General features: G+C 68.9%; 57 protein-coding genes and 2 tRNA genes (2 of these 59 running past the window's edge). 27 read left to right on the top strand and 32 right to left on the bottom strand.

Annotated elements, in window-relative coordinates; translation table 11 throughout:
* From AB3X08_RS19845 to AB3X08_RS19855, 3 genes are all read right to left on the bottom strand, one after another.
* Positions 1-852, bottom strand: the 5' portion of a protein-coding gene (locus AB3X08_RS19845; RefSeq protein ID WP_369934571.1) for a phosphatase PAP2/dual specificity phosphatase family protein. It extends 486 nt beyond the left edge of the window; the window shows 852 of its 1,338 coding nt (coding positions 1-852); it begins with the start codon at positions 850-852; the stop codon falls past the left edge of the window.
* Positions 849-2,603, bottom strand: coding sequence for a bifunctional alpha/beta hydrolase/class I SAM-dependent methyltransferase (locus tag AB3X08_RS19850; protein WP_369934573.1), 1,755 nt, complete (start codon positions 2,601-2,603; stop codon positions 849-851). The genes AB3X08_RS19845 and AB3X08_RS19850 overlap by 4 nt, the downstream gene beginning before the upstream one ends.
* Before the next feature lie 88 nt (positions 2,604-2,691).
* Positions 2,692-3,306 (bottom strand): CDP-alcohol phosphatidyltransferase family protein, encoded by a 615-nt coding sequence (locus AB3X08_RS19855; protein WP_369934575.1) that lies wholly within the window; start codon positions 3,304-3,306, stop codon positions 2,692-2,694.
* Between the two features lie 78 nt (positions 3,307-3,384).
* On the opposite strand from AB3X08_RS19855, the gene purH reads away from it, so the two are divergent.
* The 6 genes from purH (at position 3,385) to yccS (ending at position 12,781) form a co-directional block, all read left to right on the top strand.
* A complete protein-coding gene (gene purH / locus AB3X08_RS19860; protein ID WP_369934576.1) occupies positions 3,385-4,971 on the top strand; it encodes a bifunctional phosphoribosylaminoimidazolecarboxamide formyltransferase/IMP cyclohydrolase in 1,587 nt (528 codons plus the stop codon).
* Between the two features lie 19 nt (positions 4,972-4,990).
* Complete coding sequence (locus AB3X08_RS19865) at positions 4,991-5,848, top strand: hypothetical protein (RefSeq protein WP_369934578.1); 858 nt, start codon at positions 4,991-4,993, stop codon at positions 5,846-5,848.
* 28 nt (positions 5,849-5,876) lie between these two features.
* Complete coding sequence (purD, locus tag AB3X08_RS19870; RefSeq protein WP_369934579.1) at positions 5,877-7,166, top strand: phosphoribosylamine--glycine ligase; 1,290 nt, start codon at positions 5,877-5,879, stop codon at positions 7,164-7,166.
* Positions 7,167-7,290: 124 nt separating this feature from the next.
* Entirely contained in the window at positions 7,291-7,965 is a 675-nt protein-coding gene (locus AB3X08_RS19875; RefSeq protein WP_369934580.1) for a uracil-DNA glycosylase family protein, read from the top strand.
* Between the two features lie 345 nt (positions 7,966-8,310).
* Positions 8,311-10,425, top strand: coding sequence for a TonB-dependent siderophore receptor (locus AB3X08_RS19880; RefSeq protein ID WP_369934582.1), 2,115 nt, complete (start codon positions 8,311-8,313; stop codon positions 10,423-10,425).
* Positions 10,426-10,558: 133 nt separating this feature from the next.
* Entirely contained in the window at positions 10,559-12,781 is a 2,223-nt protein-coding gene (yccS, locus tag AB3X08_RS19885; protein WP_369934584.1) for a YccS family putative transporter, read from the top strand.
* On the opposite strand, the gene AB3X08_RS19890 is transcribed toward yccS, so the two are convergent.
* Positions 12,726-13,937, bottom strand: a complete 1,212-nt coding sequence (locus AB3X08_RS19890) for an MFS transporter (protein WP_369934585.1) — start codon at positions 13,935-13,937, stop codon at positions 12,726-12,728. The genes yccS and AB3X08_RS19890 overlap by 56 nt on opposite strands.
* A 104-nt stretch (positions 13,938-14,041) precedes the next feature.
* Here AB3X08_RS19890 and AB3X08_RS19895 point away from each other — a divergent pair, with 104 nt between their 5' ends.
* The 8 genes from AB3X08_RS19895 (at position 14,042) to AB3X08_RS19930 (ending at position 19,503) form a co-directional block, all read left to right on the top strand.
* Positions 14,042-14,929: a LysR substrate-binding domain-containing protein gene (locus tag AB3X08_RS19895; RefSeq protein ID WP_369934587.1), complete on the top strand. Its 888-nt coding sequence runs from the start codon at positions 14,042-14,044 to the stop codon at positions 14,927-14,929.
* 199 nt (positions 14,930-15,128) lie between these two features.
* A complete protein-coding gene (locus AB3X08_RS19900) occupies positions 15,129-17,051 on the top strand; it encodes an MFS transporter (protein ID WP_369934589.1) in 1,923 nt (640 codons plus the stop codon).
* 118 nt (positions 17,052-17,169) lie between these two features.
* Positions 17,170-17,457: a CD225/dispanin family protein gene (locus AB3X08_RS19905; RefSeq protein WP_369938589.1), complete on the top strand. Its 288-nt coding sequence runs from the start codon at positions 17,170-17,172 to the stop codon at positions 17,455-17,457.
* Positions 17,458-17,512: 55 nt separating this feature from the next.
* Positions 17,513-17,794: a CD225/dispanin family protein gene (locus tag AB3X08_RS19910; protein ID WP_184412963.1), complete on the top strand. Its 282-nt coding sequence runs from the start codon at positions 17,513-17,515 to the stop codon at positions 17,792-17,794.
* A gap of 74 nt (positions 17,795-17,868) precedes the next feature.
* Positions 17,869-18,288: a DUF2752 domain-containing protein gene (locus tag AB3X08_RS19915; protein WP_369934590.1), complete on the top strand. Its 420-nt coding sequence runs from the start codon at positions 17,869-17,871 to the stop codon at positions 18,286-18,288.
* A gap of 98 nt (positions 18,289-18,386) precedes the next feature.
* Positions 18,387-18,728: a CD225/dispanin family protein gene (locus AB3X08_RS19920; protein ID WP_369934591.1), complete on the top strand. Its 342-nt coding sequence runs from the start codon at positions 18,387-18,389 to the stop codon at positions 18,726-18,728.
* Between the two features lie 5 nt (positions 18,729-18,733).
* A complete protein-coding gene (locus tag AB3X08_RS19925) occupies positions 18,734-19,141 on the top strand; it encodes a DUF2752 domain-containing protein (protein ID WP_369934593.1) in 408 nt (135 codons plus the stop codon).
* Complete coding sequence (locus AB3X08_RS19930) at positions 19,108-19,503, top strand: hypothetical protein (RefSeq protein ID WP_369934595.1); 396 nt, start codon at positions 19,108-19,110, stop codon at positions 19,501-19,503. The genes AB3X08_RS19925 and AB3X08_RS19930 overlap by 34 nt, the downstream gene beginning before the upstream one ends.
* Before the next feature lie 58 nt (positions 19,504-19,561).
* Here the strand turns inward: AB3X08_RS19930 and AB3X08_RS19935 are convergent, their stop codons facing one another.
* The 5 genes from AB3X08_RS19935 to AB3X08_RS19955 form a co-directional block, all read right to left on the bottom strand.
* A complete protein-coding gene (locus AB3X08_RS19935) occupies positions 19,562-20,458 on the bottom strand; it encodes a hypothetical protein (RefSeq protein ID WP_369934597.1) in 897 nt (298 codons plus the stop codon).
* A gap of 61 nt (positions 20,459-20,519) precedes the next feature.
* Entirely contained in the window at positions 20,520-21,455 is a 936-nt protein-coding gene (gene nudC / locus AB3X08_RS19940) for an NAD(+) diphosphatase (RefSeq protein ID WP_369934599.1), read from the bottom strand.
* 48 nt (positions 21,456-21,503) lie between these two features.
* Complete coding sequence (gene erpA / locus AB3X08_RS19945) at positions 21,504-21,890, bottom strand: iron-sulfur cluster insertion protein ErpA (RefSeq protein WP_184412949.1); 387 nt, start codon at positions 21,888-21,890, stop codon at positions 21,504-21,506.
* A 31-nt stretch (positions 21,891-21,921) separates the two neighbouring features.
* Complete coding sequence (locus AB3X08_RS19950; protein WP_369934601.1) at positions 21,922-22,377, bottom strand: bactofilin family protein; 456 nt, start codon at positions 22,375-22,377, stop codon at positions 21,922-21,924.
* A gap of 7 nt (positions 22,378-22,384) precedes the next feature.
* Positions 22,385-23,119, bottom strand: coding sequence for a DUF6776 family protein (locus tag AB3X08_RS19955; RefSeq protein ID WP_369934603.1), 735 nt, complete (start codon positions 23,117-23,119; stop codon positions 22,385-22,387).
* 185 nt (positions 23,120-23,304) lie between these two features.
* Between AB3X08_RS19955 and AB3X08_RS19960 the strand changes: the two genes are divergently transcribed.
* From AB3X08_RS19960 to AB3X08_RS19970, 3 genes are read left to right on the top strand one after another with little or no spacing between them, the layout of a single operon-like run.
* Complete coding sequence (locus AB3X08_RS19960; RefSeq protein WP_369934605.1) at positions 23,305-23,937, top strand: DUF4126 domain-containing protein; 633 nt, start codon at positions 23,305-23,307, stop codon at positions 23,935-23,937.
* A 41-nt stretch (positions 23,938-23,978) separates the two neighbouring features.
* On the top strand, positions 23,979-25,883 hold the full coding sequence (locus AB3X08_RS19965; protein WP_369934607.1) for an EAL domain-containing protein: 1,905 nt from the start codon (positions 23,979-23,981) through the stop codon (positions 25,881-25,883).
* A gap of 35 nt (positions 25,884-25,918) precedes the next feature.
* Positions 25,919-28,351, top strand: coding sequence for a hybrid sensor histidine kinase/response regulator (locus tag AB3X08_RS19970; RefSeq protein ID WP_369938590.1), 2,433 nt, complete (start codon positions 25,919-25,921; stop codon positions 28,349-28,351).
* A 661-nt stretch (positions 28,352-29,012) separates the two neighbouring features.
* Here AB3X08_RS19970 and bfr read toward each other — a convergent pair.
* From bfr to AB3X08_RS19985, 3 genes are all read right to left on the bottom strand, one after another.
* Entirely contained in the window at positions 29,013-29,483 is a 471-nt protein-coding gene (bfr, locus tag AB3X08_RS19975; protein WP_369934609.1) for a bacterioferritin, read from the bottom strand.
* Positions 29,484-29,594: 111 nt separating this feature from the next.
* Positions 29,595-29,804, bottom strand: a complete 210-nt coding sequence (locus AB3X08_RS19980; RefSeq protein WP_369934611.1) for a (2Fe-2S)-binding protein — start codon at positions 29,802-29,804, stop codon at positions 29,595-29,597.
* Positions 29,805-29,883: 79 nt separating this feature from the next.
* Positions 29,884-30,495, bottom strand: a complete 612-nt coding sequence (locus AB3X08_RS19985) for an RNA pyrophosphohydrolase (protein WP_184412935.1) — start codon at positions 30,493-30,495, stop codon at positions 29,884-29,886.
* Between the two features lie 119 nt (positions 30,496-30,614).
* Between AB3X08_RS19985 and AB3X08_RS19990 the strand changes: the two genes are divergently transcribed.
* A tRNA-Met gene (locus AB3X08_RS19990) sits at positions 30,615-30,691 on the top strand.
* 44 nt (positions 30,692-30,735) lie between these two features.
* Positions 30,736-30,810, top strand: a tRNA-Gln gene (locus tag AB3X08_RS19995).
* A 447-nt stretch (positions 30,811-31,257) separates the two neighbouring features.
* On the opposite strand, the gene rpsI is transcribed toward AB3X08_RS19995, so the two are convergent.
* Together rpsI and rplM are read right to left on the bottom strand one after the other, a co-directional pair.
* Positions 31,258-31,650: a 30S ribosomal protein S9 gene (rpsI, locus tag AB3X08_RS20000; RefSeq protein ID WP_184412933.1), complete on the bottom strand. Its 393-nt coding sequence runs from the start codon at positions 31,648-31,650 to the stop codon at positions 31,258-31,260.
* Positions 31,651-31,652: 2 nt separating this feature from the next.
* Positions 31,653-32,081, bottom strand: a complete 429-nt coding sequence (gene rplM / locus AB3X08_RS20005) for a 50S ribosomal protein L13 (RefSeq protein ID WP_184412931.1) — start codon at positions 32,079-32,081, stop codon at positions 31,653-31,655.
* 212 nt (positions 32,082-32,293) lie between these two features.
* Between rplM and coq7 the strand changes: the two genes are divergently transcribed.
* Together coq7 and AB3X08_RS20015 are read left to right on the top strand one after the other, a co-directional pair.
* On the top strand, positions 32,294-32,938 hold the full coding sequence (gene coq7 / locus AB3X08_RS20010; protein WP_184412929.1) for a 2-polyprenyl-3-methyl-6-methoxy-1,4-benzoquinone monooxygenase: 645 nt from the start codon (positions 32,294-32,296) through the stop codon (positions 32,936-32,938).
* 189 nt (positions 32,939-33,127) lie between these two features.
* Positions 33,128-33,637, top strand: coding sequence for a hypothetical protein (locus AB3X08_RS20015; RefSeq protein WP_369934615.1), 510 nt, complete (start codon positions 33,128-33,130; stop codon positions 33,635-33,637).
* A gap of 104 nt (positions 33,638-33,741) precedes the next feature.
* On the opposite strand, the gene AB3X08_RS20020 is transcribed toward AB3X08_RS20015, so the two are convergent.
* Entirely contained in the window at positions 33,742-34,059 is a 318-nt protein-coding gene (locus AB3X08_RS20020) for a DMT family transporter (RefSeq protein WP_369934617.1), read from the bottom strand.
* A 119-nt stretch (positions 34,060-34,178) separates the two neighbouring features.
* Positions 34,179-34,973 (bottom strand): adenosylmethionine decarboxylase, encoded by a 795-nt coding sequence (gene speD, locus AB3X08_RS20025; RefSeq protein ID WP_184412923.1) that lies wholly within the window; start codon positions 34,971-34,973, stop codon positions 34,179-34,181.
* A gap of 149 nt (positions 34,974-35,122) precedes the next feature.
* Here speD and crp point away from each other — a divergent pair, with 149 nt between their 5' ends.
* The 3 genes from crp to AB3X08_RS20040 all read left to right on the top strand — a co-directional run bounded on the left by crp (position 35,123) and on the right by AB3X08_RS20040 (position 37,887).
* On the top strand, positions 35,123-35,812 hold the full coding sequence (gene crp / locus AB3X08_RS20030) for a cAMP-activated global transcriptional regulator CRP (protein ID WP_046979198.1): 690 nt from the start codon (positions 35,123-35,125) through the stop codon (positions 35,810-35,812).
* Between the two features lie 48 nt (positions 35,813-35,860).
* On the top strand, positions 35,861-36,619 hold the full coding sequence (locus tag AB3X08_RS20035; protein WP_369934620.1) for a sulfite exporter TauE/SafE family protein: 759 nt from the start codon (positions 35,861-35,863) through the stop codon (positions 36,617-36,619).
* Positions 36,620-36,894: 275 nt separating this feature from the next.
* A complete protein-coding gene (locus tag AB3X08_RS20040) occupies positions 36,895-37,887 on the top strand; it encodes a glycoside hydrolase family 5 protein (protein WP_369934622.1) in 993 nt (330 codons plus the stop codon).
* Positions 37,888-37,917: 30 nt separating this feature from the next.
* Here AB3X08_RS20040 and AB3X08_RS20045 read toward each other — a convergent pair whose 3' ends face one another.
* The 12 genes from AB3X08_RS20045 to AB3X08_RS20100 all read right to left on the bottom strand — a co-directional run bounded on the left by AB3X08_RS20045 (position 37,918) and on the right by AB3X08_RS20100 (position 48,390).
* Positions 37,918-38,628 carry a haloacid dehalogenase-like hydrolase gene (locus AB3X08_RS20045; RefSeq protein ID WP_369934624.1) on the bottom strand — a complete coding sequence of 237 codons (711 nt, stop codon included), beginning with the start codon at positions 38,626-38,628 and terminating at the stop codon, positions 37,918-37,920.
* A complete protein-coding gene (gene trpC, locus AB3X08_RS20050) occupies positions 38,625-39,422 on the bottom strand; it encodes an indole-3-glycerol phosphate synthase TrpC (protein WP_369934626.1) in 798 nt (265 codons plus the stop codon). The genes AB3X08_RS20045 and trpC overlap by 4 nt, the downstream gene beginning before the upstream one ends.
* 141 nt (positions 39,423-39,563) lie before the next feature.
* Complete coding sequence (trpD, locus tag AB3X08_RS20055) at positions 39,564-40,622, bottom strand: anthranilate phosphoribosyltransferase (protein ID WP_369934628.1); 1,059 nt, start codon at positions 40,620-40,622, stop codon at positions 39,564-39,566.
* Positions 40,623-40,674: 52 nt separating this feature from the next.
* Positions 40,675-41,313 (bottom strand): flavin reductase family protein, encoded by a 639-nt coding sequence (locus tag AB3X08_RS20060; protein ID WP_369934630.1) that lies wholly within the window; start codon positions 41,311-41,313, stop codon positions 40,675-40,677.
* 49 nt (positions 41,314-41,362) lie between these two features.
* Positions 41,363-41,941: an anthranilate synthase component II gene (locus AB3X08_RS20065; RefSeq protein WP_369934632.1), complete on the bottom strand. Its 579-nt coding sequence runs from the start codon at positions 41,939-41,941 to the stop codon at positions 41,363-41,365.
* Between the two features lie 10 nt (positions 41,942-41,951).
* Entirely contained in the window at positions 41,952-42,722 is a 771-nt protein-coding gene (locus AB3X08_RS20070; RefSeq protein ID WP_369934634.1) for an SIMPL domain-containing protein, read from the bottom strand.
* A gap of 21 nt (positions 42,723-42,743) precedes the next feature.
* On the bottom strand, positions 42,744-43,814 hold the full coding sequence (locus AB3X08_RS20075; RefSeq protein ID WP_369934636.1) for a threonine aldolase family protein: 1,071 nt from the start codon (positions 43,812-43,814) through the stop codon (positions 42,744-42,746).
* A gap of 2 nt (positions 43,815-43,816) precedes the next feature.
* Positions 43,817-45,292, bottom strand: a complete 1,476-nt coding sequence (trpE, locus tag AB3X08_RS20080) for an anthranilate synthase component I (RefSeq protein ID WP_369934638.1) — start codon at positions 45,290-45,292, stop codon at positions 43,817-43,819.
* A 342-nt stretch (positions 45,293-45,634) separates the two neighbouring features.
* Positions 45,635-46,573: a lipid kinase YegS gene (gene yegS / locus AB3X08_RS20085; protein ID WP_369934640.1), complete on the bottom strand. Its 939-nt coding sequence runs from the start codon at positions 46,571-46,573 to the stop codon at positions 45,635-45,637.
* Between the two features lie 321 nt (positions 46,574-46,894).
* The gene (locus tag AB3X08_RS20090) at positions 46,895-47,377 is read right to left on the bottom strand and encodes a GNAT family N-acetyltransferase (protein ID WP_369934643.1); all 483 of its coding nucleotides are present in this window, start codon (positions 47,375-47,377) and stop codon (positions 46,895-46,897) included.
* Between the two features lies 1 nt (position 47,378).
* Positions 47,379-48,047: a ribulose-phosphate 3-epimerase gene (gene rpe / locus AB3X08_RS20095; protein WP_369934645.1), complete on the bottom strand. Its 669-nt coding sequence runs from the start codon at positions 48,045-48,047 to the stop codon at positions 47,379-47,381.
* A 10-nt stretch (positions 48,048-48,057) separates the two neighbouring features.
* Positions 48,058-48,390, bottom strand: coding sequence for a J domain-containing protein (locus tag AB3X08_RS20100; protein ID WP_369934648.1), 333 nt, complete (start codon positions 48,388-48,390; stop codon positions 48,058-48,060).
* 143 nt (positions 48,391-48,533) lie between these two features.
* Between AB3X08_RS20100 and AB3X08_RS20105 the strand changes: the two genes are divergently transcribed.
* From AB3X08_RS20105 to AB3X08_RS20115, 3 genes are all read left to right on the top strand, one after another.
* The gene (locus AB3X08_RS20105; protein WP_369934650.1) at positions 48,534-49,460 is read left to right on the top strand and encodes a phosphoribosylaminoimidazolesuccinocarboxamide synthase; all 927 of its coding nucleotides are present in this window, start codon (positions 48,534-48,536) and stop codon (positions 49,458-49,460) included.
* 200 nt (positions 49,461-49,660) lie between these two features.
* Positions 49,661-50,266, top strand: a complete 606-nt coding sequence (locus AB3X08_RS20110; protein WP_369934652.1) for a hypothetical protein — start codon at positions 49,661-49,663, stop codon at positions 50,264-50,266.
* A 53-nt stretch (positions 50,267-50,319) separates the two neighbouring features.
* Positions 50,320-52,158: a peptidoglycan-binding protein gene (locus AB3X08_RS20115; RefSeq protein ID WP_369934654.1), complete on the top strand. Its 1,839-nt coding sequence runs from the start codon at positions 50,320-50,322 to the stop codon at positions 52,156-52,158.
* 89 nt (positions 52,159-52,247) lie between these two features.
* Here the strand turns inward: AB3X08_RS20115 and AB3X08_RS20120 are convergent, their stop codons facing one another.
* The 4 genes in view from AB3X08_RS20120 to AB3X08_RS20135 are tightly spaced (at most 13 nt apart) and all read right to left on the bottom strand, a layout consistent with a single transcriptional unit that may run on beyond the window.
* Positions 52,248-53,504: an MFS transporter gene (locus AB3X08_RS20120; RefSeq protein WP_369934656.1), complete on the bottom strand. Its 1,257-nt coding sequence runs from the start codon at positions 53,502-53,504 to the stop codon at positions 52,248-52,250.
* Positions 53,501-53,809 (bottom strand): 4Fe-4S dicluster domain-containing protein, encoded by a 309-nt coding sequence (locus AB3X08_RS20125; protein WP_369934658.1) that lies wholly within the window; start codon positions 53,807-53,809, stop codon positions 53,501-53,503. The genes AB3X08_RS20120 and AB3X08_RS20125 overlap by 4 nt, the downstream gene beginning before the upstream one ends.
* Entirely contained in the window at positions 53,806-54,114 is a 309-nt protein-coding gene (locus AB3X08_RS20130) for a hypothetical protein (RefSeq protein ID WP_184412865.1), read from the bottom strand. Before AB3X08_RS20130 ends, AB3X08_RS20125 begins: the two co-directional genes overlap by 4 nt.
* Before the next feature lie 13 nt (positions 54,115-54,127).
* Positions 54,128-54,683: the 3' portion of an RNA polymerase sigma factor gene (locus AB3X08_RS20135; RefSeq protein ID WP_369934661.1), read on the bottom strand. 26 nt of this gene lie beyond the right edge of the window; the window shows 556 of its 582 coding nt (coding positions 27-582); its start codon lies off the right edge, out of view; it ends in the stop codon at positions 54,128-54,130.

A 54,683-nucleotide genomic window follows, 5' to 3' on the forward strand; every position in this document is an offset into this window, starting at 1 on the left:
CGGCGCGTACAGCCAGCGCGCGGCCAGGCTGAGGCGGCCGTCGGCGCGCTTCTGCAGGCCGATCGCGCCGAGCAGCGCGTAGTCGCACGCGACCAGCAGCAGCGACAGCGCCGGCCACAGCAGCCACCAGGCCGCGCCGCCAACCGTCCAGGCCAGCGCGACGCAGGCGCCGCTGCCGCACAGGTAAGCGGCGGCCAGGCGCCAGCGCGCCGGATCGCGCGCCACGGCCAGCGCGCTCCACGGCGCCGCCACCCGCTGCGGCCACAGCCACACGCACAGCCAGCCCGCGGCCAGGCCGGTGGGAATGTCCAGGAAATGGTGCTGGTACGTGGTCAGCACCGACACCCCGATCAGCGCGAACCAGATGTGCAGCGCGCCGCGCGCAATCCCGTGCAGATGCTGCGCGTAGCGCACCCACAGCACCACCAGCAGCACGATGTGCAGCGACGGCGCCTGGTTGAACGGCTTGTCGAAGCCCAGCAGCACCGCGAACAGCCAGCCGAACACGCCGTCGCTGGACGGCCGTTCGAAGCCGAAACGCAGCGGCCACAGCAGGAAGCAGCCCACCGCCAGCACCTGCGCGGTCAGCAGCCGCCTGGCATGCGTGTCCAGCTCGGCGCGCGTGCGGCAGACGAAGAACGAGATCACGTAGAACAGGTCGATCGACCAGTACGGCACGATCGTCCACGGCCAGAACGGGATCTGCGTTTCCCACGCGAACGGCAGCGACGGCACGTAGGCGCGGCGCTCGGCCAGCGTATTGGCCAGGCCGTAGCTGAGGAAGAAGAACGGCCCCAGCAGCGCCAGCCACGCCAGCGCGCGCCGCCACGGCCGCGGTGCCGCCTCGCTCATGGCGCGATCCGCTGCGCCAGCGACACGGTGAAGATGCCCCATGCATCGATGCGCTGTTCCAGCTTGCGGAAGCCGGCCACGCGCACCAGTTCGTCCATCTCCTGCTGTGTGCGCCGGCGCATCACCCAGGCCGCGCCGCCGCGGTGGCTGGTCAGCGCGCGGGCGATGAATTCCAGCTGTGGGTGCCAGGGTTGGCCGGTGTAGGCCAGATAGCCGCCCGGTTCCACCGCCGCGGCCACGCCCTGCAGCGAACGCAGCACCTGGTCGTTGTCGGGGAACAGTTCGTACAGGCCCGATACCACCGCCAGCGTCGGCCGCGGCTGCAGCGCCGCCAGCGCATCGCGGTCGAAGGCGTCGCCCTGCTCGAAACGGGCGATGTCGGCGGCGCCGAGTTCGGCGATCAGCGCGCGCCCGCGCTCCACGTTCAAGTCGCTGAAATCGCGCAGCACGATCGCATCGGCACGCCGTTCGCCGGCGGCCAGCGCTTCCAGCACGTAGCGGCCGTGGCCGGCGGCGATGTCGAGCACGCGCACCGGCGCGCCGGCGTCGCGCAGGCGCTGCATGGCCAGGCGCAGCAGTTCGTGCAGATGGGTGCGGCGCACGCGGATGCCGCGCCAGCCGATCGCATCCAGGTAGTTGCGGTCGATGAAGCGGCCCAGCGGGCCCTTGCCGGCGGCACGGTCGCGGTACACGTAGTCCAGCGTGCTGCCGGAATCGAAGCCGGTCTGCAGGCCCAGCGCCACGCCTTCGGAAAGGGTTCCGCCGAAACGCAGGTTGGCGCGCACGAAACGCCAGCGCAGATCCTGCAGGCTGTACTTTTGCGGCGGCCAGGACAGCCGCTCGGCTTCCTCGAAGGTGGGCCCGTGCCGATGCGCCTGCAGCAGGCTGGGCAGCGCCGGCGCCTCGGCGAAGCGTTCGCGCACGAAACGGCGGATCTGCGCCAGCGCCGGCGCGCGGTCGCGCTCGCCCAGGGTGTCGTGGAAGAACCCGGGCAGCAGGTGGCGCTCCTTCACCGGCGAGGACAGCCGCTCGTAGAAACGGTCCTGCGGGCCGCGGTGCACGACGAAATCGTCGCCGGACACCAGCAGCTGCACCGGCACGGTGATCGCCTGCGCATCGCCGACCACACGATCGGCCGCGGCGTACACGCCCAGCAATACCCGCACCGAGATCGGCCGGGTGATCAGCGGATCGTCGCGGTAGCTGGCCACGCGCGCCGGATCGTGGGTCAGCCACTGCGGCTTGACGTAGCTGTTGACGAAGAAATTGCCGCGCAGCTTGTGCATCAAGGCCAGCCCGGGCCGCGCGAACGGCACGTACAGCTTGACCTTGAACGCCGGCGAGGCGAGCACCAGCGCGCGCAACGGCGGCGCGTAGTCGTGCACCCAGGTGCTGGCGATCACCGCGCCCACGCTCTGCGCGATCACCACGATGTCCTGCAGCGCGATGCCGTGGGCCTCGCCGATGTGGGCGATGAAACGGTCCAGGTCGCGCACCAGCGCCGGGAAACCCGGCGCATCGCCGCGCGCGCCGGGCGAGCGGCCGTTACCGCGCGCGTCCCAGGCGAACATCGCGCAGTCGTCCAGGCCCAGTTCGTCGGCCAGGTGCACGACCCGCCCGGAATGCTCGTGGCCGCGGTGCAGCAGCACCACTGCGCGTGGTGCCGCCGCCGGCGCGGTGGCCGGCCAATGCCGGTAGAACAACCGGGTCCCGTCGAAACTGCAAAACTCGCTTTCGCTGACCTGCCGCATCCGTTGCCGATTCCCTGTCGTTCGTATTTGCCGTGCCGTGAGTACCGCTACCGCTTGTGTGTCGTTGCCGCCTGCTGCACCGCGCGACTCAGCGCGGCGCGCCCTCGCGCAGGCCGGCGGCGACGCGCCGCACGACCGTCGCCGCGCACAGCAACGCCAGCACGATCGCGAAACCGTCCACCGTCTTCGCCCCGACCCAGCCGCCGGCCAGCAGCAGCCCCAGCAGGCCGATAGCGAAGGCGCGATCGCTCTTGCCCATCGGGCCGTCGTAGCGCCGTGCGGCGCCGACCATCAGCCCCAGCACCCCGGCATACTCGGTCAATGCCGCCGCCAGCGCCAGCGCCCACAGCCAGCCCGCGCTCGCGCCGGGCACGCTGGCCAGGCTCAGGTACAGCGCCGCATCGGCGATCACGTCGCTCACTTCGTTGAGGTAGGCGCCGAGCCTGGACTGCTGGCCGAACTCGCGCGCCAGCATGCCGTCGACCGCGTTCAGGGCCATGCGCAGCAGCATCCACGCCGGCAGCAACGCATACCACAGCGGCTGCGCCGACCCGCGCCAGAACACCCAGGCGGCGACCAGCAGCGACACCGCGGCCGCGCCCACGGTGACCTGGTTGGCGGTCACCCCGAGCCGGTACAGGCCGCGCACCCCGGGCCGCAGCAGGTCCTGGAAGCGTCCTTTCAAGGCGTAGATCGAAACCATTGCGGGGTCCTGAGGGTCCATGCCGGGGCGGCGCAGCCTACAATATCGGCTCCCCGCTTCGATATGTGCCCTGCCCCCATGTCCTCCGATTTCCTGCCCGTGCGCCGGGCATTGCTGTCCGTTTCCGACAAGACCGGCCTGATCGACCTGGCCCGCGCGCTGGCCGCGCGCAACGTGGAACTGCTGTCCACCGGCGGCACCGCCAAGGCGATTCGCGAGGACGGGCTGGCGGTGAAGGACGTGTCCGAGCTGACCGGTTTCCCGGAAATGATGGACGGCCGGGTCAAGACCCTGCACCCGCTGGTGCATGGCGGCCTGCTCGGCCGCGCCGGCACCGACGACGCGGTGATGGCCGAACACGGCATCGCCCCGATCGACCTGCTGGTGCTGAACCTGTATCCGTTCGAGGCGGTCACCGCCAGGGCCGACTGCACGCTCGCCGAGGCGGTGGAGAACATCGACATCGGCGGCCCGGCGATGCTGCGCTCGGCGGCGAAGAACTTCGCGCGCGTGGCGGTGGCCACCGATCCGGCGCAGTACGCCGAGCTGCTCGCCGAACTGGAGGCTCACGACGGTCAGCTGTCGGCGGCCAAGCGCTTCGCGCTGTCGGTGGCCGCGTTCAACCGCGTGGCGCAGTACGATGCGGCGATCAGCAATTACCTGTCCACGGTGACCGACCCGGCGAGCGAAGTGCCGGTGCGTGCCGCGTTCCCGGCGCAGGCCAACGGCACCTTCGTCAAGGTGATGGACCTGCGCTACGGCGAGAACCCGCACCAGCACGCCGCGTTCTACCGCGACCTGTGCCCGGCGCCGGGCTCGCTGGCCACGTTCCAGCAGCTGCAGGGCAAGGAACTGAGCTACAACAACATCGCCGACAGCGACGCGGCCTGGGAATGCGTGCGCCAGTTCGACGCGCCGGCCTGCGTCATCGTCAAGCACGCCAATCCCTGCGGCGTGGCGGTGGGCGCGGCCTGCGGCGATGCCTACGAACTCGCCTACGCGACCGACCCGACCAGCGCCTTCGGCGGCATCCTGGCCTTCAACCGCCCGCTGGATGCGGCCACCGCCAAGGTCATCCTCGACCGCCAGTTCGTCGAGGTGCTGATCGCACCGGACTACGAGGAAGGCGCGCTGGAGTACGCGAAGAAGAAGGCCAACGTGCGCGTACTGCGCATTCCATTGGCGCCGGTGTCCGGCGGCTTCGTCGACACCAAGCGCGTCGGCTCGGGCCTGTTGATGCAGAGCGCCGACGACCGCGTGGTGAGCCGCGACGAGCTGAAGGTCGTCACCCGGCTGGCGCCGACCGACGCGCAGTTCGCCGACCTGCTGTTCGCGTGGAAGGTGGCCAAGTACGTCAAGTCCAACGCCATCGTCTACGCCAAGGACCAGCGCACCGTCGGCGTCGGCGCCGGGCAGATGAGCCGGGTGTATTCGGCGCGCATCGCCGGCATCAAGGCGGCCGACGCGGAGCTGGTGGTGCAGGGCTCGGTGATGGCCTCCGATGCGTTCTTCCCGTTCCGCGACGGCATCGACGCCGCGGCAGCGGCCGGCATCAAGGCGGTGATCCAGCCCGGCGGCTCGATGCGCGACAGCGAGGTGATCGGTGCCGCCGACGAACACGGCATCGCGATGGTGTTCACCGGCGTGCGCCACTTCCGCCATTGAGCGACCAGGAATCCGAACGATGAAACCCACCTCGTTGCGCCACGGCCTGCCGCTGCTGCTCGCGCTCGGCATGGCCGCCTGCAAACCGACCGCCACGCCAACGCCGGCCGCGCCGGCGGCCGCAGCGGCACCGGCCGCAGCGCCCGCATCCACGCCGCACGTGCCGCGTACCGAACGCCTGCAGGCGTTCCTGCAGACGCGCTACGGCAAGCAGGCGCGCCTGTCGGAGAGCTGGTCCGGCCAGATCGACGGCAACGCGGTGGAGAGCGAGGTCTGCGCCGAACAGCCGGTGGTGGTCGGCGACCAGATCCAGGAACTGCTGGCGGTCTGCCACCGGCTCAGCGATGGCGGCCATGCCAATCCGGGACTGATCGATTTCCTGGTCCTGCGCGACGCCGGCCAGGGCCTGGCGGTGGTGGCCGAGAAGCTCGCCGACAGCTTCGGCAGCAACGGCGACCCGGGAGAGGTGGACATCCTGCGCCTGGGCAGCGATTTCTACGGCTTCGTGGTCTACAGCAACTGGATCGGGCAAGGCACCGTGCTGGAATCGCAGGATCTGGTGCTGCCCGGACCCAAGGGCCTGGTCAACGCCGGTTCGGTGCGCGAGCACATCGACAACCACGGCGCGCTGGATTGCAGCGACGAAGGCCGCGATCCGCAGCAGACCGCCGAACAATGCCAAGCGCAGCTGTTCGACGTGGACTTCAAACTCGACGTGGACGACAGCGATCGCGCCGCGCGGGTGTGGCCGGTGACCATCGAGGAACGCGGCATCTCCTGCGGCAAGAAGCTCGGCACCACCCGGGTGTTCGCGTTCGACGCGACCCGCTGGGCCTATCCGTTCCCCGATTCGATGCAGCGCGAAGCCTGCGAATAGTCCTTCCTTCGACCTCACGAGACACGCCTTGAAAATCCTCGTCATCGGCGCCGGCGGCCGCGAACACGCCCTGTCCTGGAAACTGGCCCAATCCCCGCGCGTCAGCGAAGTGCTGGTCGCCCCGGGCAATGCCGGCACCGCCACCGAAGCCAAATGCCGCAACGTGGCGATCAAGGTTGACGACCTCGACGGCCTGCTCAATCTGGCCCAGGACGAGGCGGTGGCGCTGACCGTGGTCGGACCGGAGGTGCCGCTGGTGCTGGGCGTGGTCGATCGTTTCCGCGCCGCCGGCCTGCGCATCTTCGGACCCAGCGCCAGGGCCGCGCAGCTGGAAGGCAGCAAGGCCTTCGCCAAGGACTTCCTCGCCCGCCATGGCATCCCGACCGCGTTCTACGAAGTGCATACCGAGGTCGATGCGGCACTGGCCTACGTGCGCGCCAAAGGCGCGCCGATCGTGGTCAAGGCCGACGGCCTGGCCGCGGGCAAGGGCGTGATCGTGGCGATGACCCTCGAAGACGCCGAGGCCGCGGTGCGCGACATGCTCTCCGGCAACGCCTTCGGCGATGCCGGCGCGCGCGTGGTGATCGAGGAATTCCTCGACGGCGAGGAGGCTAGCTTCATTTCCATGGTCGATGGCGCCACCGCGCTGCCGATGGCCACCAGCCAGGACCACAAGCGCGTCGGCGACGGCGACAGCGGCCCCAACACCGGCGGCATGGGCGCGTATTCGCCGGCGCCGGTGGTCACGCCCGAGGTGCACGCGCGGGTGATGCGCGAGGTGGTGGAGCCGACCGTGCAGGGCATGATCGCCGACGGCGTACCGTTCACCGGTTTCCTCTACGCCGGGCTGATGATCGACGCCAGCGGCGCGCCGAAGGTGATCGAGTTCAACGTGCGCTTCGGCGATCCGGAAACCCAGCCGGTGATGCTGCGCCTGCAGTCGGATCTGCTGGAGCTGATCGAGGCGGCGATCGACGGGCAACTGCACGCGACCCAGGCGCAGTGGGATCCGCGCCCGTCGCTGGGGGTGGTGCTGGCGGCGGCGCCGTATCCGGAAACGCCGGTCACCGGCGAGGTGATTTCCGGCCTGGAGCAGGTGCCGGCCGGCGCCAAGGTGTTCCATGCCGGCACCGCGCTGGACGGCCGGGGCCGCGTGCTCAGCGCCGGCGGCCGCGTGCTGTGCGTGGCCGCGCTGGGCGACAGCGTGTCGGACGCGCAGCGCAACGCCTATGCCGGCGTGGCGCCGATTCGCTGGCCCAGCGAATTCCATCGCAGCGACATCGGCTGGCGCGCGATCGCACGCGAACGCGGCGCGTAGCGCGCACGCAGCCCCTTGTAGGAGCGGCCTCAGCCGCGACAGATCGTATGGGCAGCGACGGATAGGGTCTGTCGCGGCTGAAGCCGCTCCTACAGCTGACACCATCGGCATTCGAGGACATTCCATGGCACTGGATCCCGACCTCCGCAAGCAGTTCCGCGCGCTCGCCGCGCAGACCGACGGCATCGACACCAAGGTCTACGCGGACTACGCCAAGGACCCGCTCGAGCCGATCATCGGACTCGGCCGCAAGACCGCACGGCTGTGCTTCTTCGGCCGCGATCCGGGCCGTAGCGAAGTCGAACACGGCGAACCCTTCGTCGGCAGCGGCGGGCAACTGGTGCGCAAGGCGCTGTACCGGCACCTGCACGACGACGCACCGATGCCGGATTTCGCGGCCTCGCTCAAGGTCGGCCGCGGCTTCTTCTGGATCAATACCGTGCCGTACAAGCCGATCGGCAACAAGGCCTGGTCGATGCAGACGAAGCGGCGTTTCCATCCGCTGATGCGGCGCCTGCTGATCGAACAATGGCGCGGCCATGAGATCGTCACCCTTGGCCGCGAAGCCTTCCTGTGGTTCGGCATCGACCAGCCCAAGGACGTGCGCGCGCGACTGGACGCGTTCTGGGCCAGCGAAGCGCGCTTCAGCGCGCACACCGAAGTCCGCCTGCAGACCGAGACCGGCGCGGCGCGGCGCTTCACGCTGTATCCGCTGCCGCATCCCTCGCCGCTCAACCAGACCTGGTTCAAGCGTTTCCCGGCGCTGCTCGCCGCGCGCTTGCAGCAACTGTCGGTGTGAGCGTCTGCACTACCCGCAGCGGCTAGGTAACGCTCCGTTGACCTGAGCGTCGCAAAAGAGAACAATTCGCATCAGCCAGCGCATGGCTCCGCGTCGACGGAGCCAAGTTTCCCGCCTCCGGGACATCCAGCGGTCAGCCACTCCCGTCCTCTCCCACCGCTTTCGCCGATCGCGGACGGCACGCTGCTGCCCGCAGAAAAGGAGGCTGCCGATATCTTTTCCGTCCGCGTACTGCGCGCGCAGCGAGCAGTTCGACCTGTCAACCGCGCAGCGGCCACCACGCTTTTCGTCCACCCAGCCCAGCGGCAAGGCACGACGTCCCTTCCCCGACCAACGGAACCCGTCATGCCCACCCAATTCCCACGCCATTGCCTGCTGCCGCTCGCACTGGCCGCCGCATTCTGCGCTCCCGCCCATGCCGTAGCCGGGACCGATGCCGATCCCGCCGAGCGCGAGGCCACCGAACTGGACGCGATCCGGGTCAGCGCCGAGCGCGCCGAGGCGCCGGCCGGCGCCCTGGGCGAACGGCCGGCGCGCGACACGCCGTTCTCGATCACCCGCATCGATGCCGACGACCTGCAGGAGCGCCAGGTGAACTCGCTGGCGCAGATGTTCATGACCGATCCGTCGGTCTCCGGCAACGTCGGCGCTTACAACAGCAGCTGGTACACCACCATCCAGGTACGCGGCCTGCCGGTCAGCTACAGCAACGGCTACAAGCTCAACGGCATGCCGCTGTACACCTACGGTGCCGAGTGGCCGAGCGAGAGCATGCAGCAGGTGCAGCTGCTCAAGGGCGCCAGCGGCTTCATGTACGGCTTCGGCGCCCCCGGCGGCATCGTCAACTACATCACCAAGAAGCCCACCGATACGCCGCTGCTCGACCTGAGCATGGGCTACCGCGACGGCGGCGTGTACAGCGCACAGCTCGACAACGGCCGCCGTTTCGGCGAGGACGACCGCTTCGGCTATCGCCTCAACCTGCTGCGCGAACAGGGCGACACCTACAACGACACCCACGTCGAGCGCACACTGGCCTCGCTGGGGCTGGATGCGCGCCTGAGCGAGGATCTCACCTGGACCGCCGACCTGCTCTACCAGAACCGCAAGCTGGAGAACGAAGCGCCGACCATCACCTTCTACGGCTATGGCGACAGCGCGCTGCCGCGCCGCCTGGACCCGCGCCGCGACCGCGCCATCCGCGACACCTTCTTCAACACCGAGATGCAGTCGGCGATGACCGGCCTGCGCTGGCGGATTGACGAGGCCTGGAACGTGCGCCTGGACCTGAGCTACAGCAAGTTCCGCAGTTCGATCAACAAGATCTGGGACTACGTGCTCAACCGCGAGGGCGACACCAACACGTATATCTACGACCTGGGCAACCTCGCCGAAAACTACCTGGCGCAAGGCCTGCTCGAAGGCCGCTTCAGCACCGGCCCGATCGACCACCAGCTGGTCGCCGGCGCGAGCTGGCAACAGGCCGACAGCGGCTGGGCGAAGCAGAACCTGTGGTACCAGCTGGGCACCTCCAACCTGTACCAGGACAGTGCCCTCAGCTACCACAGCACCCATTCGCGCGACACCTATCGCAGCGACCGGGTCGAGCAGAACGCGCTGTTCGCCAGCGATACGCTCAGCGTCGGCGCGCACTGGTCGCTGCTGCTGGGCCTGCGCCACACCCGCTACGAACAGAACAGCTGGGACGTGGACGGTACGCACACCGCGCGTTACCAGAAGTCGGTCAACACTCCGACCGTGGCGCTGCTGTTCAAGCCGCGCGACGACCAGACCGTGTACGCCAGCTACGTCGAATCGCTGGAGCAGGGCAGCACCGTCGGCCAGCTCTACGAGAACCGCAACACGCTGCTGCCGCCGCTGGAAAGCAAGCAGTACGAGCTGGGCTACAAGCTGGAGCGCGCGCGCTGGGCGCTGGATGCGGCCTGGTTCCGCATCGAGCGCGGCGCCGAATACGGCAACGCCGCCAACTACTACGTGCAGGACGGCGAGGTGCGCTACCAGGGCTTCGATCTCAGCGGCCACGTGCAGGCCACGCCGAACTGGCGCATCGGCGCCGGCGCGACCTGGGTCGACGCCGACTACCTACGCAACGAGGCGGCGGCGGTCGGCCGCACCCCGGCCGGCGTGGCCAGATTCCAGGCCACGCTCAACACCGCGTACGCATTCGACGCCGTGCCCGGGCTGAGCGTGCACGCGGCCGCCAAGCACTACGGCTCGCAGCCCTACGGCACGTCGCTGTGGAACGACCTGTACGACCTGAAGCTGCCGTCCTTCACCCTGCTCGATGCCGGTCTGGGCTATCGCACGCACTGGGGCGCCACGCCGGTGACGCTGCGCGGCGAGCTCACCAACCTCACCGACCGCCGCTACTGGAGCAACGACGGCAACGGCTATGGCCAGCCGCGTACCTGGTCGCTGAACGCCACGTTCGAACTTTGAGCGCGGCGCTGCGCCTTGCCACGGCTTGGCCTTGGCAAGGTGCAGCGGCAGCACAGCGGCACCGATGCTCGCCGCCCCACGCCGTCGCCAGCGGCAAGCATCATCGCGGCCAGCGTTGCGTTATCGTGTCGCCGTGCCGAAATCCTCGATCGAATCGCGCCTCAGCCGCCTGTGGGCCCATGAAAAGGCCAGCTACGGGCTGCGCGTGTTCATCGCCCTGGGTGTGGCGATGGGCGTGTGCTGGCACCAGCAGCAACTGACCGCGCTACCGGCGATCTTCCTCGGCGCCATCGCCAGCGCCATCGCCGAGACCGACGACAACTGGCTGGGCCGGATCAAGTCGGTGCTGCTGTCGCTGCTGTGCTTCGCCGCCGCCGCGGCCGCGGTGGCGCTGCTGTTCCCGTATCCGCTGGCGTTCGTCGCCGGCATGGCGCTGTCCACCTTCGCCCTGACCCTGCTCGGCGCGCTCGGCGAACGCTACGCCTCCATCGCCCAGGCTACCGTGGCGCTGGCGATCTACGCGATGATCGGCATCGACCATGGCGGCCGCGCCGGCCACGTCGGCGGCAGCGCCTGGCACGGCATCGGCCTGTTGATGCTCGGCGCCGCCTGGTACGGCTTGCTGTCGATCCTGTGGACCGTGCTGTTCGCCAATCGTCCGGTGCGCGAGCGGCTGTCGCGGCTGTTCTTCGAACTCGGCCGCTACCTGCGGCTCAAGGCCGCGCTGTTCGAACCGGTGCGGCAGAGCGACCTGCATGCACGGCGGCTGGCGCTGGCCGAACAGAACGCGCAGGTGGTGGCGGCGCTGAACGCGGCCAAGACCGCGATCATGAGCCGCTTCGGCCGCTCCGGCCGGCCCGGCGTGCAGTCCGGCCTGTACTTCCGCCTGTACTACATGGCGCAGGATTTCCACGAACGCGCCAGCTCCTCGCACTACCCTTACGAAGCGCTGACCGACGCGTTCTTCCACAGCGACGTGCTGTATCGCTGCCAGCGCCTGCTGGCCCTGCAGGGCAAGGCCTGCGCGGCGCTGGGCGAGGCGATCCGGCTGCGCCATCCGTTCGAATACGGCGAGCAGACCCAGCAGGCCACCACCGACCTGCGGCAGTCGCTGGACTTCCTGCACGCGCAGGCCGATCCGCGCCAGGCGCGGCTGCTCGGCTCGCTGGAACTGCTGGTCACCAACCTGCAGAGCATCGAGCGGCGGCTGTCCGAAGCCGCGCAGTCCGACACCACCAGCGACACCCTCGACACCCGCCTGCGCGACTCCTCGCCGCACACGCTGCGCGAGATGCTGGTGCGCGTCGGCCAGCAGCTCACCCCGGGCTCGGTGTTGTTCCGCCACGGGCTGCGCATGGCGATCGCGCTGGTGGTCGGCTACGCCATCATGCAGTCGATCCACGCCAGCAACGGCTACTGGATCCTGCTCACCACCGCCTTCGTGTGCCGGCCCAACTACGGCGCCACCCGGCTGCGCCTGGCGCAGCGCATCGCCGGCACGCTGATCGGGCTGGTCGCGACCTGGGCGCTGATGCAGCTGTTCCCCGGCACCGAACTGCAGCTGCTGTTCGCGCTGTTCGGCGCGCTGCTGTTCTTCGTCACCCGCACCGACCGCTACATGCTGGCCACCGCCGCGATCACGGTGATGGCGCTGTTCTGCTTCAACCTGCTCGGCGACGGCTTCGTGCTGATCTGGCCGCGCCTGGTGGATACGCTGATCGGCTGCGCGATCGCCGCGGCGGCGTCGTTCCTGATCCTGCCCGACTGGCAGGGCCGGCGCCTCAACCAGGTGATGGCCACGGTGCTGGCCAGCTGCGCGCGCTACCTGGCGCAGGTGCTGGAGCAGTACCGCAGCGGCATGCGCGACGACCTGCCCTACCGCATCGCCCGCCGCGACATGCACAACGCCGACGCCGCACTGTCGGTGGCGCTGTCCAACATGCTGCGCGAGCCGGGCCGCTACCGGCGCAACCTGGATGCGGGCTTCCGCTTCCTGGCGCTGTCCAACACCTTGCTCGGCTATCTGTCGGCGCTGGGCGCGCACCGCGCCGCACTGGCCGGCGAGGCCGATCCGGCCATCGACCGCGCCGGCGGCTACCTGCAGGACACCCTGGGCGCGATCGCCGACGCGCTGGCGCAGCGCCAGGCGCTACCGCCGGCCGACGAATCGGCCGAGGTGGGCATGGCCGATGCGCTGGAACACGAAGACGGAGTCGATGATCCCAAGCGGCGGCTGGTGCGCAACCAGCTGGCGCTGACCCTGCGCCTGCTGCCCAAGCTGCGCGCCGCCGCGCATGCGGTCACCGCTCCGGCTGCGGCGCCAGCGCCACCGGCGGCCGTGCCGGCCGCACGCTGACCCCCGTCCACAGCAGCGCGGCCACCGCCAGCGCCGCGCCGCCGACCACCACCCCGTTCCAGCCGGCGTAGGCATAGGCGGCGGTGCCCAGGCTGGAACCGATCGCACCGCCGATGAAGTAGCAGGTAACGTAGGCCGAGGTGATGCGGTTGCGCGCCTTCGGATCCAACTGGTAGATCACATGCTGGTTGCCGATGTGCACGCCCTGCACCGCCACGTCCAACAGCAGCACTCCGGCGATCAGCAGCCACAGCGAGTGCGGCGCGGCGGCCAGCAGCAGCCACGACAGCAGCAGCATGGCCAGCCCGCCCCAGCCCACCCAATGCCCGGCGCCGCGGTCGGCGAGCTTGCCCGACAGGTTGGCGGCGAACGCGCCGGCGGCGCCGATCAGGCCGAACAGGCCGATCGTCGCGGTGCCGTAGCCGTAGCTGGGGCCGGACAGCAGGAACGCCAGCGTGGTCCAGAACATGCTGAAACCGGCGAAGATCAACCCGCCCAGGATCGCGCGCGCACGCAACACCGGTTCGTCGCGCAGCAGCGCCAGCACCGACCCGATCAGGTGCGGATAGGACAGCCGCGGATTGCCCGGATGCCGCGGCAGCGCGCGCCACAGCAACGCCGCCACCAGCAGGATCAGCGCCGCGGCCACCCAGTACACGACGTGCCAGCCGCCGATGCCGGCCAGCAGCCCGGACACGGTGCGCGCCAGCAGGATGCCGAGCAGCAGGCCGCTCATCACCGTGCCGACCACCCGTCCGCGCTCGTGCGGCGCGGCCAGGGTGGCGGCGAACGGCACCAGGATCTGCGCGGCCACCGAGCTGAGCCCGGTGACCAGGGTGCCGAGCAGCAGCAGCGCGAAGCTGGTGGAGGCGGCGCTGACCAGCAGGCCTACCGCACTGAGCGCGTACAGCCCCACGATCAGGCTGCGGCGCTCGAAGCGATCGCCCAGCGGCACCAGCAACAGCAGCCCGGCGGCATAGGCCAGCTGCGCGGTGGTGACCACCGCGCCGGCGCTGCGCACGTCGATCGCGAAGGTCTGCGCCAGCACCTCCAGCAGCGGCTGCGCGTAGTAGTTGCTGGCCACCGCCAGGCCGGTGGCGGCGGCCATCAGCAGTACCAGGCCGCGGTGCAACGGGGGATGCGGGGTCGTGTCCATGCGTGGAATCCAAGGGGGTCGGAAGGAATGGCGCCAGTCTGGACAAGCGCCATCGATCTTTCCAATGTATTGTTTTCACTCGAACCATCTCGTTTTTAGATGCCATGCTGACCTTGCGCCAACTCGAGTTCGCCGTCGCCGTGGCCGAGGAAGGCAGCTTCACCGCCGCCGCGCGGCGCTGCCACACGGTGCAGTCGGCGCTCAGCCACCAGATCGCCAAGATCGAGGAAGCGCTGGGCGCGCGGCTGTTCGAGCGCGGCGCGCGGCAGGTGCGGCTGACCGCCGCCGGCGAGGTGTTCCTGCACAACGCACGCGAGACCCTGCGTGCCGCCGAACGCCTGCACGAGGAGATGGCGCAGGCGCTGGGCACCGTGCGCGGGCGCCTGCACATCGGTCAGATCTCGTCGCTGACCACGGTACAGGTGCCGGCGCTGCTGCGCCGCTTCCGCGCCGCGCACAGCGCAGTGGACGTGCACCTGCGCACCGGCATGAGCGATGCGCTGCTGCTCGATCTGGGCGAAGGCCGGCTGGACGTGGCCCTGGTCGGCGTAGGGCCGCACATCGTCCTGCCGGAGCAGCGCCTGCTGCTGCACGAGGAGCCGCTGGCGCTGATCGCCGCGCCCGGCAACCGTTTCGCCGCGCGCGCCGAAGTCTCCCTGCAGGAACTGGAGGATGCGCCGATGGCCGGGCTGATCGCCGGCGCCGGCGTGCGCGGCATCATCGACCGCGCCTTCGCCGAAGCCGGCCTGCGCCAGCGCCTGCAATACGAGGTCACCCATGCCGACCTGCAACGGCAGCTGGTGGTCGAGGACCTGGGCCTGGCGATCGTGCCGCAGACCATGGCCGCGGCGATGCACGGCGTGGCGGTGATCGCGCTGCGCGAGCGCTTCCGCTTCCTGACCTACGCCACCTGGCGCTCGGACCCGACCCCGGCCGCACGCGCGCTGATCGCGCTGCTGCGGCAGCAGGCAGGCGCCGGCGCACCCACCTGACCGGCTCGCAGCGCAGTGCCCCTGTAGGAGCGGCTTCAGCCGCGACGAACGGCGCCCGCCACCGTCGCACGCCCGCAACGCGTACACCCAGCCGACACCGCCACCAACCCAGCCCGCATCGCCACACGCCCCGCTCCACGGCGCCGCATCCGCCGCGCAACGAACCTGCTAGGCTGCGCGCGTTCGCAAAGGAGCCTGCATGTCCGGCCATAGCCAGTTCGCCCTGCTGAAACAGCGCCGCTTCCTGCCGTTCTTCGTGGTCCAGGGGCTGGGTGCGTTCAACGACAACGTCTACCGGCAGGCGATCATCGGCCTGCTGTTCTATCTGGGCGTCACCCCCGAGCAGCGCACGCTCTACACCAACCTGGCGCCGGCGCTGTTCATCCTGCCGTACTTCCTGTTCTCCGCCCTGGCCGGGCAGATCGCCGAGAAACTGGAGAAATCGCGGCTGGTGGTGATCACCACCACGATGGAGATCGCGATCATGTCGCTGGCCGCGCTCGGCTTCCTGACCGAGAACATGGCGGTGCTGCTGGTGGCGCTGTTCTGCACCGGCCTGCAGTCCACCCTGTTCGGCCCGGTGAAGTATTCGATCCTGCCGTCGGTGCTGAAGCCGGAAGAACTGACCGGCGGCAACGGCCTGGTCGAGATGGGCACCTCGATCTCGATCCTGTGCGGCATGATCCTGGGCGGGCTGATCTTCCAGATCGCCGGCAGCCATGGCCCGGTCGCCGCGGCCACCGCGGTGATCGCGCTGGCGGTCACCGGCAACCTGGTCGCGCGGCTGATTCCGAAGGTCGATGCCGGCGCGCCGGACCTGAAGATCAACTGGAATCCGCTGCCCGAGTCGCTGGCGATCATGCGCCTGACCCGGCGCCAGCTGGCGGTGCGCAACGCGGTGCTCGGCGTGTCCTGGTTCTGGTTCATCGGCACGGTGCTGACCGCGCAGCTGCCGACCTACGCCGAACTCAATCTCGGCGGCGCGCAGGACCTGTACATCTTCGCCCTGGCGCTGTTCTCGATCGGCACCGGCACCGGTTCGCTGCTGTGCGAAAAGCTGTCCGGGCGCACCGTGGAAATCGGCCTGGTGCCGCTGGGCGCGTTCGGCATCAGCGCGTTCATGCTCGACCTGTATTTCGCCCGCCCCGGCGGCGCGCTGCAGGCCGGGCTGGGCATCGGCGAGTTCGTGCACCAGGCCGGCAGCTGGCGGATCATGCTCGACCTGGTCGGCATCGGCCTGTGCACCGGCCTGTTCGTGGTGCCGCTGTTCGCGCTGATCCAGAGCCGCACACCCAAGGCCGAACTGTCGCGGGTGATCGCCGGGCTCAACATCCAGAACTCGATGTTCATCGTCATCGCCGCGATGGTCGGCATCGCGCTGCAGATGAAACAGCTGACCCTGTTCGGCACGCGCATCCCGATGCCCGGGCTGAGCATCCCGCAGGTGTTCCTGGCGCTGGCCATCGCCAACGCGGTGGTGGCGATCTGGATCTTCAGCATCGTCCCCGAATTCCTGATGCGTTTCCTCAGCTGGGTGATGGTGCGCGCGCTGTACCGGCTGCGCCTGCACGGCATCGAGCGGCACGTGCCCGACGAGGGCGCGGCGCTGATCGTGTGCAACCACGTCAGCTACATGGACGCGTTGGTGCTGGCCGCGTCGATCCCGCGGCCGGTGCGTTTCGTCATGTACTACCGCATCTTCAACATCCCGGTGATGCGCTGGATCTTCCGCACCGCCAAGGCGATCCCGATCGCCGGCGCGCGCGAGGACCCGGCGCTGATGCAGCGCGCCTTCGACGCCATCGACGCGGCGCTGGCCGATGGCGAACTGGTGTGCATCTTCCCCGAGGGCGCCCTGACCAAGGATGGCGAGATCGCCAAGTTCAAGTCCGGCGTGGAGAAGATCGTCGAGCGCCGCGCGGTGCCGGTCGTCCCGATGGCGCTGCGCAACATGTGGACCAGCATGTGGAGCAAGCGCGACTCGCGGCTGCGGCGCATGCGCGTGCCGCGGCGCTTCCGCGCGCACGTGGAGGTGATCGCCGGCGCGCCGGTGGCCGCGGCCGACGTCAGCGCGGAGCTGCTGGAAACGCAGGTGCGGCAGTTGCGCGGGGACGCCGCCTGAACTGCCGGAATGACCTAGCGGGGTGCCGGGAAACGCCGCTTCGGGTAGATTAGGCGCCGGGGAGACGCCTGCGTAGTGCGGCGGCGTCCATTTCAGGGGTCGATCAGTGAGCCAAGTATTGCCGCCACCACCGCCCAACGGCGCGGGCATCTACGTCCCCAACAATCTGGTGTGGGCGATCCTGTCCACGCTGTTCTGCTGCCTGCCGCTGGGCGTGGTCTCGATCGTCTACGCCTCGCAGGTGGACGGCAAGCGCGCCGCCGGCGATGTGGCCGGCGCCCGCGAGGCCTCGCGCAAGGCCGGCCTGTGGGCGATATGGTCGGCGCTCGCCATGCCGATCCTGCTCGCCCTGTGGTTCCTGCTGTTCGGCGGCATCGCCATCCTCAGCAGCGCGCTGGGGCAATGAGCCGACCCGCTTTCTCGTTTTTTCTTCGTTCCACCACGCAACCGGAGTAACACGGATGAATACCACCGCACCGCAAGTGTCCAACAACCTCGTATGGGCGATCCTGACCACGCTGTTCTGCTGCCTGCCGCTGGGCATCGTGTCGATCGTGTTCGCTTCCCAGGTCAACACCAAGCTCGCCGCCGGCGACATCGCCGGCGCCCGCGAATCGGCCGACAAGGCCAAGAAGTGGGCGATCTACTCGGTCGTCGCCTGGGTGGTGCTGGTCGTGCTGTACCTGATCTTCATCTTCGCCCTGGGCGGCCTGGGCATGATGCAGCAGTCGTCCATGTCCTGATCGACGACCTGGGCCGCCGCTGCCGCGCGCAGCGGCGGCCTGCGCCGATCGCTTTTTCGATTTTTCCGTATCCCATGTTCCTGCGCGGACGCACCCTGCCCCGTTGGCTACCGCTGGCCGCGCTGAGCGGCGCCGCCGTGGTGGCGACGCTGGTGCTGCGCCGGGTCGATCCCAATGTGCCGGGCAATCCGTTGCCGGCCTGTCCGTTCTACGCCCTCACCGGCCTGTACTGCCCCGGTTGCGGCAGCACCCGCTGCCTGCACGCGCTGGTGCACTTTGATCTGGCCCACGCGCTGGCGACCAATCCCTTGCTGGTGGTGGCGCTGCCGCTGCTGGCGCTCATGGCGCTCAATGCCGCCGGGCTGCGCATGCGCCCGCTGGCGCCCTTGCTGAAAATCCTCGCCGATCCGCGCCTGTGGCTGTGGCTGCTGCTCGGCTACGCGGTGCTGCGCAACCTGCCGTGGTTCCCGTTCACCCTGCTCGCGCCGCACTGAGCGACCTCGCACCGGCGGCGAAAAGATGGAGCCGCGGCGACGGCCTCGTCTAGACTTGAGCGCATGCCCCGCGCATGCCCACTCAAGGAGATTCACAGATGAGCACCGTCAGCCCCGTCACCCCGCCGCCCGCCCCCACGCCCGGCGCGATCCCCAACCATCTGGCCTGGGCGATCATCGCCACGGTGCTCGGCTTCTGCCTGTGCTGCCCGTCGATCATCCCCGGCATCGTCGCCATCGTGTTCTCCAGCAAGGTCAACGGCCTGCTCAATCAGGGCGACCTGGACGGCGCGCGGCGCGCGTCCAACAGCGCCAAGACCTGGTGCTGGGTGACCACCGCGCTGGCCATCATCGGCGTGGTGCTCAACATCGTCATGGTCGCCACCGGCGGCATGCAGAGCTACATGGAATACGTGAACCAGATGCAGCAGGTGAGCTGACCGGCATGCGCGCCTGGCAACAACGGGCGTGCCTCGGCGCCGCCACCGCCCTCGCGGCGACCGGCGGCGCGCTGCTGTACCGGTTCGATCCCAACGCCGCGGACAATCCGTTCGCGCCGTGTCTGTTCCATACGCTCACCGGCTACTACTGTCCCGGCTGCGGCATGACCCGCGCCCTGCACGCCCTGGTGCATCTGGATCCGCTCGGCGCCTTCGCGATGAACCCCGGCGCGATGCTGGGCCTGGCCGTGCTGCCGGGCCTGATCGCATGGAAGGCGGGCTGGCGTGCAGCCTGGTTCGCGCCGGTGGTCGCCGTGGTCTCGCGGCCGAATTTCTGGCTGCTGGCGCTGCCCGGCTACTGGATCGCGCGCAATCTGCCGTGGTTCCCGTTCACCCTGCTGGCGCCCGGCTGACGGCCATACCGCAGTTCGGCATCTACAGCAAGGAACTCCTGGTCGGCTGGTCCGCGCTCGAACGTGGCGACGCGCCCATGGGCGTGGCGTTCGGCAGGTTCGTGCCGGCGCCGTCCTATCGCCTGATCCAGGCGCAGGTGATCGCCGCCCAGGGTCCGGCGTCGGAGGGCTTGCATCTCTCGGCACGCGCTGCGAACGGAACATTGCTCGAATGCATCGGCGTGTGCATCAGCGACTACGCGGCGGAACTCGGCGCGAGTGGACGCGAGGTATCGGTCATCGGCATCAGCGATCCGCCGTATGCCCAGTTGTTTCCCCAGCATGTCGCTGCCTACGAGCGCCAGTTCCCGAGCGGCGACTGACAGCCCGCCGCAAGGTCGAACGCGCCGCCGGCCGACTTGATGCGGGCCTTCAGACGCCTCAGCTGACCCAGCCGGCGATCACCAGCAACGCCAGCACCACCAGCCACAGCAGCAACACCCGCCAGATCTGGCTCATCGCATCGCGCAGTTCCGGCAAGCGCCGCAGCACCGGCACCACCATGCCGGCATCGCTGTAGTCGTGCGCCTCGGCGTCGAGTTCGCCGCGCACGCTGGCGCAGGCCACCGGGCCGAGGAAGCCGCTGTCCAGCTGCCAGCGCTTGCCGCCGGCCGCGCGCCAGGCGCCGAATACGCTCTCGAAATTGCCGACCAGCGCCAGCGAGAAGGTCATCAGCTGCGCCACCGGCCACTCCAGTGCGGCCAGCGCGGTGCGCGCGCCGCGCGCGGTGGCCGACGGCAGCCGCGGCGCGTACGCGCCGACCGCGGCCAGCGCCAGCAGGCGATAGCCAAGCGCGCCGAACGGCCCCAGCAGCAGGAACCAGAACAGCACCGCGAACCAGCGCCGCAATGCGCTGACCGCCACCGCCTCCACCAGCCCCGCCGGATCCTCGCGCGGCGGCCCGCCATCGGCATGCAGGTGCGCGATCGCCACGCGCCGCGCGGCGACGTCGTCGGCCTCGATCACCGCTTCCACGTCGCTGTCCAGATCGCGCGGACCCCAGCTGAAGGCCAGCACCAGCACCCCGAACAGCAGTGACAGCAGGCCCAGGTGCGGCGCGGCCAGCAGCCACTGCAGCACGCCGACCAGCAGCAAGGCCGGCAGCAACGCCAGCGCGATGCCGTAGCGGCCGCGCCAGCCGCTGCCTTCGCCGGCGTGCGCGTCCAGCCACGACAGCCAGTCGCCATAGGCCTCGAAACGGCGCAGCGAGGCCACCATGCCGGGCGCGACATGGCCCAGCACCAGAGCGACGATCACAGCGACGAGAGTAGTGAACATGCAGGTCCTCCGGGACCGTTCTGAAGCGTGTGCGGCGGCGGCGACGCCGCGGCAGTGTGGCCTATGCGTCGCGGCCGCCGCTGCGGCGATACCAGTCCACGACCAGCGCGCGCGCGATGGAGATGGCCGGCGGCAGGCGCAGGCCATGACCGTCGTCGGCGCTGTCGCCCTGCGCCGCGGCGCGCTGCAGGGCGGCCCCGATCTCGTCGCGTTCGAACCAGCGCGCGTCTTCCAGCTCGCCATCCACCTGTGGCGCGTCGGGCTCGGCCAGCGCGCTGAAGCCGAGCATCAGCGCGCCGGGGAACGGCCATGGCTGCGCGCCGTAATAGCGGCAGCTGCCGGGCCGTACCCGCACCTGGGTCTCCTCGGCCACTTCGCGCGCCACGGTCTGCTCCAGCGACTCGCCGGGCTCGACGAAGCCGGCGATCACCGAATAGCGCCGCGCCGGCCAGCTCGCCTGGCGCCCCAGCAGCAGCCGCGTGCCGTCGCTGACCGCCACGATCACCGCCGGATCCACCCGCGGATAGTGTTCGCTGGCGCATTGCGCGCACACGCCGAGGAAGCCGCCGCGGCGGAAGCCGATGGCGCCGCCGCAGACGCCGCAGAAGCGGGTGCGCGATTGCCAATGCAGCATGCCGCGGGCATAGGCGAACAAGCCTGCCGCGAGCGCCGGCCACTCGGCTGCGGCGCGGCGCAGGTCCATGCGCTGCGGCGGGTCGAGATCGGCAGCCAGCGCAGCGGCGGCCACCGCGAACCAGGCCGCGCCATCGCGCAGGCCGAGGAAGATCGCCTGTTCGACCACGTCGCCCAGCGCGGCGCCGGTCAGCGTCAGCGGCTGGCCCTGCGCATCGGCGTAGGCGTTGCCGTCGGCGTCGAGCAGCAGCAGGTGCGCTGTGGGCCAGGCGCGGCGCAAGGCCTCGGGATCGTTGCGCAGCGCATCGGCACGGTCGATGACCGCGTCGGCGAACGCGAAGGAAGCGGGCGTCAGTTCGGGCATGCGGCGCAGGGTGCAGGCAAACCGCGCATCCCGCAAGCCGCAGCGTGTCTACACGCTGAAGCTGCTGCCGCAGCCGCAGGTGGTCTTGGCGTTGGGGTTGCGGATCACGAACTGCGCACCGTGCAGGCCTTCGCTGTAATCCACTTCCGCACCCATCAGGTACTGCAGGCTCAGCGGGTCGACCAGCAAGGTGACGTCGTCGGTGCGGACCGACAGGTCGTCCTCGGCGCGGTTCTCGTCGAACTCGAAGCCGTACTGGAACCCGGAACATCCGCCGCCCTGGATGTACACGCGCAACGCCAGCGCGTCGTTGCCTTCCTCGCGGATCAACTCGCGCACCTTGGATGCGGCGGCCTGGGTGAAGTTCAGCGGCCGCTCCAGCGACTGGTAATCGGGCGCGGGCGCGGCACTGGGCAGGGAAACGAGGGTGCTCATGGCAGCAGGATGGGGGCGGCCGGCAGCCGAATCAAGCGTCCGCCGCGCTCAGCGCGCGCTGCGCGTGCTCGGCTTGCGGTTCTTCGTGTGACCGCTCCGGCGGCGCCAGCGCGGCCATGCTGCCGGCGTGGATCAGCCGCCCGGTCAGCTGCGCACCGGCGTTCATCTCCACCACCTGGTAGTGCACGTTGCCCTGCACCCGTGCCTTCGGCGCCAGTTCCACGCGCTCGGCGGCATGCACATCGCCGGTCAATTGGCCGTTGATGATCACGATCGGCGCGCGCACCTCGCCCTCGATGCTGCCGTGCTCGGACAGGGTCAGCGTCGCCGGCGCGCCGTCCTCGGCCAGCACCTTGCCGAGGATGCGCCCTTCCACGTACAGGGCGCCGCTGAACACCAGGTCGCCCCGGATCACCACCTGCGCGCCGATCAGGGTATCCACCACGGTCTGGCCGTTGCTGCGGCCGTTCTTGTTGCTTCCGAACATAAGCTGCCTACTCCCCTTTGCCGTTGCCGGCCAGTGTCCAATCGAAACTCTGGGTGACCGGCGCCCCTCCGCCGGACAGCGATACTCGCACCCGCTGCGGGGTGAAATCCTTGGGCAGGATCACGCTGCCGTCCAACTGCTGGAAATAGCGGAACGAATAATCCTGGCCGGGCACGCCGCTCTTCTGGTGCAGTTCGTCCCAGCCCACGCTGGTCAGCTTGCCGCCGCGCACGCCTTCCACGGTCAGGCGCATCTGCCCCTGGCTGATCGCGCCGCGATTGAGGTTCTGGGTCAGCACCACGTTGTAATGCCAGGTGCCGCCGGCCTCGGCCGAGAACTCGGCCGAATGCACGGTCAGGCCCTTGCGCTGGCTGGTGGCGCCGACCAGGCGCTCGTAGAAGGCGACGTCGGCGCGCAGCCCGGCGATCTCCTCGTCGCGCTCGGCCAGCGAACTCTGCACCTCGTTGTTGGCGGCGCGGCTGATCTGGTCGGAACGGGCCAGGGTCGCCTGGCGCTGGTTGAGCGTGTCGATCTGCCGCTGCTGCGCCTGCAGCCTGGCCTCGGCCTGGCGCAGTTGCGCCCTCACCTCGCCCAGCTCCGGCGCGGCCTGGCGGCTGGCCAGGAACCACGTTCCCGCCAGCGACAGCAGCCAGACGATGGCGATCAGCAACCACAGGCCGCGGCCACGCGCGGGCGCGGCGCCGTTGGGCACGATCTGGAAACGGGGGACGGGTCGGTTCATCGTCAAAGCCGCGCCACCGAGGCGGCAGCGGCGTCAATCCTCGCGGGGGGGGGGGGTCGGCCGGTCGGCTAGTGTAAGCCACGTGCCGTAGCTTGCCGTTGCCGCAGCGGCGGCCCTGCGCTGGCCTTCGGCGCACGCTTGGCCGATAGTGGCCGCCACCCGCGCATCTGCAGGAGCGCCCCGCCATGACCGACGCCCACCTCTTCGTAATCGGCATCCTGCTGGCCTGGCTGGCCGGTATCCGCGTCTACCTGACCGTGTTCGGGATCGGCGTGGCCGGCCTGCTCGGCTGGCTGGAATTGCCGCCGGCGCTGCAGGCCACCGAATCGTGGTGGGTGCTCGGCACCTCCGGCGCGCTGGCGCTGGCCGAGTTCTTCGCCGACAAGATTCCCGGTGTGGATTCGGTCTGGGACCTGCTGCAGACCCTGACCCGGATCCCGGCCGGCGCCTTCCTCGCCGCAGCTACGCTGTCCCAGGACGGCCAGCTGGGCGCCGGCGCGCTGGCCACCGGTGCCGGTGTCGCACTCACCAGCCACGTGCTGAAGGCCGGCTCGCGCGCCTTGCTGAACACATCGCCGGAACCGGCCAGCAACTGGATCGCCTCGCTGACCGAGGATTCGGTGGTCCTCGCCACGCTCGCGCTGGCGCTGGTGCATCCGTGGCTGGCGCTGGCCGTATTGCTTGGGGCGAGCGTGCTGGGCGCGCTGCTGGTGTGGTGGGTGTGGCGCATGCTGTGGCGCGGCGTCCGCCGCCTGCTGGCAGCGCCCACGGACGCCGCCGTCGCCAGTGCGGGCCGCAAGGGCTCCCTGTCTTCGTGAACTTCATCGCATAATTGCGCGCGCACCAGGATAAAGACGCGATGGCCGCAAGAGACACCGCTCCACTTTCCAGCCGCGACGAACCGCGTTCGCGCAACGTCCGTGCCGAGACCCCGCCCCCGCGCTACTGGCGGCGCTGGGTCGCCGACGCCGTGCCCGACGTGCAAGCGCCCGCGCCCGACCTCGCCGTAGCGCCGAGCGCGGAAGACGGCACCGCGTCCGCCGCCGTACCCGGCCAGCAGGGCGGCGCCGCCGCGACGCCGAGCGCAACAAGCGACGTGGCCGCGCCGCCGCAGCCGCTGGATGCGCCGTACCGCATCCTGATCGTCGAGGACGACCGCTCGCAGGCCCTGTTCGCGCAGAGCGTGCTGCACGGCGCCGGCATGCAGGCGCAAGTGGAGATGCAGGCCGAAGGCGTGCAGCAGGCGATCACCGAATACCGCCCCGATCTGATCCTGATGGATCTGCACATGCCCGGCCTGGACGGCATGCGCCTGACCGCGTTGATCCGCCAGCAACCGCAGCACCAGTTGCTGCCGATCGTGTTCCTGACCGGCGACCCGGACCCGGAACTGCAATACGAAGTGCTGGACAGCGGCGCCGACGATTTCCTGACCAAGCCGATCCGGCCGCGGCACCTGATCGCCGCGGTCTCCAACCGCATCCGCCGCGCGCGCCAGCAGGCGCAGCAGAGCGCCAGCGACGGCGTGCCGCTGAACAATCCCGAGACCGGCCTGCCGACCCGCACCCATGTGCTGCAACTGCTGGGCGAGGCGCTGCAGGCACAGGCCGGCGGCGGCCTGTTCTTCATCGAGATCGCAAGCGCGCTGGGCCTGCGCGAACGCTACGGCTACGCCGCGTTCGAACGCCTGATGACCCAGGCCGGGCGCCGCCTGGCCAGCGTCACCGCGCCGCAGCCGCTGGCCCGGCTCAACGACAACAGCTTCCTGCTGCTGGCCCAGGACAGCGACCTGGACGCGCTGCGGCAGCGCGCCCAGGCCCTGCGCGAAGCCCTGGCCAGCCATGCGTTCCCGCTGCGCGACGACGAAGCCGTGCACCTGCGTTGCGCGATCGGCTACGCCGACCTGGCGCAGGGCTTCGAGGACGCCGGCAGTGCGCTGGAAGCGGTCGAACGCACCGCGCTGCAGGCGCGCCTGCATCCGCAGGGCGTGGCCGCGTACGCGCCGCCGCGCGAGGAAGAGGACCTGGGCCGCATCGCCATGTTCGAAGGCCAGCTGGAGCCGGCCTACCAGCCGATCGTCGCCGTCGCCGGCGGCGATACCGCGCAGTACCAGGTGCTGCTGCGCCTACGCCAGCGCGACGGCACGCTGCTGTCGGCCGGGCAGGTGCTGCCCGCGGCCGAGGCCGGCGGGCGCATCGCCGACCTCGACCAGCAGGTGCTGGACCACGCGCTCGGCCTGCTGCACCTGTACCAGCACGCCACGCCGCCGCTGCGCCTGTTCGTGTCGCAGTCCTCGCGCACGCTGGCGCGCGGCGCCTTCGCCGACTGGCTGGTCGAGGCGATCGGCCGCCGCGGCGTCACCGGCACCTCGCTGGTGATCGACCTGCGCCTGGACGACGCGCTGATCCACACGGTGACGCTGCAGCAGTTCTGCGCCCGGCTGATGCCGCTGGGCGTGCAGTTCTGCCTCAGCCAGTTCGAGCCCGGCGCCGAGGCCGAGGCGCTGCTCACCCAGTTGCCGCTGGGCTATCTGCGCCTGTCCGCGCGCTTCGCCAACGCACATGCCAACGCCGAACTGCGCGACCAGCTGCGCGCCGCGATCGACCTGGCGCACCGCGCCGGGCTGCTGATCATCGGCCAGCAGATCGAGGAAGCGCAGGCCGCCGCAGCGATGTGGATGGGCGGGGTCGATTTCATCCAGGGCAACCTGGTGCAGTCGGTCGGCGACGAACTGAACTTCGACTTCCAGAACGCGGTGCTGTAACCATGCCCGCACGCCGGCGCCGGCCCCTGCCGTGGCTGGCCGCGTCCAGCGCGGCGAGCGCGGTCGCCGGCGCGCTGCTGGCGGTGCCGGCGCTGGCCCCGCCGCCGCCCTGGCATCTGTTGGCCCCGCTATGCATCGGCATCGCCTTGCTGCTGGCGGCCGTGGCCGCCTGGCGCGCGCGGCAGCAGGCCGGCGCGCTGGACGCGGCACTGGCGCGCGCCGCACTGGCCGAATCCGAGCGCGACGCGCTGCAGCGCGATGTGCACCTGCGCGAACGACTGGAACGGGAGCTGGTGCAGGCCAAGCAGGCCGCCGAGGCCGCGGCGATGGCCAAGGGCGAATTCCTGGCCACCATGAGCCACGAGATCCGCACCCCGCTCAACGGCATCATTCCGATGCTGGAACTGATCGCGCGCGGCCAGCTCGGCATCGAGCAGCGCGAGATGCTGCGCGCCGCCAACGACTCCTCGCTGCAGTTGCTGCGCATCGTCGACGACATCCTCGACTACTCCAAGCTGGAAGCGAACCGGCTGGAGCTGGAGATCACCAGCTTCAACCTGCGCCACCTGCTCGAAGGCGTGCTGCAGCTGATGCAGCGCTCGGCCGAGGCCAAGGGCCTGCGCCTGACCCTGCAACTGGACCCGGCGGTACGCCTGCCGGTGCGCGGCGACCCGGTGCGGCTGCGCCAGGTGCTGAGCAACCTGATCGGCAACGCGATCAAGTTCACCGCGCGCGGCAGCGTGGAGTTGCGCGTGCGCCGCCTCGGCGAGACCCCGGCGCAGCACCTGCTGCGCCTGGAAGTGCGCGACACCGGCATCGGCATCAGCGCCGAGCAGCAGGAACGGCTGTTCCGCTCCTTCACCCAGGCCGATGCCTCCACCACCCGCCTGTACGGCGGCACCGGCCTGGGGCTGGCGATCTGCAAACGCATCGTCGACCTGATGGGCGGGCGCATCGGCGTGGAATCGGGCAGCGATCAGGGCGCCACGTTCTGGTTCGAGATCCCCCTGTTGAAGGTGATCGGCGACCTGCCGCAACTCCAGGGCGGCCTGCCGCGGCTGCACGCGCTGCTGGTCGGCGCCGATCTGCGCCTGTACCAGCGCCTCAAAGCGTTGCTGCCGAACTGGGGCGTGCAGCTGAGCAAGGTCGACTCGACCCAGGAAGCGCTGGAGCGGCTGCGCGCCGGCGACCCCGCGCGTCCGCCCTACGACCTGGTGATCGGCGACCTGGATGGCCTGCGCCAGAGCGCACGCGCCCTGCAGCGCGCCGTCGCGCGCCTGCCGGCGCCGCATGGCGTGCGCCTGATCTGGCTGTACGGGGAAGTGGAGATTCCCGATGAAATCCGCGCCCATGGCGCGCTGCTGTCGCGGCAGGCGGCGGACCTGGACCTGCGCGGGATGCTGGCGCTGGCGCCCGCGACAGCCCCCGCTCCCACTACCGCGGTCGAGCTGACCTCGTCCGATGGCGCGCCCTATCCCGCGCTCGCTGCCGAACCAACAGCAACGCCAGCCGGCACCACCGAGTCGGGCCTGGACAGCGTTGCCGGCCCGACCTCACCGCCGGCCGACTACCGCCTGCTGCTGGTCGAGGACAATCCGGTCAACCTGCTGGTCGCGCAGAAGCTGCTCGACATCCTGGGCTATCGCAGCGACAGCGCCCCCGACGGCGCCGCCGCGCTGGCGCGACTGCAGGCGGAGTCCTACGACCTGGTGCTGATGGACTGCCAGATGCCGGTCATGGACGGCTACGCCGCCACCGGCGAGTGGCGCCGATCCGAAGCGGCGGCGGGACGGCCGCGGTTGCCGATCGTGGCGATGACCGCCAACGCCATGGCCGGCGACCGCCAGCGCTGCCTGGAGGCCGGCATGGACGACTACCTGTCCAAGCCGGTCAACCGCGAACTGCTGGCGGAATGCCTGCAGCGCTGGCTGCCGCACCGTGCCGCCAATGCCGCACCGGTGGATGCCGCACGACCGACGGATGCGGAAGCGGAGACGGCAGAAAACCCGACAGCGCCGACGCCGCCAATCGCCATGGTCACCGCCACGCCCGCTGCCGACGTTGCCGACACGGCACCGATGCTGCCGCCGACGCCGTTGCCGGTGCTGGAGATCGCCGTGCTCGACGAATTGCGCGAACTCGCCGGCAGCGCCACCACCGCGCAGATCGTGGACCTGTTCCTGGACGATGCGCCGCAGCTGATCCAGCGCCTGGAGCAGTCCGCCGCGATCCCGCAGCCAGACCCGTTGCGCGACGCGGCGCATACGCTGAAGTCCTCGGCCGCCAACGTCGGCGCACTGGCGCTGTCGGCCGCCGCCGCACGCATCGAGAATGGCGTGCGTGCCCATCAGCTGGAGCGCCCGGCGGTCGCGGTGGCACTGGTCATCGCCGAATTCGCGCGTGCGCGGCTGGCCTTGAAGGGCTACCGCAACACCTTGCGCGACGCAGCGGAAAGCACCGCGCCATAGAACACGGCCGGCAACTCCCTGTAGGAGCGGCTTCAGCCGCGACAGGCGCTATCCGGAGGCAACCAAAGGATCTGTCGCGGCTGAAGCCGCTCCTACAAAGGCGCCAGCCTTCGTGGAATGGCCGGGCCAGGCAAGGCACCGGAATGCGGCCCGCAAGACGGACAGGCGTCAGCAGAAGCGCAGCTCAGTCCTCGAGCTTGGTCAACAGCGCGACGCAGCGGAAGCACCGCGCCATAGACGCCGGCCAGCAGCCCCTGTAGGAGCGGCTTCAGCCGCGACAGGCACTATCCGGAGGCAACCAAAGGATCTGTCGCGGCTGAAGCCGCTCCTACAAAGGCGCCAGCCTTCGCGGAATGGCCTGGCCAGGCCAGGCCGCCGGAGTGCGGCCCGCAAGACGGACAAGCGCCGGCAAACGCGCAGCTCAGTCTTCGAACTGGGTCAGCAGCGCGACGCAGCGGAAAGCACCGCGCCATAGACGCCGGCCAGCAGTCCCCTGTAGGAGCGGCTTCAGCCGCGACAGGCGCTGTCCGGAGGCCAATCAAAGGGATCTGTCGCGGCTGAAGCCGCTCCTACAAAGGCGCCAGCCTTCGTGAAATGGCCGGGCAAGGCAAGGCCGCCGGAGTGCGCCCGCAAGACGGACAAGCGCCGGCAAACGCGCAGCTCAGTCCTCGAGCTTGGTCAGCAGATAGTTCGGCTCGCCGATGCGGCCGATCAGATCGAGCTGGGTTTCCAGCCAGTCGATGTGCTCTTCTTCCGACTCCAGGATGTCGGCCAGCAGCTGGCGGCTGACGTAGTCCTGGACCGACTCGGCGTAGGCGATGCCGTCGCGCAGGGTGATGGTCCCGTCCTGCTCCAGCGCCAGGTCGCACTCGAGGATTTCCCTCGGGTTCTCGCCGATGCGCAGCTTGCCCAGCGCCTGGAAGTTGGGCAGCCCCTCGAGGAACAGGATGCGGTCCGCCAACTTGTCGGCGTGCTTCATCTCGTCGATCGATTCCTTGTACTCGTGTTCGGCCAGTTCCTTCAGCCCCCAGTTCTTCAGCATCTTGGCGTGCAGGAAGTACTGGTTGATGGCGGTCAACTCGTTGTAGAGGACCTTGTTGAGGAACTCGATGACCTTGCTGTCGCCCTTCATCGCAGTGCTCGCTGATGCGTGGAAAGCGCAGACTTTAGCGAATCGGCCGCGGCCGTGAAGGAACGCGAATCGTGATCATCCCGCTGCGCATCCGCGCGCGGAACGCCGCTCTCAGGCGGCGCGGGCCATGCCGCCCAGCAGGGGCAGCGGCAGGTCGCGCAGCAAAGCGCGTTCCAGCAGGTCGCCGGCCATGTCCAGGCAGGAACCGCAGGTGGCACCGCAACCGGTGCGCATGGTCAGCTCGGATACGGTGCGGCAGCCGGCGTCGGCGGCTTCGCGGATCTGACGATCGGTGACCCCATTGCAGATGCAGACGTACACGGTGGCGTTGGCGGCGGACGGCGCGGACTGCGCCTGCCGCCATTCAAACCAAAGTGAGAATGGTTGTCAATTCCGACCGTTAATCGTTATTAATACGGGCAACCAGGGAACCGCCGCGCTTGCGCGGGCGCTTGCGCGGACGCTCGTGGCCGGCGTTGTTGCCCGGCATCCAGGCTTCCTGCGCCAGGGTCGGCATGGCACGGATGCCCGGCCCGGCGATGCTCTGCGCCAACGGCGCCAGATGGCGCAGCGCGCGGGCGTACACGCCGCGCTTGAACAGCACCACATGCTCCACCGGATACCAGAAGTCGACCCAGCGCCAATGGTCGAACTCCGGGGTCTCGGTCAACTCCAGGTTCAATTCGCTTTCGTCGCAACGCATCTGCAGCAGGAACCAGACCTGCTTCTGGCCGATGCAGACCTGGCGCTCGTTGCGGCGTATGGCCCGGCTGGGCAGCCGATAGCGCAGCCAGCCAGGTGTCGCGCCGAGCACTTCGACGTGCTCGGGCAACAGCCCGGTCTCTTCACGCAACTCGCGGTACATGGCCTCGACCGGGGTCTCGTCGGTATTCATGCCGCCTTGCGGGAACTGCCAGCCGTCCCGGCGCACACGGCGTGCCCAGAACACCTGACCATCCGGCCGCATCAGCACGATGCCTACGTTCGGTCGATAGCCGTCCGGATCGATCACGATGCGGACTCCTGAAAATCTACTGGCTCCGACTCTGCCATGGCTGCGCCCGGCCCACAAGCGCGGCAAAAACCCGTTGACAGCCGCCGCGTTTACTATAAGAATTGGCGGTTCACCAAGGCTATGTAGCTCAGCCGGTTAGAGCACAGCACTCATAATGCTGGGGTCGGTGGTTCGAGTCCACCCATAGCCACCATGGTGTACACGCAGCAGGCGTGCGATAATTGCGATCTGCGACATTGCCCCGTCGCCAAGCGGTAAGGCACCTGACTCTGACTCAGGCATTCGGTGGTTCGAATCCATCCGGGGCAGCCAAACACACAAAAAAGGCCGATCGAAAGATCGGCCTTTTTTGTGTGTTTGGCTGCGGGTTCGCGCAGGCGCTTTGCGCCTGCGCCCCACACCTTGCTGCGCAAGGTGCGAGCCCCGGCCTCCCCTCTCCACATCCCCGCGCCTGTCGGCGCGCCCCCTTGGACTCCAAGGGGGCTTTTCACCAGCTACTTGCTGCACATCGGAAGCAACGTCTCAGCGCCCGGAAAGGCCCACAGCGAGCGACGCTCTATCGCAGCGCCACTGCGCGACGGCCGCCTTGGTGCAGCGATTAGATCGCGCGCACCCAAAGCCACACGCTCGACTCAACGACCCAGCCGGCCGAGCATCCAGACCAGGACAGAATCCCAAAACGACAAAAGCCCGGCCGAAGCCGGGCTTTTGCGTATTTCCCAGGGGAATCCCGAAGGATTCCTCCCCAGGCGCGGTGGATCAGCGCTTGGAGAACTGGGTCGCGCGGCGGGCCTTGTGCAGACCGACCTTCTTACGCTCGACTTCGCGGGCGTCGCGGGTCATGAAGCCGGCCTTGCGCAGCTCGGTCTTCAGGGTTTCGTCGTACTCGACCAGCGCGCGGGCGATGCCCAGGCGGATCGCACCGGCCTGGCCGGTGGTGCCGCCGCCGGCGGCGGTGACGAAGATGTCGAAGCTCTCGGTGTTCTTGGTCAGCTCCAGCGGCTGGCGCACGATCATGCGCGCGGTCTCACGGCCGAAGAACTCGTCCAGCGGACGGTTGTTGACGGTGATGTTGCCGGTACCCTTGCGCAGGAACACGCGGGCGGTGGAGGACTTGCGGCGGCCGGTGCCGTAGTTTTGCGTGATCGCCATGATTAGATATCCAGAACTTGCGGCTGCTGGGCGGTATGCGGATGCTCGGAGCCCTTGTAGACCTTGAGCTTGCGGTACATGGCGCGACCCAGCGGGCCCTTCGGCAGCATGCCCTTGACCGCGATCTCGATGACGCGCTCGGGGTGACGCTCCAGCGCCTGCTCCAGGCTCTCGGTCTTCAGGTTGCCGATGTAGCCAGTGAAGCGGTGATACTTCTTGTCCTTGAGCTTGTTACCGGTGACCGCGATCTTCTCGGCGTTGATTACCACCAGGTAATCGCCGGTATCGACGTGCGGGGTATAGACCGGCTTGTGCTTGCCGCGCAGACGGCGGGCCAATTCGGTGGAAAGCCGGCCCAGCGTTTTGCCGGCGGCGTCGACGAGATACCAGTCGCGCTGGACGGTCTCGGACTTAGCGGTGAAGGTGCTCATTAGAAGACTCGGTTGGTCGGGCGGATTCCTGCAGCACGCTGCCTGAACTTTGCCACGCGTTGTGAATTGCAAAAACGCAAGAGGCGAAATTCTACGCGCCGCCGCCGCCGCTTGCAAGTCCGCCTCAGCCAAGCCGCCACAGGCCACCGCCGCGCTTGGCATCGCGGCGGCGCGAGGGGAAAATCGAAGACCCCTCCCACTCCGGCCCCTCGATGACGGCTCCCCGCCTGCATACCCCGCTCGACCGCGCCCTGGTCGAGGCCCAGCGCGCCCTGGAGACGGTGTTCGGCGATCCGCCGGCGCAGCGCCCCTACCCGGCCGCGGCCACCGCCGACGTGGTGCTGGCGCCGGACGAACGCCGCCATGCCGCCGGGTTGATGCGCATCAACCATGTCGGCGAGGTCTGCGCGCAGGGCCTGTACTTCGGCCAGGCCGCGGTGGCGCGCGATCCGGCGACCCGCGCCCACCTGCTTGAGGCGGCGCAGGAAGAGACCGATCACCTGGCCTGGTGCGCGGCGCGGCTGCGCGAACTGGACAGCCGCCCCAGCCTGTTCAATCCGGTCTGGTACGCCGGCAGCTATGCCATCGGCACCCTGGCCGGGTTGCGCGGCGACGGCTGGAACCTCGGCTTCGTGGTGGAGACCGAACGCCAGGTCGAGGCGCACCTGGACGAGCACCTGCAGACGCTGCCGCCGGCCGACCTGCGCAGCCGCGACGTGCTGAAGGTGATGAAGGCCGACGAGGCGCGCCATGCCGAGCACGCCGAACAGGCCGGCGCGCGGCGCTTGCCGGCGCCGATTCCGAGCCTGATGGCCGCGGCCTCGCGGCTGATGAAGGCAGTCGCCTACCGGCTCTGAGCACGCGCGGCCGGCATGCCACGACGGTCGCACTGGCATTGCCGGCGCATTCGGGTTAAAGTGAACGAAAGCTGACTGATTCCACGTCGGCTTGCCCTGTTCCAGCGGCCGGCGGTTCCATCCCGGCACGCCCGTCTCCGCTGCACCACTGCGCCGAGCCATGCCGCTTGCGCGCGCCTTCCGACCGACATGCCCGCACGCTCCACTCACATCGCCTCGCCGCGCACCCGCTGGCTCTCGCGCCTGCTGTTCGCCAGCCTGTTCGCGCTGGGTGGCGGCGCGCTGCTGTACCACCTGCTCGGCGATTATCGCCATGCCAGCGCGATCCTGTCCGACCATTCGGTGGCCACGGTGCCGGTGATCGCCGACGGCGCCTTCGGCGTGCATGCCGAGCCGCTGGTGCATTACCGCTTCCACTATGTCTTCGAGAGCAAGGGCCGGCTGCACCGCGGCACGTTCGAGGCCAGCGGCGCCGAGGCCGCGCCGCTGCTGCTCGACGGCGCCACGGTGGAGATCGCCTACGCCAATGCCGACCCGTCGCGCTTCGGCCGCCTCGACCAGCTGCAGCACGCCGGCAACCTCGGCAGCGTGTTGACCCGCCTGACCATCGCGCTGTCGATCGCCGCGCTGCTGGCCGCGGCCGCGCATCAGGTGCTGATCGGACGCGTGCTCGGCGCACGCCGCCCCGCCGTGGCCTGAGCCGTTCGCGGGCGCAGAGCGTCGACCGCAGCAGCTGCGCACTCATTACTCCTACAGCGCCCGCCTGTTCCAAGACCTCTTCCAGGAAGCCAACCCCGCGGCACTCAGGGCTGGACCAGCTTCAGGCCGATCACGCCGGCCACGATCAGGCCGATGCAGGCCAGCCGCGCCGGCGAGGCGCTGTCGCCGAACAGCGCGATCCCCAGCGCCGCGGTGCCCAGTGCGCCGATTCCGGTCCAGATCGCATACGCCGTACCCAGCGGTATGTTTTTCAGCGCCTGGGTCAGCAGCCACAGGCTGATGCCGGCGCCGGCCAGCGTGCCCAGCGTCGGCCACAGGCGGGTGAAGCCTTCGCTGTATTTGAGGCCGAGCGCGAAGCCGATTTCGAACAGGCCGGCGAGCAGCAGATAGATCCATGGCATTGTCTGTCTCCGTAGACAAATAAAAACAAAAACGGCCCGATGTGTGCACATCGGGCCGCCGTCGGCAGGGGTCGCAGCGCAAACGCTGCGGGGCGGGCCGTCCCGCCGAATGTGACGCGCTACTCGGCCAGATTGCGACCGTGGAACAGTTCCTCGATCTCGCGCTTGAGCAGCGCTTCGATGCGCATGCGCTCCTTGAACGACAGATTCTTGGCCTTTTCCTCGAACAGGTACTGGTCCAGATCGAAGTCCTTCAGGTGCATCTTGGTGTGGAAGATGTTCTCCTGATAGACGTTGACGTCGAACATCTCGTAGCGCGACTTGATGTTCTTGGCCAGGAAGTTCTGGATCGAATTGATCTTGTGGTCGATGTAGTGCTTCTTGCCCTTCACGTCGCGGGTGAAGCCGCGCACGCGGTAATCCATGATCACGATGTCCGATTCCAGGCTCTCGATCAGGTAGTTGAGCGCCTTCAGCGGCGAGATGACCCCGCAGGTGGCGACGTCGATGTCGGCGCGGAAGGTCGCGATACCGTGCTGCGGATGGGTTTCCGGGTAGGTATGGACGGTGATGTGGCTCTTGTCCATGTGCGCGACCACCGCGTCGGAGATGATCTCCTTGCCGGCCAGCTTCTTGTCGATCACCGGCTCTTCGGAGATCAGGATGGTCACCGAGGCGCCCTGCGGATCGTAGTCCTGGCGCGCGATGTTGAGGATGTTGGCGCCGATGATATCGGCCACATCGGTGAGGATCTGGGTCAGACGATCGGCGTCGTACTGCTCGTCGATGTACTCGATGTAGCGCTGGCGCTCCTCTTCGGACACCGCGTAGCAGACGTCGTAGATGTTGAAGCTCAACGCCTTGGTGAGGTTGTTGAAACCTTGCAGCCTCAGGCGAGGCAACGGCTTGACCACGGGCGTGAATCCTCTAAAAGATGGACGGGGTAGAAAGGGCAGCAATTATGGGCCAAACGCGCCCGTAGCGAAACGTGGGGATTGGCGCTCGTTTGCCGCAGAGAACGCGTCCCGTTAAGCTTCGGGACTCACGTAGTAGCGAAGCCGCCATGAGTCCCGGAAACACCTCCACTGCAACACCTGTGCGCATCGCTCCAAGTCCTCTGACGTTGGACACCGCCACCATCGACCGCTTCCTGGCGCACAGCCATCGGCGTCGCTATCCGGCGCGGACGGACGTGTTCAGGCCCGGCGATCCGGCCGGCACCCTGTACTACGTCGTCAGCGGCTCGGTCAGCATCATCGCCGAGGAAGATGACGACCGTGAGCTGGTGCTGGGCTATTTCGGCAGCGGCGAGTTCGTCGGCGAGATGGGCCTGTTCATCGAATCCGACCAGCGCGAGGTGATCCTGCGCACCCGCACCCCGTGCGAGCTGGCCGAGATCAGCTACGAACGCCTGCACCAGCTGTTCCTGGGGTCGCTGTCGGCGGATGCGCCGCGGGTGCTGTACGCGATCGGCGTGCAGCTGTCCAAGCGCCTGCTCGACACCTCGCGCAAGGCCAGTCGCCTGGCGTTCCTGGACGTCACCGACCGCATCGTGCGTACCCTGCACGACCTGGCGCAGGAGCCGGAGGCGATGAGCCACCCGCAGGGCATGCAGCTGCGCGTGTCGCGGCAGGAGCTGGCGCGCCTGGTCGGCTGCTCGCGCGAGATGGCCGGGCGGGTGCTGAAGAAGCTGCAGGTCGACGGCATCCTGCATGCCCGCGGCAAGACCGTGGTGCTGTACGGCGCGCGCTGAGCGCAAGGCCATGACCGCGCGCCGCGCTGACGGCGGCGGTCCACCGCGATGGTCCTGAGCGAGACGTTCTATTGGTTCGTGCTGGTCGGCCTGGCGGCGCAGCTGGTCGATGGCGCGCTGGGCATGGCGTTCGGCCTGGTGTCCTCGTCCGTGCTGTTGAGTATGGGCCTGCCGCCGGCGGCGGTCAGCGCCAGCGTGCACAGCGCCGAGGTCTTCACCACCGGCGCCTCGGGCCTGTCGCATCTGGCGCTGGGCAATGTCGACAAGCGCCTGTTCCTGCGCCTGGCGCTGCCCGGCATGGCCGGCGGCATCCTCGGCGCCTACGTGCTGACCCAGCTGCCGGGCGATGCGATCCGCCCGTTCGTGCATCTGTACCTGCTGGGCCTGGCGGTGCTGATCCTGTTGCGCGCCGCCGGCCGCGCGCTGCCGCGGCAACAGGTGCGGCGGGTGCCGCTGCTGGGCTTCGTCGCCGGCCTGCTCGACGCCAGCGGCGGCGGTGGCTGGGGCCCGGTGGCGACCTCGACCCTGCTGGCGCGCGGCGGCCAGGCGCGTACCACGATCGGCACGGTCAATGCCGCCGAATTCCTGGTGACGCTGTCGATTTCGCTGACCTTCCTGCTGACCATGGGCGTGCAGCACCTGGAGATCGTGCTCGGGCTGCTGGTCGGCGGCATGCTGGCCGCGCCGCTGGCGGCGCTGCTGGTCAAGCGGGTGCGCGAACGTTGGGTGTTGGTGGCGGTGGGCGTGCTGGTGCTCGGGATCAGTCTGTACCAGATCGGCAGCACGCTGGCTCGCTGGCTGGCGTAGCGCTCGGCGCATTTCCAACGCAATGGAGACACGCCGGCGTTGAGGCGAACGGCTTCGCGGAACGTCCCACGTCCGTGCGCAACCTGCGCGCTGCAGTCGTGTTTATTCGAGGTTCCCATTGTGCGCGCCCATGCGCGCGATGATCGGCAGCGTCGATATCGCCAATGCGCAGTTTGGGCGCAGCCGTCCGAACGGGCTGTCGCGATCGACGTCGGAGCAGCTTCGAGTCCCTGGCTGGCGAGAACGCGATGAACCGCATCATCAGAATCCTCATCATGGCTGCCGTTGCGTACCTGGCGCTGCCGATGCCGCCGGCACATGCCGACGCCTTCGCCCGGCTGGGCCGCGGGGTCAATGTGCTCGGCTACGACCCGTTGTGGACCGACCCGGCGAAGGCGCGTTTCCGCCCTCCGTTGTACCGGGCGATCCACGACGGCGGCTTTCGGACCGTGCGGGTCAATCTGCAGGCGTTCGCGCACATGGACGGCGCGAATCGGCTCGATCCGACCTGGCTGAGCACCCTCGACACCGTGGTGAAACAGGCCACCGATGCCGGGCTGAACGTGATCCTCGACGAACACGACTTCCATCCCTGCGCCCGCGACGCGGCGGACTGCCGGGTCAAGCTGCTGGCGTTCTGGAGCCAGATCGCCGAGCGCTACCGCAATGCCCCGCAATCGGTGCTGTTCGAACTGTTGAACGAGCCCAATGGCGAACTGACCAGCGCCAAATGGAACGCCCTGCTGGGCGACGCGCTGCGCATCGTCCGCCGCGACAATCCGACGCGCACGGTGGTGATCGGCCCGGCCAACGGCAATTCCTTCACCGCGCTTGGCGATCTGCGCCTGCCCGATGACGATCCCAACCTCCTGGTCACCGTCCACTACTACAACCCGTTCGGCTTCACCCATCAAGGCGCGCCGTGGGTGCGCGCCGACATCAAGGACCGCACCGGCGTTTCCTGGGGCAGCCAGGCCGACCGAGCAAAGCTCTATCGCGAGTTCGATGCGGTCGCACAGTGGGCAACGGCCCATCGCCGCCAGATCCTCTTGGGCGAATTCGGAACCTACGAGAAGGCACCGGCCGCCGATCGTCTGGCCTGGACCACGGCCGTGGTCAACGCCGCCGAGAAACGCCATTTCGCCTGGGCGTACTGGCAATTCGAGGGCAGCTTCGGCACCTACGACATCGACCAGGGGCGTTGGATCGAACCGCTGCACCGGGCGCTGGTGTCCAGCGACAGCGCGTATTCCAAGCGCGGTCAGTGACTGCGCCAGCGGCGATACGCCAGAAACGCGCTAGTCGCCGGCGCGGTCGCGGCAACCCCAGTTCAGGATCGGCGTGCCGGAGGGCAGTTCGCGGCGGAAGCGGGCCACGGCCGCGGCCTTGGGATTGACCACCACCGGCACCGCGGCGGCGCGCAGCAGCGGCAGGTCGGCGGTGCTGTCGGAGTAGGCGGTGGCGATCTCGCCGTAGCCCAACTCGCGCAGCATGCGCATCTTCTCTTCGTTGTGGCAGTGGCGGGTGGCGGTGACCGCGCCCAGCCGCGGGCCGATCAGGCTGCCGACCACCGGCACGTCCTGGTGCGCGACGAAGCCGAGGATGGCGCGCGCCAGTTCCGGCGGCGCGCCGGTGGCGACCACCACCCGGTCGCCGGCGGCGCGATGCCGGGCGAACACCTCCAAGGCGTGCGGCAGCAGGCGCTGGCGGATCCGCGCTTCGTGCTGCAGCACGTACTGGTCGATCACCCGGTTGAACTCGCGGGCGCGGTGCAGGCCGAAGCTGGCGATCCACACGTAGCCGGAAATGCCGGTGCGCCGGGTCGGCAGCCACGCCACCAGCGGCCCCAGCAGCGGTGTGGCCAGCAGCGCGGCGGCCAGGCGCAGCGGATTGCGCCGGATCAGCCAGGCGAACAGGTGGCTGCCCGAGTCGCCGTCGTACAGGGTGTGGTCGAAATCGAACACCACCAGCGGCGCATCGGCGCGTGGCGCGGGATAGGCCTCGCTCATGGTTCGAAGAACAGCTGGCGCAGCGCCTCGCCGGGTTCCTCGGCGCGCATGAACGCTTCGCCGACCAGGAACGCGTGCACGCCGGCCGCGCGCATCGTCGCCACGTCGGCCGGGCCGAGGATGCCGCTCTCGGTAACCAGCAGGCGATCGCGCGGCACCGCGTCCTTCATCGTCAGCGTGGTCTGCAGCGACACCTCGAAGGTGCGCAGGTTGCGGTTGTTGATGCCGATCAGCGGCACCGGCACCTGGATCGCGCGTTCCAGCTCGTCGATGTCGTGCACTTCGACCAGCACGTCCATGCCCAGCTGCAGCGCCAGCGCCGACAGTTCGGCCAGCTGCAGGTCGTCCAGCGCGGCGACGATCAGCAGGATGCAGTCGGCGCCGAGCACGCGCGCCTCGACCACCTGATACGGATCGATGATGAAGTCCTTGCGCAGCACCGGCAGCGTGCACGCCTCGCGCGCCTGCTGCAGGTAGCGGTCGTGACCCTGGAAGAAGTCCTCGTCGGTCAGCACCGACAGGCAGGCGGCGCCGCCGAATTCGTAGCTGACCGCGATGTCGGCCGGCTGGAAGTCGGCGCGGATCACGCCCTTGGACGGGCTGGCCTTCTTGACCTCGGCGATCACCGCCGGCTCGCCGGCGGCGATCGCGGCCTGCAGCGCACGCGCGAACCCGCGCACCGGCGGCGCCGTCTCGGCGCGCGCCATCAGCTCGAACAGCGGCACACGCGCGCTGCGCGCGGCGATCTCTTCGGCCTTGCGGGCGAGAATGGTGCGGAGGATGTCGCTGCTCATAGGGTTTGGATCCTGGGGGACAGGCATTATCGGTCAAGACGGTGAAGGCCGGGGTCATGCGGCGGCACCTTGGAATTGCCAGCGGCATGGAAGGACGCGGCGGCGACGCGGGATCGCCGACGTCCTGTCGATCCGTCGCGTTCAGCCGGCAGCGGGCGCCACATCCTGCAGATCCACCAGGCGCCGCGTGCACGCCACATACGCATCCAGCCTGGCGCGGGCGCGGCCGTCGGCGATCGCCGCGCGCGCCAGGCCGATGCCGGCGCCGATATCGGCCGCCACGCCGGCCACGTACAGCGCCGCGCCGGCGTTGAAGGCGACGATGTCCAGCGCCGGACCGGGCACGTTGTCGAGCACGCCGCGCAGCATCGCCATCGACTCGGCGGCGTCGGCGACCTTGAGGTTGCGGCTGGCCGACATGGCGATGCCGAAATCCTCCGGATGCACCTCGTACTCGCGCACTTCGCCGTCGCGCAGCTCGCCAACCATGGTGCCGGCGCCGAGCGACAGTTCGTCCATGCCGTCGCGGCCCCACACCACCAGCGCGCGCTCGGCGCCCAGCTCATGCAGCACGCGTGCCTGGATGCCGACCAGGTCGGGATGGAACACGCCCATCAGGATGTTCGGCGAGCCGGCCGGATTGGTCAGCGGGCCGAGGATGTTGAAGATGGTGCGCACGCCCATCTCGCGCCGCACCGGCGCCACCACCTTCATCGCCGGGTGGTGCACCGGCGCGTACATGAAGCCGATGCCGGTGGCGGCCAGCGCCTGCGCCACCTGCTCGGGCTGCAGTTCGATCGCCGCGCCCAGCGCTTCCAGCGCATCGGCGCTGCCGGACTTGGAGGAGACGCTGCGGTTGCCGTGCTTGGCCACCTTGGCGCCGGCCGCGGCGGCCACGAACATCGCGCAGGTGGAGATGTTGAAGGTGTGCGATCCGTCGCCGCCGGTGCCGACGATATCGACCATGTGGGTGCGGTCGGCGACCTCCACGGTGCGCGAGAACTCGCGCATCACCGCCGCCGCGCCGGCGATCTCGCCGATCGTCTCCTTCTTCACCCGCAGCCCGGTGAGGATCGCCGCAGTCATCATCGGCGACACTTCGCCGCGCATGATCTGCCGCATCAGCCCGACCATCTCGTCGTGGAAGATCTCGCGGTGCTCGATGGTGCGTTGCAGGGCTTGCTGGGGGGTAATGGTCATGGCGAGCGATCTGTTCGAATGCGGAAGGGAGGAAGGCGGCGCGCGGAGGAGATCAGCGCGAAGGCGCCGGCCGCGTCATGCGCAGGCGCCCTTGCGCCAGCACTTCGAAATAATCGGCCGGGCCGCCGGCGCGCAGCAGCGTGGCGACCGCGGCCGGGTCGTAGATTCCCTCGTGCAACGCGCTGTGCGCGATGTGCACACCGACCACCTCGCCCAGCACCAGCCAGGTCTGGATCGGCTCGCCGCGCGCGCTTTGCAGCGGCAGCAGCTGGCTGAGCCGGCATTCGAAGCTCACCGGGCTGGCGGCCACCCGCGGTGCCGCGATCAGCCGCGAGGGCGCGGCCGCCAGCCCGGCCAGGGCGAACTCGTCGATCTCCGGCGCGACCGCGGCGGAACTGGCGTTCATCGCCTCGGCCAGCGGCCGCGTGGCCAGGTTCCAGGTGAACTCGCCGCTGGCCTCGATGTTACGCACGCTGTCCTTCCAGCCGATGCTGGCGAAGCCGACGATCGGCGGCACGTAGTTGAACGCATTGAAGAAGCTGTACGGCGCGAGGTTGGCGACACCGTCGGCGCCGCGCGAACCGATCCAGCCGATCGGCCGCGGCCCGACGATCGCGTTGAACGGATCGTGCGGCAAGCCGTGTCCGCTGGCCGGTTCGTAGAAGTGGAAGGCGTCGGTGCGATCGTGCATCGGCAGGGTCCGGCGGTGACGGAGAATGACGCGGCGCCGGCGTGGCGGCTCAGCGCTCCAGGAAGTTCTTCAGCAGGGCGTGGCCGTGCTCGGTGAGGATGGACTCGGGATGGAACTGCACGCCCTCGACCGGAAACTGGCGGTGGCGCAGGCCCATGATCTCTTCCATCGTGCCGTCTTCGTTTTCGGTCCAGGCGGTCACTTCCAGGCAGTCCGGCAGCGTGGTCTTCTCCACCACCAGCGAGTGGTAGCGGGTGGCCTCGTAGCGGTCCGGCAGGCCCGCGAACACGCCGCGGCCTGCATGGCGGATGCGCGAGGTCTTGCCGTGCATGATCGTGCCGGCACGCACCACCTCGCCACCGTAGGCCTGGCCGATGCTCTGATGGCCCAGGCACACGCCCAGGATCGGCGTGCGCTGACCGAGCCGCTCGATCAGCTGCAGCGACACGCCGGCCTCGTTCGGCGTGCATGGGCCGGGCGAGATGACGATGCGTTCCGGTGCCAGCCGCTCGATCTCGTCCACGCTGAGCGCGTCGTTGCGCACCACCTTGACCTCGGCGCCGAGCGCCTGCAGGTACTGCACGAGGTTGTAGGTGAAGCTGTCGTAGTTGTCGAGCATCAGCAGCATGGCGAAGGACTCATTGCGCGATCAGGAAGACCGCATAGACGTTTTCGGAAAGGGTGAGGCTGCCGGCTTCGAGGGATTCGGCCGCGGGCGCCGGCATCGGCATCGGCAGTGGCGTAGGCCTGTAGTTCCCGCTGACTAACCCTTGGCGACGCGACTCCGATGGCCAATGACCAGCCTGGATGCCATAAGCAAAGTCCGGTGCCACTTCCGAAATGGTGTAAAGGCCGCCCAGGCGCACGCCATAGGTGTTTGCCAGGGCCTGCGCCGACGTACGGGTCTGTTCGGCGGCCTGGCGCTTGAGTTCGGCACGGAGCGCGGTTTCGTCGCTGTAGTGCGGTGCGATACCCGACACCTGCAGTTCTTCGCTGGTCCTGAGTTTGCCGAGTAGGCCACGCACATCATCCAGCGTGCCGAAATCAGCGGACAAGGTCCGCTGCACGCGGGTCCCGCTGAAGACTTGCTTGTCGTCTTCGTAGCGCTGCTCTGGCTCGATCGACAACGTCGTCGCCTGCACGCTGCCAGCGAGCGCATGCTGCTGCTCGAACGCGGCCAGCACGTTCGCCGCATTGGCCTGCGCGCGCTTGCGCGCCGCATCCGGGTCGGCATCCACTGCACTGAGCGTGATCTTGACCCCGAAGCGATCCGGCACCACCTCGCGCTGCGCCTCGCCCTTGACCAGCAGATGCGGCTGCGACGGCAGGCTGTTGACCTGCGCGCTGGCGAACGCCGGCAATGCCAGCAGCGCGGCGATGGCCCAGCAACCGATCGTGTTCGTCTTCATCCTTCCTCTCCTTGGTGAATGTCAGCCGGCCGCGCGCTGCGTGCCGGCATGGGTCGATGCAGCGAAATCCTCGATCAGCGCATCGACCGCATCGGCCTGCGTGGCCCACGAGGTCACGAAGCGGATCACGCTGCGGCCGTCGGCCAGCACCTGCCACCGCTCGAAGTCGTAGCGCTGCGCCAGCGTCTCGACAGCATCGACCGGCAGCGTCACGAACAATTGGTTGGTCGGCGAGTCCGAGGCGAACTGCGCACCGGCCGCGGCCAGGCCCGCGCGCAGGCGCGCGGCCATGCGGTTGGCGTGCGCGGCCAGCTCGTAGAACAGGCCGTCCTCGAACAGCGCGGCGAACTGCGCGCCCAGCACCATGCCCTTGGCCAGCAGCGCGCCGCGCTGCTTGAGCAGGTAGCGGAAGTCGGCCTGCAGCGCGGGATTGACGATCACCAGCGCTTCGCCGAGCAGCGCGCCGTTCTTGGTGCCGCCGATGTAGAACGCGTCGGTCAGGGCGGCGACATCGGCCAGGCGCAGGTCGTTGCCCTCGGCGGTCAGCGCGCTGCCGATGCGTGCGCCGTCCAGGAACAGCCACAGCCCGTGCGCATCGCAGAACGCGCGCAAGGCCTGCAGTTCGCGCTTGCGATAGAGCGTGCCGACCTCGGTGGTGTTGGACACGTACAGCAGCCGCGGCTGCACCATGTGCTCGTTGCCGTGCTCGGCCAGCAGCGGTGCGATCCGCTCGGGGCTGAGCCGGCCATCGGCCGCGTCCATGGTCAGCACCTTGTGCCCGGTGGCCTCGATCGCGCCGGTCTCGTGGGTGGCGACATGCCCGCACCAGGCGGCGATCACCGCCTGGTGCGGACGCAGGAACGCACCGATCGCGACCAGGTTGGTCTGCGTGCCGCCGACCAGCAGGTGCACGTCGGCCTGCTCGCAGGCGCATTCGCGGCGGATCAGCTGCGCGGCGCGCGCGCTGTGCCGGTCCAGGCCGTAGCCATCGTTCTGCTCGCCGCTGGCCGCGGCCAACGCGGCGAGCAGGCGCGGATGCGCGCCTTCGCTGTAATCGTTGCGGAAGCTGATCCGCGCGGTCGCTGCGGACACGCTCACAACCCCTTCGCCGCCTCGGCCACCGCGCGGAACAGCGCGCGGCCCTTGTTCATCGTCTCGTCCCATTCGGTCTGCGGATCGGAGTCGTAGACGATGCCGGCGCCGGCCTGCACGTGCAGGCGGCCGTGCTTGATCACCGCGGTGCGGATCGCGATGGCGGTATCGGCGTCGCCGTGCCAGCCGAGGTAACCGATGCTGCCGGCGTAGACGTTGCGCTTGATCGGCTCCAGTTCGCGGATCACTTCCAGCGCGCGGATCTTCGGCGCACCGCTGACGGTGCCGGCCGGGAACGTGGCGCGCAGCACGTCGGCGTAGCTGAGCCCGGGCAGCAAGGTGCCGGTGACTTCGCTGACGATGTGCATGACATGGCTGTAGCGCTCGATCACGAAGCGCTCGCCGACCGCCACGGTGCCAGCCTGCGACACGCGGCCGGCGTCGTTGCGGCCCAGGTCGATCAGCATCAGGTGCTCGGCGCGCTCCTTCGGATCGGCCAGCAGTTCCGCTTCCAGCGCCTGGTCTTCTTCCACCGTCTTGCCGCGCGGGCGGGTGCCGGCGATCGGGCGCACGGTGACCTGGCCGGCTTCCAGCCGCACCAGGATTTCCGGCGAGGAGCCCACCACCTGGGTGTCGCCGACGTCGAGGAAATACATGTACGGCGACGGGTTCAACGCGCGCAGCGCGCGGTACACGTCCACCGGGCGGGCGCTGAACGGCACGCTCAGGCGCTGGCTCAGCACCACCTGGAAGATGTCGCCGGCGCGGATGTATTCCTTGGATTTTTCCACTGCGGCGATGAAGCCTTCGCGGGTGAAGCCGGAAACGAAGTCGCTTTCGTCGAGCACGTCGCGCGCCAGCGGCACCGGATAGCCGGCGCCGGGCTGGCGCAGCGTGGCGGTCAGCGCGTCCAGCCGCGCCTGCGCCTGTTCCCAGGCGTCGGCGTCGCGCGGATCGGCGTGCACGATCAGGTACAGGCGGCCCTTGAGGTTGTCGAAGACCGCGACCTCTTCGGACAGCATCAGCAGGATGTCGGGCGTGTCGAGCTCGTTGCGCTTGTCGCCGCTGGCCAGGCGCGGCTCGATGTAGCCGATGCATTCGAAGCCGAACCAGCCGACCAGACCGCCGGTGAAGCCCGGCACGCCGTCGAGCTTGGGCACCGAATGCGCCGAGCGCAGCGCCTCGACCTCGGCGAATGGATCGGCGACCTCGCGGCGCTCGATCAGCTCGCCGTGATCGCGCACTTCCAGCGTATGTCCGCTGAAGGTGTACACGCGGCGTACCGGCAGGCCGATGATCGAGTAGCGGCCGAAGCGTTCGCCGCCTTCGACCGATTCGAACAGATAGGTATGCGGGGCGTCGGCGAGCTTGAGGTAGACCGACAGCGGCGTGTCCAGGTCGGACAGCACTTCGCGGACGACGGGGATGCGGGTGTGGCCTTCAGCGGCGTAGCGCTGGAACAGCTCGCGGGTGATCAAGACGACTTTCCTTCCGGTACTCGGTGGCGGGGCGGACGACGGCTACAGGCCACCATCGCCACGCACGGCGAGCGGAAGTGAAGGAACGCTGGGTCGTCAGGCTGGACACGGCGGCTACTTTACCGCAACTGCGGCGACTGGCAACGGTTGCAGACGGGACCATCGGCGCTGCGCGGCAGGGGCTGTCGCGCAGACTGGAAAGCGACAGGATTGCCCGGGCCGGATGCAGTCGGGACTGAAGTCCCTCCCACAGTGCACCCAGCAAGCAGGCCGCGAGGCCCTTGTGGGAGCGACTCAGTCGCGACGCGACCCGCCCTCCGGCAAGCGACCAGCGGCGCGCCGCTACCCCGCCCGGCCGCGCCGCAAGGCCGAATCGGACGGCAGGTGCATGCGCAGGCGGGCGCCGACGCAATCGATGCGGAAGTGCCGCGAGGTCTCCGGTTCGCCGTCCAGGTTCAAGGTCAGCGGCATGGCCGCGTCGATGCGCACCCACGGCAGTTGCGCGCGCACCGCGACCCGCTCCAGCGCGGCCTGCTTGCCGGAGGTGACCAGCGTGCCCAGGGTCGCGGCGACTTCGCCGCTCATTTCCGGGACGATGGTCAGGTCGAGCAGGCCATCGTCGAGCAGCGCGTCCGGGCACAGCACCTGGCCGCCGCCGGCCTGGCGTCCGTTGCCCAGGCCGAGCGCGATGAATTCGCCCTCCCAGGCGAACTCCGGCCCCTCGAAGCGTGCCTGGATCGGATCGATCCGGCCCAGCTTGCCCATCCCGGTGATCAGGTAGGCCAGGCCGCCGAGCATCTTCTTCAGGCCCTCGTCGGTTTCCACCGTGACCTGGGTGCCGAAGCCGCCGCTGGCGACGTTGGCGCACCAGTGCGGCCCATGCTCGGCCTCGATGCGCAGCAGGTCGATGGCCACGGCCGGGGCCTGCGCGACCAGCTCCAGCGCCTCCAGCGGGGTGGCGGGAATGCCGGCGGCAGTGGCGAAATCGTTGGCCGTGCCCAACGGCACCAGGCCCAGCGCCGGCAGCGCGCCGGCATCGGCGTCATGGTGCGCGAGCGCGCTGGCCACTTCGCTCAAGGTGCCGTCGCCGCCGGCGGCGACGATGCAGTCGGCGCCGTCGGCCACCGCTTCGGCCACGTAGCGTTCGGCGTCGCCCTCCTCCCAGGTCACCCGCACCTGCAGCTGGATGCCGCGCTCGCGCAGCGCGGACACGGCATCGCGCAGCGGCTCGTCGCCCGCCGACTTGCCATTGAGGATCAGACGCCAGTGCGGTGCTGCCATGCGGACCTTCCCTAGATCAGGCCTGCAGCCTAGCCGGCGGCGGATGCGGGCATCGTGAATGCGTGGCGTGCCGGCACGGTGGCCATGGGCCTGCGCTCGGCAGGCGCTGCGGCGGGCTATCGGCACCGGGAGACCTGCCCTGGCCGGCATCGGCGCAGGCCCGACAAGCAGCGCGAAATCGGCCGCATTGTCATACCTGCGTCACCGATCGCCCGGAACATGGAAGGCCATAGCAAGGACGACGGATGGAGGCAGGATCAGCCTCCGATTTCTCCCAGGGGCCGCACTGGCGACAGTGCGGTTCTTTCTTTTGCGTGCCGCTCAGCCGGCCGCGAACCTGGCCAGCGCCTCGCCCTGCAGGCGGTACACGGTCCATTCGTCCTGCGCCTGCGCGCCGGCGGCTTCGTAGAAGTCGATCGCCGGCTGGTTCCAGTCCAGCACCGACCATTCGAAACGGCCGCAGCCGGCGTCCACCGCGTGCCGCGCCAGGTGCCGCAGCAAGGCCTTGCCGGCGCCGCTGCCGCGGTGGTCCGGGGCCACGTACAGGTCTTCCAGGTACAGGCCGTTGCGGCCGAGCCAGGTCGAGTAGTTGTAGAAGTACACCGCGTAGCCGATCGGCTGCGCGTCGGCCTCGCAGATCAGCGCATGGGCGGTGGCGCCGGGGCCGAACAGGCTGGCGCGCAGGCCGGCCTCGTCGGTCTGCACCGCGTCCTCGGCGCGCTCGTAGCGGGCCAGGTCGCGGATCAGGCGCAGGATCAGCGCGGCGTCGTCGGCGGTGGCCGGGCGGATGTGCAGGGCGGGCATCTCAGCGCGCCGCCACCGCGGCGCGCATCTGCGCGATCACCGCGGCGTAGTCGGGCGCATTGAAGATGGCCGAGCCGGCAACGAAGGTGTCGGCGCCGGCGGCGGCGATCGCGGCGATGTTGTCCGGCTTGACCCCGCCATCGATCTCCAGCCGGATCGGCTTGCCGCTGGCGTCGATCCTGGCGCGGATCGCGCGCAGCTTGTCCAGCGCCGAGGGGATGAAGGCCTGGCCGCCGAAGCCCGGGTTGACCGACATCACCAGGACCAGGTCCAGGTCGTCCAGCACCCAGTCGAGGATGTCCACCGGGGTGGCCGGGTTCAGCACCAGCCCGGCCTTGCAGCCGTGCGACTTGATCAGCTGGATGCTGCGGTGCACGTGGCGGCTGGCCTCGGGGTGGAAGCTGATGAGGCTCGCGCCGGCCTCGGCGAAGTCCGGGATCAGCCGGTCCACCGGCTCGACCATCAGGTGCACGTCGATCGGCGCGGTGACGCCGTGCTTGCGCAGCGCCTGGCAGACCATCGGGCCGATGGTCAGGTTCGGCACGTAATGGTTGTCCATCACGTCGAAATGGATCCAGTCGGCGCCGGCCTGGAGGACGTTGTCCACTTCCTCGCCCAGGCGAGCGAAGTCGGCGGAGAGGATGGACGGGGAGATGATGCAGTCGGACATGGCGAAGGTCTCAGCGCTTGCGCAGGGTGCGGATACGGTCGTAGGCGGTGTTGAGCTGGCTGGCCTTCTTCTCGGCCCGCGCCCGCAGCTCCGGGCTGGCGCCGGCGACCTTGTCGGGGTGGTACTGGGACATCAGCCGGCGGTAGGCCAGCTCGATCTCGGCGTCGGTGGCGTCGCGGCTCACGCCCAGCTCGCGGTAGGGGTCCTCGCGCTGGCCGAGCTTGAACCAGTCGGCATCGAAGGCGTGCCCGACCAGCAGCCCCAGCACCGCGCCGAACACCGGATTGGGCCGCAATAGCAGCGCCCCGGCGATCGCGCCGAGCAGTTTTCCGTACCAGGGCATGGGCGAAGGCGGGCTCGGCGGACAAGGCCTCGCATTTTACGGCACAGCGGGGCTTTCCGGCCGTACACTACGCGGCCCGCTGTCGAGCCGCGGGCCCGCCGGGTCCCGGGACAGCCGCCATTGCGAAGTCCGTAGGAGTGCCTGTGTCCACCACGCTGTTGCAATCCGATCTGCCCGGCCTGCCGTTGCGTCACCGGGGCAAGGTCCGCGACGTATTCGATCTCCCCCGCGACCGCCTGCCCGCCGACGCCCCGCCCGGGGACTACCTGTTGATGGTCGCCACCGACCGCCTGTCCGCCTTCGACGTGGTGCTGCCCGACCCGATTCCCGGCAAGGGCGAAATGCTGTGCCAGGTCTCCAACTTCTGGTTCAAGAAGACCGAACACCTGATGCCCAACCACCTCACCGGCATCGACGTGGCCAGCGTGCTGCCGGCCGGCGTGGACGCGGCGCTGTACGCGCGGCGGGCGGTGGTGACCAAGAAGCTCAAGCCGGTGCCGGTGGAAGCGATCGCCCGCGGCTACCTGATCGGCAGCGGCTGGAAGGACTACCAGCGCACCGGCAAGGTCAGCGGCATCGAATTGCCCGACGGCCTGCGCCAGGCCGAGAAACTGGCCGAACCGATCTTCACCCCATCCACCAAGGCCGCGGTCGGCGACCACGACGAGAACATCGACTTCGACGCGATGGTCAAGACCGTCGGCGCCGAGCTGGCCGAGCGCGTGCGCGACGCCACGTTGCGCATCTACCGTTTCGCCGCCGACTTCGCCGCCGAGCGCGGCATCCTGCTGGCCGACACCAAGTTCGAGTTCGGCACCGACGCCGACGGCCGCCTGTACATCATGGACGAGATGCTGACCCCGGACTCCTCGCGCTACTGGCCGGCCGACGAGTACGCAGTGGGCACCAGCCCGCCGAGCTACGACAAGCAGTTCGTGCGCGACTACCTGGAGACGCTGGACTGGGGCAAGACCGCGCCCGGCCCGCGCCTGCCGCAGGAGGTGATTGACCGCACCCGCGCCAAGTACGCCGAAGCCCTGCAGCGGCTGGCGGGGATTTCGATCGACTGACGCGATGTAACAACCTAGCGCAAATCGGATGCGGGGCTGTTTTTCAAGACAGCCCCGTGCCCACATTGCACTCACCGATGCACGTTGGCGCCGACCGCCGCCAGCACCTCTGCGGCCAGCGCACTTGCTCTCCACCGACACCAGAGACAGCAATGACGCAATCCACCCTCGTTAACGTTCCTTTCCTTCGCAGCATGTCCATGTCTGTACTGCTGCTCGTGCTGGGCGCATGCACTGCAGGCGAACATACCGCCACTGCTGCAACGGCAACGGCAACGACTCCAACACCCGTTTCCGCCGCGAAACCGGGCGACACATTGCAGACCCTGATTCAGGAAAGCGGCGTACGCTGCACGGATGCGAAGGCTGCGCGTGGCTGCACCGCAGGAAATCTCGATGCCGGCGACTTCTACGACGTCGAGTTGTCTCCGGATTGCGGCGGCGATGGCTTCTTCGCCGGCGTGGCGGAGGCCAAAGGTGTGGATGTGCTCAACAATGTGCCGACCACCGGCAGCGATGTGCAGCCTCGTGCCAGGTTTGAACAGGGACAGTTGGTGTGCATCCAGGGCATTGCCCGTGCTGGACAGAATCCACACTACTATTACGTCATTGCCGTACCAGCCAGCAGCGTTGCCAAGTGCAAGGGCAACGCCTTGTGCAACCAGTACGGTGATCGGCCCATTCAGCGCACCGCGCTAGGCAACGGCGGAGCCTGCCGCATCGCCGCTTCGGGCACTTATGCGGGCGACTGCGCACAGGGCTGGGTAAACGCAAGCGCACTCGATGTCTTTTCCAACGGAATGTAGCTTTCGCGCACGAAATACTGGATTTATCTGGCAAGTTCTAAAGGAGCAAGCACATGTCGGATCCAAAAATCACTCGCGTGATCAGCAGCGTCGGCACCACGCGCACGCTGGAAATGGACGATGGCAGCGTCGTCACTCGTTCCGGGGGCACCGTCTCCTGGAGAAACAACAATCCCGGCAACCTCAAGTTCGAATTCGCCGGCAGCGCCGACACGACGGTGCACAACCCACGTACGCGCGAGGAGGCTTTGCAATCGGCGCAGGACCGCTATCGTGGCGTTGTCGGCCTGGATCAATGGGGTAATGCAGTCTTCGAAAACTACGAAGCCGGACGCGCGGCCAAGATACAGCTATTGGAGCGCCGCTTCGGCAACGATACCGTCGAACAGATGCTGCCGAGCTATTCCAAGGCCGACTACAGCGGCCAGACCCATCATCGCGAACAGGCTGCTTCGATTTTTGCCGAAGGCGATCGCCAGGGCGTAGATCTTCGCAATAAGACCGTGTCGCAGATGAGCGAACGCGAGCGCGAAGTGCTTGCCGATGGCATCCGCCGTTTCGAAGGCTGGCGCGAGGGTGACACAGTAGTACAGACCCCGTCTCATGCGCCGGCGCCGGCGCATACTGTCACGCCATCCGCTTCAGCTCAGCCACACGCTTCGCCCGCACAGGCGAACGCACCTGGCGCGGCCGTTTACAACGAAGCTCATCAACACTTCTTCCGCGAGGGCCGACAATACGAATATGGTCGGCCCGACCATCCGCGCCCCGGCCGCGACAGCAGCCGGCTGGAACGCGATGCCGATGGCGATGGTCGTCTGGGCGTAGATTGTTCCGCTTTCGTATGGCGCGGACTCAAGAATGCCGGCTACGACGTGCCAGGCGACAATGCCGCAGGCTTCACCACGGCAAAACTGTTCAACGGCTCGCAGGTCACAGGATATGCGCGTGAACACTTCGACGTGACTTCGGCCGCAGAAGCGCGCAGGCCCAATGGCCCGCTGCACCAAGGCGACATCCTGATGTTTTCGTCTGCGCAAGGACAGCACGTCGGCATCTTCAAAGGCTATGATGCGCAGGGCAATATCCAGTTCATTGGTTCGCAGGGCAGCACCGGCCCTGCCGAAGTGACGATCCGGCCCGGCGGCTATTGGGACGGAGGCGGCACTCGTATAGTCGGTGCACTCACTCCAAAACCTGAGTTCCAGGTGCGCGCGCCATTGCACGGCAATCCGGAAGCGGCGCCGGCACATGCGCAGGTCACTGCGGCCTTGACAGCACGCACTTCCGCGAACGCCGCCTTGGCCGATGGCGTTCTAAAGCATGGCGAACGCGGCATTGAGATTGAAGCGTTGCAACGGAATCTCAACCGACTAGGCGTGCACGATGCGCGTGGACGGCCACTGGCCGAAGACGGCAACTTCGGCGACAACACCCGTGATGCGGTGCGCGCCTATCAGCAGGCGCACGGACTTCAGGTCGATGGCAAGGCCGGGGAGCAGACGCTGGGCAGCCTGCGCGAGCAACTTCGCGCTCAACAGGAGCAGACGCATGCGGCGCAGAACCGGGGACCCGGCGATGCGTCCGAGAATGCGCTGGTCAAGGCCGTGCGCGAGCGCATGCCTGAAGGCACCACGCCCGAGGTCGCCGCCAACGTCGCACTGCAGGCCCAACAGAACGGGATCGACAGCGCCGAAAAGCTACGCAGCATCACCGTGCAGGACGACAAGGCCTACGTGCTCGGCACCACGCCCGGCTTCCGCGCGGTCGTAGACCTGCAACAACCTGCGCCGCCACTGGAACAGACCAATGCGCAGCTGCTGGCCAGCCAGGCGGCACATCAGCAAAACGTGCAGGAAGCGCAGCAACGCATTGTCCAAGGCGGGCGCTGACGCCGTCCCTGCCGGCGGTGGCGCGCAACGGCACGCCGCCGGCAGTGCGCAGCGCGGCATGATGAACGCTGCGGGCGCCGAGCTGCGATTCAGCCTGGCGCGGCGACCTGGAGTTGTGCCTCGCGCTGCATTCGGCGTTGCAGGTCACGCAGCAGGACCCAGGCCACCAGCGAGACGGCGACCACAACATAGCCGACCCTGTCGAAATGCTGCAGCCTGCCGTCGGCGCCGACGCTGACGATCTGCCCGGCGATCAGCGAGGCCAGGCCGCCGGACAGCTGCTGCACGGACGCGGCGATGGCGTTGAAGGCGCCGCGCTGCGCCACCGACGGTACCGAGGCGGCCAGCGCCTGGAACGGAATCATGCGCGAGAAGATCGCCGCGAACAGCAGCACGTTGACCACGATCAGCCACGCCAGCGACGCCCGCACCAGGTGGGTGTAGATCAGCACCATGACGATCGAGGCGAGCGTGCCGACGGTGAACACGCGCAGGATGCCGAGGCGGTCGGTCGCGCGCCCGATCAGCGGGCCGAACACGATCGCGCACAGCCCGGTGATCAGGTAGATGGTGGGCAGGCTGTGCAGGTCGATGCCGAGGTTGCCGACGATGAAGGCGCTGCCGAACGGCATCAGCATGAAGCCGCCGATGCTCAACAGCGCGGTCGCCGCGAACGCCGGCAGATGCCGCGGCACGGCCAGGGTGTGCAGCAGGTGCCGCCATGCGCCGTGTTCGCGCGGCGCCTGCAGGTGCGCGCTGACCGGCTGCAGCCGCCAGGCCACGACCAGGCCGGCGAGCAGGCCCAGGCCGGCCATCGCCAGGAACGGCGCATGCCAGTCCCAGCGGTTGGACAGCGCCAGGCCGATGGGGATGCCCAGCACCTGGCTGGCCGCGAACGCGGTCTGGATCAGGCCCATCACCCGGCCGCGCTGCTGCGCGGGGAACAGGTCGGCGGCGATGGCCAGTACCACCGAGCCGATCACGCCACCGAACAGGCCGGTGACGATGCGCGCCAGCAACAGGCTATGGAAGCTCTGCGCCAGGCCGCACCATGCGGTGCCGGCGACGAAGCCCGCGTAGAAGAACAACAGCATCCGCTTGCGATCGAAGCGGTCGGCGAAGCCGGCGGTCAGCAGTCCGGAAATGGCGGCGCTGAACGCATACGCCGAGACCACCAGCCCGAACTGGGCCGGGCCGATACGCAGCGCCGGCATGATCGTCGCGCCCAGCGGCGACATCAGCATGAAGTCGAGAATGACGGCGAACTGCAGGAACGCCAGCATGCCCGCCACCGCCTTCTGGTAGCCGCTGAAACCCGGCGGGGAGGCCGCGGGCGTGGCGCTCATGGCGGCGCTCCGCGGCGCAGCGTGATCGCATGCTCCGGGCAGGCGGCCACGCACAGGCCGCAACCACGACAGGCGTCGGCGTTCGGCGTATAGGCCACGCGCATGCCGTGCACGCGCAGCTTGAATCGGTGCAGTACGCCGAGACTGCGATAGTCCGACGCGTCGATACGCCGCAGCTCGAACACCTGCTCCGGGCACACCGCGGCACAATCGCCCTTGCCCTCGCAGCGGGTCAGCTCGACGATCGGCCGCACCGCGCCCGGCGCCTGCCGGCACACCGTCATCGCATCGTGCAGCGGCTTCATTGGCGTTCGCCCCGGTGCCGGCGGCGATGCATGGCGTGCCTGAACTGCTCGCGTTCTTCCGGCGTCATCGCCTGCCATTTCTCCCAGTGACGGTGCCGATGCCAGCCACCGCGGCCGCGGAATCCGCCGAACAGGATGCGGCTGAGCACCAGCAATCCCAGCGCATGCGGATAGTCGATCGGATGCGCGCCGCTCAATGCGAGCGGCACGACCGCGTTCCACAGCAGCATCACCACCGCGCCGAGCACGGCCAACGCCGCCAGCACGAACACCGCCTTGCCCAGATATCTCGCTTTGAATGCCATCGTGTTCACTCCTTCAGAATTCGAGTTCGTCGTACGCCGTTTGCAGGCGCGCGCGCAGGTACAGCACGGCGTAGCGCTTGCGCGCCAACAAGGTGTTGATCGCGATGCCGCTGTCGGCGGCCATCTGCTTGAAACTGCGGCCCTCGAACTCGTGGGCCACGAACACCTCGCTCTGGTTTTCCGGCAATTCGTCCAGCGCCTGCTGCAAGGCCAGCAGCAGGCGCGTGCGCGCATAGGCGGCGTCCGGCCCGCCGCCAGGCGCCGGCAGCGCCAGATCCAGGCGCAGCGTGTCGTCGTCGTCGGCAATGTCGCCGGCAGCGTCGAGCTGCGTGTCCGGCGGCTGCGCCTGGCGCTTGCGGAAGCGGTCGATGATGCGATTGCGCGCGACCTGGAACAGCCAGGCGCTGGCCTGCTCGATCGGCGCGGGAAGCCGGTAGGCCTGCACGAACTCGGAGAGCACGTCCTGCAGGATGTCCTCGGCCTCGGCGCGGTCGAGCACGCGGCGGCGGATGAAGTTGCCGAGCCGGGAACGCTCGCGCAGCACCGTCGCGGCGATGGCGCGGTCGGTC

Origin of the sequence: Xanthomonas sp. DAR 34887 (assembly GCF_041245805.1) — a bacterium.
GTDB classification, from domain to species: domain Bacteria; phylum Pseudomonadota; class Gammaproteobacteria; order Xanthomonadales; family Xanthomonadaceae; genus Xanthomonas_A; species Xanthomonas_A tesorieronis.

Excerpts from the sequence above, each read along its gene's own strand:
- AB3X08_RS19850 (WP_369934573.1), bottom strand. The coding sequence starts at position 2,603 with ATGCGGCAGGTCAGCGAAAGCGAGTTTTGCAGTTTCGACGGGACCCGG.
- AB3X08_RS19855 (WP_369934575.1), bottom strand. The coding sequence starts at position 3,306 with ATGGTTTCGATCTACGCCTTGAAAGGACGCTTCCAGGACCTGCTGCGG.
- purH (WP_369934576.1), top strand. The coding sequence starts at position 3,385 with ATGTCCTCCGATTTCCTGCCCGTGCGCCGGGCATTGCTGTCCGTTTCC.
- AB3X08_RS19865 (WP_369934578.1), top strand. The coding sequence starts at position 4,991 with ATGAAACCCACCTCGTTGCGCCACGGCCTGCCGCTGCTGCTCGCGCTC.
- AB3X08_RS19875 (WP_369934580.1), top strand. The coding sequence starts at position 7,291 with ATGGCACTGGATCCCGACCTCCGCAAGCAGTTCCGCGCGCTCGCCGCG.
- AB3X08_RS19880 (WP_369934582.1), top strand. The coding sequence starts at position 8,311 with ATGCCCACCCAATTCCCACGCCATTGCCTGCTGCCGCTCGCACTGGCC.
- AB3X08_RS19890 (WP_369934585.1), bottom strand. The coding sequence starts at position 13,937 with ATGGACACGACCCCGCATCCCCCGTTGCACCGCGGCCTGGTACTGCTG.
- AB3X08_RS19895 (WP_369934587.1), top strand. The coding sequence starts at position 14,042 with ATGCTGACCTTGCGCCAACTCGAGTTCGCCGTCGCCGTGGCCGAGGAA.
- AB3X08_RS19900 (WP_369934589.1), top strand. The coding sequence starts at position 15,129 with ATGTCCGGCCATAGCCAGTTCGCCCTGCTGAAACAGCGCCGCTTCCTG.
- AB3X08_RS19910 (WP_184412963.1), top strand. The coding sequence starts at position 17,513 with ATGAATACCACCGCACCGCAAGTGTCCAACAACCTCGTATGGGCGATC.
- AB3X08_RS19915 (WP_369934590.1), top strand. The coding sequence starts at position 17,869 with ATGTTCCTGCGCGGACGCACCCTGCCCCGTTGGCTACCGCTGGCCGCG.
- AB3X08_RS19920 (WP_369934591.1), top strand. The coding sequence starts at position 18,387 with ATGAGCACCGTCAGCCCCGTCACCCCGCCGCCCGCCCCCACGCCCGGC.
- AB3X08_RS19925 (WP_369934593.1), top strand. The coding sequence starts at position 18,734 with ATGCGCGCCTGGCAACAACGGGCGTGCCTCGGCGCCGCCACCGCCCTC.
- AB3X08_RS19935 (WP_369934597.1), bottom strand. The coding sequence starts at position 20,458 with ATGTTCACTACTCTCGTCGCTGTGATCGTCGCTCTGGTGCTGGGCCAT.
- nudC (WP_369934599.1), bottom strand. The coding sequence starts at position 21,455 with ATGCCCGAACTGACGCCCGCTTCCTTCGCGTTCGCCGACGCGGTCATC.
- erpA (WP_184412949.1), bottom strand. The coding sequence starts at position 21,890 with ATGAGCACCCTCGTTTCCCTGCCCAGTGCCGCGCCCGCGCCCGATTAC.
- AB3X08_RS19950 (WP_369934601.1), bottom strand. The coding sequence starts at position 22,377 with ATGTTCGGAAGCAACAAGAACGGCCGCAGCAACGGCCAGACCGTGGTG.
- AB3X08_RS19955 (WP_369934603.1), bottom strand. The coding sequence starts at position 23,119 with ATGAACCGACCCGTCCCCCGTTTCCAGATCGTGCCCAACGGCGCCGCG.
- AB3X08_RS19960 (WP_369934605.1), top strand. The coding sequence starts at position 23,305 with ATGACCGACGCCCACCTCTTCGTAATCGGCATCCTGCTGGCCTGGCTG.
- AB3X08_RS19965 (WP_369934607.1), top strand. The coding sequence starts at position 23,979 with ATGGCCGCAAGAGACACCGCTCCACTTTCCAGCCGCGACGAACCGCGT.
- bfr (WP_369934609.1), bottom strand. The coding sequence starts at position 29,483 with ATGAAGGGCGACAGCAAGGTCATCGAGTTCCTCAACAAGGTCCTCTAC.
- rpsI (WP_184412933.1), bottom strand. The coding sequence starts at position 31,650 with ATGGCGATCACGCAAAACTACGGCACCGGCCGCCGCAAGTCCTCCACC.
- rplM (WP_184412931.1), bottom strand. The coding sequence starts at position 32,081 with ATGAGCACCTTCACCGCTAAGTCCGAGACCGTCCAGCGCGACTGGTAT.
- coq7 (WP_184412929.1), top strand. The coding sequence starts at position 32,294 with ATGACGGCTCCCCGCCTGCATACCCCGCTCGACCGCGCCCTGGTCGAG.
- AB3X08_RS20015 (WP_369934615.1), top strand. The coding sequence starts at position 33,128 with ATGCCCGCACGCTCCACTCACATCGCCTCGCCGCGCACCCGCTGGCTC.
- AB3X08_RS20020 (WP_369934617.1), bottom strand. The coding sequence starts at position 34,059 with ATGCCATGGATCTATCTGCTGCTCGCCGGCCTGTTCGAAATCGGCTTC.
- crp (WP_046979198.1), top strand. The coding sequence starts at position 35,123 with ATGAGTCCCGGAAACACCTCCACTGCAACACCTGTGCGCATCGCTCCA.
- AB3X08_RS20035 (WP_369934620.1), top strand. The coding sequence starts at position 35,861 with ATGGTCCTGAGCGAGACGTTCTATTGGTTCGTGCTGGTCGGCCTGGCG.
- AB3X08_RS20040 (WP_369934622.1), top strand. The coding sequence starts at position 36,895 with ATGGCTGCCGTTGCGTACCTGGCGCTGCCGATGCCGCCGGCACATGCC.
- AB3X08_RS20045 (WP_369934624.1), bottom strand. The coding sequence starts at position 38,628 with ATGAGCGAGGCCTATCCCGCGCCACGCGCCGATGCGCCGCTGGTGGTG.
- trpC (WP_369934626.1), bottom strand. The coding sequence starts at position 39,422 with ATGAGCAGCGACATCCTCCGCACCATTCTCGCCCGCAAGGCCGAAGAG.
- trpD (WP_369934628.1), bottom strand. The coding sequence starts at position 40,622 with ATGACCATTACCCCCCAGCAAGCCCTGCAACGCACCATCGAGCACCGC.
- AB3X08_RS20060 (WP_369934630.1), bottom strand. The coding sequence starts at position 41,313 with ATGCACGATCGCACCGACGCCTTCCACTTCTACGAACCGGCCAGCGGA.
- AB3X08_RS20065 (WP_369934632.1), bottom strand. The coding sequence starts at position 41,941 with ATGCTGCTGATGCTCGACAACTACGACAGCTTCACCTACAACCTCGTG.
- AB3X08_RS20070 (WP_369934634.1), bottom strand. The coding sequence starts at position 42,722 with ATGAAGACGAACACGATCGGTTGCTGGGCCATCGCCGCGCTGCTGGCA.
- yegS (WP_369934640.1), bottom strand. The coding sequence starts at position 46,573 with ATGGCAGCACCGCACTGGCGTCTGATCCTCAATGGCAAGTCGGCGGGC.
- AB3X08_RS20090 (WP_369934643.1), bottom strand. The coding sequence starts at position 47,377 with ATGCCCGCCCTGCACATCCGCCCGGCCACCGCCGACGACGCCGCGCTG.
- rpe (WP_369934645.1), bottom strand. The coding sequence starts at position 48,047 with ATGTCCGACTGCATCATCTCCCCGTCCATCCTCTCCGCCGACTTCGCT.
- AB3X08_RS20100 (WP_369934648.1), bottom strand. The coding sequence starts at position 48,390 with ATGCCCTGGTACGGAAAACTGCTCGGCGCGATCGCCGGGGCGCTGCTA.
- AB3X08_RS20110 (WP_369934652.1), top strand. The coding sequence starts at position 49,661 with ATGTCTGTACTGCTGCTCGTGCTGGGCGCATGCACTGCAGGCGAACAT.
- AB3X08_RS20115 (WP_369934654.1), top strand. The coding sequence starts at position 50,320 with ATGTCGGATCCAAAAATCACTCGCGTGATCAGCAGCGTCGGCACCACG.
- AB3X08_RS20120 (WP_369934656.1), bottom strand. The coding sequence starts at position 53,504 with ATGAGCGCCACGCCCGCGGCCTCCCCGCCGGGTTTCAGCGGCTACCAG.
- AB3X08_RS20125 (WP_369934658.1), bottom strand. The coding sequence starts at position 53,809 with ATGAAGCCGCTGCACGATGCGATGACGGTGTGCCGGCAGGCGCCGGGC.
- AB3X08_RS20130 (WP_184412865.1), bottom strand. The coding sequence starts at position 54,114 with ATGGCATTCAAAGCGAGATATCTGGGCAAGGCGGTGTTCGTGCTGGCG.